Here is a 54499-nt window from a genome sequence, read left to right on the forward strand (position 1 = left end):
GGCCTGCCCCCGCGCGGCGAGCCCGAGCTCGCCTGGGTGCAGCACTGCCTCGCGCACGTCGAACCCGGTGGCACGGTGGTGATCCTGATGCCGGGCGCGGCGGGCGGCCCCCCCCCCCCCCCCCCCCCCCCGGGCCCCCCCCCCCCCCCGCCCGGGGCCGCCGGGGGGGGGGGGGCCCGCGCCCCGCGCCCCCCCCCCCCACCCCGGTCAAGCGAGCACCGGAAACTGTCGGTGCCCTCCGGTAGCGTGGAAAACGGGGGCTGCTCAGCCCGCTTCGGCGACGATCCGGGCAGCCCCGTCGCGTAGTTCTTCGAGCCTCCACGCTTCCGGCAACCGCACGTCCTTCTCGGCCCGCACCAGCGTGTTGTACAGCGAAACCGACTCGGGCAGCGAGGCGAACCGCAGATCGGTCTGGCCTTCGAACGAAGTCCGCCGCAGGTCCAGCGAGTCCGAAGCGGCAACGCCGGAGAAGACCGCGTCGCCGGCGAACTTCGCGTCCTTGAACGTCGTCCGCCCGGCGAACGTCGTGTCGGTGAACTCCGCGGTCTCCGCGAACTCCGTGCCACTGAACCACGCGTGGCTCTCGAAAACCGCACCGCGGCAACGGAAGTAACCCACCAGCCGGCCGTCGCCGGTGCCGGCCGCGGTGAGGTAGACGCGGCCCGTGAAGCGGCAGCCGCTGAAGTTGGTGGTGCTGCGCAGCGACGCGTGCCGCAGCAGCAGGCCGCCGACGAGCCTGCCCGACAGGTCCAGGTACTCCAGCACCGCGCCGGTCAGGTCCAGGTCGTAGGCCGGGCCCGGGTCGTCGCGGCCGGGCAGCAGCTCGGTGATCAGCCGCTGGGCCGTGAGGCGGACCGTGAGTTCGCGTTCCTCTTCGGGACTGCCGTCCTTCAGCGGATCGCTGTAGCGAGCGTGCTCGAACGGCCGCCGCAGGTACGAGCACAGCACGTCCAGCACCGTCTGCGTGTAGTCCGGCCGGCTCCGCGCCAACCCCGCGAGCGCGTGCAGCGCTCCCACGCGCACCTGGTCGGCCGTGTGGCCGAGCAGCTCGACCGCCTTCGCGAACCGCTCGTCCGCCACCCGCTCGCGGTCCTGCTCCGCCCGCTGCGCTTCGAGTTCGTGGCGCTGCCGCTCGATGTCCTGCCGCCGCTCCTCGACCCGGCGGCGGCGGTCGTTCAGCCACAGCGCGTACAGCGCCACGATCGCGCCGCCGGCCAGGCCGCCGGTCTTGAGCGCGTCACTGCGGCTGGTGGCGGGGTCGGCCAGCAGCCAGCCGCCGACCCCCAGCAGCAGCACCACCGACGCGAGGAACGTCCACGCCAGCGGCGATCGCCACAGCTTCACCGGCTCAGGACACCAGCATGGTGCTGACGCAGAAGCCCTTTTTGTCGAAGTTCGTCGCGCTCAGCGTGCCCTTGACCGGCTTGCCGGCGGACGTCCCGGTGACCTCGCCCTCGACCAGGTACTTGTCGGCGGGCACGTCGCCGAGCTGCAGCTGCAGCGGCGGCTTGAGGAACGTCTCGAGCCACGAGGTGAGCAGCTCCTTCGAGTCCGCGCAGCCCAGCGCGACGGCGCCGTTGTTGTCGCCCGCGTTCAGCTTGTCGATGAAGCCCTGCAGCACGGCCTTGGCGTCCGAGCTGCCGCCGTCACTGCCGGACGGCGGCTTCGTGGCCGAGGTCGTCGGCTTCTTCGACGTCGGCTTCGACGGGGACGGCTTGGCCGACGTGCTCGACGACGGGGGCGCGGCCGTGTTGGTGTCGTCCTTCGAGAGGAAGAAGCCCGGCGCGACGAAACCCGTGATGCCCACCAGGGCGAGCACGACGACCACGGCGGCGCCGATGGCGATCCACATCCCGGTCTTGCTCTTCTTCGGCGGCGCGGGCGGCCCGCCGAAGCCCTGCGAGTAGCCGCCGGTCGCCGGGTCCCAGCCGGACACCTGGCCTGCCGCGTTCGGGTCCCAGGCCTGCTGGCCGTACTGCTGCGCGTTCGGGTCCGCCCACGCCGACTGCTGCTGCTGCTGCGCGTACGGGTCGCCCCACGTCGGCTGCGGGTTCGCGGGGTACCCCTGCTGCTGGTTCGGGTCCCAGCCCTGCGGGTACTGCTGCGTCGGGTACGGCTGTTGCTGCTGGTTGGGGTCCCACCCGCCCTGCTGGGGGTACGGCTGCTGCGGGACGCCGCCGGACTGCGGCTGGCCGTACGGGTCGGGCTGGCCGGGCTGGCCCGGCTGAGGCGGGTAGGTCATCGGTCCATGCCTTCCGGGCGCTGGGGGTTCGTGCGCTTCCGACGTCCGGTGGACGCGTGCGGTTCCCCAGGACGTGACTGCAGCATTCTGCAAGCTCGGACGGTACGGCATGAAACCGGCTCCCGGTCGTGGCGGCGCGAAACCGTCACGACCGGGAGCCGGTCGGGGGATGGATCAGCCGTTGGCCAGTGCCTGGAGCCGGTCGTAGGCACCGTTGAAGGTGTCCTGGTCGAGCGGGCTCGAGGTGTACTGCCAGACGGTGTAGAAGCCCCAGTTGTAAGGCAGCGTGCCGACCGACGACGCGTACCGCGCGACCCACAGCGGGGCCGTGCTGGAGAAGTCACCGCTCACGCACTGGCTCCACCAGCTCGTCGACGTGTAGATGACCGGCCAGCGCCCGGTCAGGGACTTGTACGTGTCGTGGAAGTCGAGGATCCACGACGTCATCCCCGCCTTGCTCAGCCCGTAGCAGGTCGAGCCGTACGGGTTGTACTCCATGTCGAGCGCACCCGGCAGCGTCTTGCCGTCCTTCGACCAGCCGCCGCCGTGGGCGACGAAGTACCTGGCCTGCGCCGCGCCGCTCGAGGTGTTCGGCGTGGCGAAGTGGTAGGCGCCGCGGATGAAGCCCTGGTTGTAGGAGCCGTTGTACTGCTGGGCGAAGTACGGGTTCGTGTAGCTGGTGCTCTCCGTGGCCTTGGTCCAGACGAACCGCTTGCCCTGGTTCCACCAGTACGCCCAGTCGACGTTGCCCTGGTAGCTGGCGACGTCCATGCCGGCCACCGTGGCCAGCACCTGGCCGGGGATGGCCTGGCCGGGCTGCGGCTGCTGCGCCGCCTTCTGCGTGTCCGGTGTCGACTTGTCGCCTTCGACGCGCCGGATCTGCGACCCCAGATCGTGGTTGTGCTGTGCGATGTCCGCGTTGATCGCGGCCACGGGGTCGACTTCGGGGGACAAGGTCGCCGCCTGGGCTGAGCTGCCGAGCAGGAGCAGCGTGGCCGGGACGACCAGGGCAGCGAACAGCCGCCCTCTTCGGGATGTGGACATCGTTGGATCCCTTCACAGATACCCTCGCGATGAGCGGCTTACTGCAGGTAGCCGCTCGAGCACGATTGTTGAGGACGAAGTGGCGTTTGTCACTCAGTTCCGTGAAATTGGGTATACGTGTGGGTGATTTTCCCGGGAAGAAGATCGTTAATTGGTGACAGGTTAACACCTATTATTGGAAATGCTGGGCCGTTCAGCCCAGTGCGAGGGCGCGCAGCCGGTCCGCCGAGCCGTTGAACCAGTTCTGGTCGCCGGGCAGGGTGCCGCGGTCGGCGAACTGCCAGATCGTGTGCACGCCCCAGCCGGCGGGCAGCTCGCCGACGAAGCTGTTGTAGCGCGCGATCCAGAGCGGGTTGGCGCCGAAGCCGCCGTTGTTCGCGGTGCACCGCTTCCACCAGCTCGTCGACGTGTAGATCGTCGGGGGACGGCCGGTCGCCGCGCGGTAGGTGTCGGAGAAGGCGCGGAGCCAGGCGACCATGCCCGCCGCGTCCTTGCCGTAGCAGGTCTCGCCGTACGGGTTGTACTCCGCGTCGAGCGCGCCGGGCAGGGTCTTGCCGTCGGCCGACCAGCCGCCGCCGTGGGCCAGGAAGTACCGCGCCTGCGCCGCGCCGTCGGAGATGTCCGGCCGGGCGAAGTGGTACGCGCCGCGGATCAGGCCGACGTTGTAGGAGCCGTTGTACTGCTGCGCGAACTGCGGGTTGACGAAGCCGGTGCCCTCGGTCGCCTTGACGTAGACGAACTTGGCCCCCGAGCCGGCCGCGCCCCGCCAGTCGACCGGACCCTGGTGCCCGCTGACGTCGTGCCCGAGCTGCTGGTCGTCACCGCCGTACAGCACGCCGGGGGCTTCGCCGACGCCCTCGACCTTGGCGATCTGAGAACCCGCGAAGTGCTCCTGGGCCCCGGCGTAGATGTCGTCGGCCTTCGCCGGCGCCTGCCCGGTCACGAGGAGGACGGACGCGAGGACGGCGGCGAAGGGCAGCGAACGTCTTTTCACCCTCATGCTCCCCACCGATCTCGTGAGACTTCTTCAGCCTCACGATGCACCGGCGCCGCCGGATCGGCGAGTCGATGATCACTCGATGGAGTGGGACCCGCAGGTCAGCGCCGTTCGTCGGCGATGGCCTTCATCAGGTGCTCGGCCGGCACGACGGCCGTGATGAGGTCGTGCGGGTTGATCGCGACCGGGTGCCCGCCGAGCAGGTCGACGATGTCGCGCCCGAGCACGGCCCGCGCGTGCGGCCACTCGCGCGGCACCAGCGCCTTGCGCGTGTAGGCGGGCACCATGACCCGGCCGTCGGTGTTGTGGAAGCCGATGACGGTCCGCTGCACCGGCGACATCGCGTAGACGAACAGCGTCGCGTCGAGCACCACCTTCGGCAGGTCCGACGGCGGGCGGTGCTCGGTGCGGACGAGCTGCAGCAGGTGCTCGAGGTCGTTCGCCGGTTCCGGGAAGCCGAGCGCCTTGGGCGAGGGCCGGTAGCGGTCGTTGGGGTGGAAGTCGGCGACGACGTCGCCGGCGTCGTTCACCGGGTAGGCGCCGACGACCGCCCACGACGGCACCGGGCCGTTCGGGTCGAAGGCCTCGTCGATGACGTAGAGCCAGCTGTTCGGGTTGGCGCGGGCGTTCGCGCGCATTTCCTCGGTGATCTCGGGCGTCGTTCCCTGCTTGCCGGAGCGCCGCGCCTGCCGGCCGTCGCGACGCGCGGCGCGGTTGTGCTTGCCGTGCCTGCCGCCGGGGCGATCGGCTCCGCTTCCGGTGGGCTGCTGCGAAACCATCCGATCCGCCTCGTCCCGCTGCGCCATCGTCATCCCCACGTTCTCGGGTGTACCTGCCAAGTCTTGGTGCGCCACTCTACTGTTTGCCCATGGCCTCTTCGCGTTCGGTCGACCCCGGACAGTTACGTGCGGCGGTGCTGGCGGTTTCCCCGTGGTTGCAGGGCGATGCGCCCGATCCGGCGCGCCCGGAACTGGCCGCGGCGGTCCGGTTGTCGCTGCGCGCGCTCGCGGCGGACGCGCCGGGCCGGACGGTCGAGGTGCGCGTGCCGCCCTTCGCCGCGGTGCAGTGCGTCGAGGGGCCGCGGCACACCCGGGGCACCCCGCCGAACGTGATCGAGACCGACCCGCGCACGTGGCTCGAACTGGCCACCGGGCAACTGGACTGGACCACGGCCGTGGCGGCCGGCCGGGTGTCCGCGTCGGGCACCCGGGCCGACCTGTCCCACTGGCTCCCCCTCGTCCGGCTCTGACGGACGGGGCCGGGACAGGAGCTACGGCTTGCGGCCTATCCCGCCCGCGATGGTCCGCTGGGCCACGTTGAGCTCCTTGAGCCGCGGGCCGTCCGGCCACCAGTCGGCGCAGCGCACGACGCCCGGGGGCACCATCTCGAGCCCGGGGAACAGGTCCTCGATCTCCTTCTGCGTCCGGAAGGTGCCCGAGCCCATCGGGCTGTGCAGGAAGAAGTCCTCCATCTTGCGGGCGGTCGCGGAGTCCTCGTCCTCGGGGTCGAAGAAGTGCGAGATCGCCACGAACGAGCCCGACGGCAGCGCGTCGACGTACTCCTTCATGATCTCCGCCGGCCGCTCGTGCGGGCCGTTGTAGTGGTGCAGCGTGCCCAGCTGGAGGAACGCGACCGGCTGCGAGAAGTCGATGTGCTGCCGGACGACCTCGTTCTCGAGGATCTGCTGCGGCTCGAAGATGTCCTCGGCGACGAAGTGGGTGTTCTCGTTCTCCTCGAGCAGCGCGCGGCCGTGGGCGAGCACCACCGGGTCGTTGTCGATGTAGACGACCTTGATCTCCGGGTTGATCCGCTGGACGACCTGGTGGGTGTTCTCGGCGGTCGGCAGGCCGGAGCCGCAGTCGAGGAACTGGGTGATCCCCGTCTGGCTGGCGAGGAAGCGGCAGGCGCGGATCAGGAACCCGCGGTTTTCGAACGCGAGGTCCTGCGCCTCCGGGGCGGCCTTCTGCACCTTGTGCAGGACCTCCCGGTCGATCTCGTAGTTGTCCTTCCCGAGCAGGAAGGCGTCGTACACGCGCGCGATGCTCGCTCGGGTCGGGTCGACCCCCACAGGAACTCGTTCGGTCCGGGTCGCGGCGTCGGGCATCTTGAACCTCGCAAGTTCTGTGTCGAAAGTCTCGTACTCTACGTAGAGTAGGACTCCACACGCATGCGGTAAACCGGGTCACCTCTTTGCGCAGGACGGCCCAACGTGTACTTTCGGTAGTCGGGCTAGAACCCCCTGGTGACGTGAGCGCGGAAGGGCCGGGAATGAACGCGGTGAACGCGTCCGCAGGTGAACAGAACATCGGCCCCACGGCGCGCCGCATGATCCTCGGCTCGCAGCTGCGCCGGCTCCGCGAAGAAGCCGGCATCACCCGTCAGCAGGCCGGATACAACATCCGCGGGTCCGAGTCCAAGATCAGCAGGCTGGAGCTGGGCCGGGTCGGGTTCAAGGAACGCGACGTCACCGACCTGCTGACGATGTACGGCGTCGACGACCCGGCCGAGCGCCGGGCGTTCCTCGACATGGTCAAGCAGTCGAACGAGCCGGGCTGGTGGCGGCGCTTCGGCGACACCATGCCGAACTGGTTCACCGACCTCGTCGGCCTCGAAGAAGCCGCGGCGCGAATCCAGATCTGGGAGCCGATCTACGTGTCGGGCCTGCTGCAGGTCGAGCCGTACGCGCGGGCGATCTTCAGCCACGGTCGGCCGGACATGGCCGACGAGCGCGTCGACCAGCTGGTCGCGCTGCGGATGCGACGGCAGAAGATGTTCAGCAGGCCGGACGCGCCCCGCGTGTGGATGGTGCTCGACGAGTCGGTCCTGCACCGGCCGATCGGGGGCGCGAAGGTCCTCAAGCAGCAGATCGAGTTCCTGCTCGAGATGAGCGCGCTGCCGCACGTGTCGGTCCAGGTGCTGCCGTACGAGAGCAGCGGCCTTTCCGCGGAGCACGCCTTTTCACTGCTGCGGTTCGGCGAGCCGGAACTGCCGAACATCGCCTACGTCGAGTACCTGACGGGCGCGCACTACATCGAGAAGCGCGAAGAGATCGAAAAGTACAGCCGCGCGCTCGACATGCTGGCCGTCGACGCGGAGACTCCGGAGCGGAGCCGGGCGATGCTCGCGAAGCGCCGCCAGGAGATCTAGAAACCCTTGCCTGTACCCGGTTCGGCGGTGCCGGCGACTGCCCGCCGACCGGTAACTTGGCGTAGCGGTTAACCCGTTAGGGCCAGTATCTGTCACCCGACAGGGTAAGCCCCATCAGCTATTTCTTTACCGTCCGAGAACTTTGCAAGAAATTCTGCACGTGCATTTACCGCTGCAGGCACACGTGCTAGCCTCGAACACGCGGGCAAATGCACATGCAGATGCATCGTCCGGAAGGCTTTTCTGCTTCGAGAGGTGGGATCATGGCTGAGCGATTCGAGAACGGCGTCCCGGCTGATCGGCTGACCGGTGTCGCATGGCGCAAGGCGAGCTACAGCAACTTCAACGGCAACTGCGTCGAGGTCGCGCCGCTGTCCAACGGCGAGATCGCGATGCGCAACTCGCGCTTCCCGACCGGCCCGGCGCTCGTCTACACGCGTGTCGAGATGGCGGCGTTCCTGGCGGGCGCGAAGGACGGTGAATTCGACGATGTCCTCGGCTGAGGCCGTCGCCCCCGTCTTCGACATCGAGACCGGACTGCAGGAGCTGGTGGCCCGCGGCTACCAGTTCGTCCACCCCGCCGACGAGCGCGGCGAGGTCCTCGCCGTCGTCGGCGTGCGGGTGCACGATGACGTGGTGGACGTGGTCCGGCTCAACGCCGAGGACGACGTCGTGGCGACCAGGATGCCCGGCTCCGAGGAGAACATCTTCGAGCCGGAGCGGTGGCTGTGGCGCCGCCGCGGAGATGGTGCGCAGGTGCTGGCGGAGATCCTCTCGCTGCCGGATGCGTGCTAGCCGTGAAGACTTGCGGGCCCCGTCCGAAGTGGTCAGTGCCACGTCGGGCGGGGCCTGGCTCATGACCGGACCGTCTACACTGAAACCGGCCTGACCACGTCTTCCCAGGAGCTCCTCGGTGGTTTCCGACCCGCAGCTCGTGTCCGACCAGCCCGAACCGGAACCCCGTGAGGAGTGTGGCGTCTTCGGCGTCTGGGCTCCCGGGGAAGAAGTCGCGAAGCTGACCTACTACGGCCTCTACGCCCTGCAGCACCGGGGCCAGGAGGCCGCCGGTATCTCCGTCTCCGACGGCTCGCAGATCGTGGTCTTCAAGGACCTCGGCCTGGTCAGCCAGGTGTTCGACGAGCAGATCCTGCAGTCGCTGCAGGGACACATCGCCGTCGGGCACTGCCGGTACTCGACCACCGGCGCGACCATCTGGGAGAACGCCCAGCCGATCTTCCGCACCACCGAGACCGGCAGCGGCCTCTCCTTCGCGCACAACGGCAACCTGGTCAACACCGCCGAGTTGCGTGAACGCACCATCGCCGCGGGGCTCAAGCCGCACGCGGGCCTGACCGGCTCGTCCAGCGACTCCGACCTGATCTGCGGCCTGCTCGCCGCGAACGCCGCCGACAAGGGCATCGAGGCCGCGGCCATGGAGCTGCTGCCCACCCTGAAGGGCGCTTTCTGCCTGGTGTTCTCCGACGAGAACACGCTGTACGCGGCGCGCGACCCGCACGGCGTGCACCCGCTGGTGCTCGGCAGGCTCGAGCGCGGCTGGGTCGTCTCGAGCGAGACGGCGGGCCTCGACATCGTCGGCGCGTCGTTCGTCCGCGAGGTCGAGCCGGGCGAGCTGATCGCGATCGACGCCGAGGGCCTGCGCTCCTCGCGGTTCGCGAACCCGGACCCCAAGGGCTGCGTCTTCGAGTACGTCTACCTGGCCCGCCCCGACACCACGATCGCCGGTCGCGGCGTGCACGCCACCCGCGTCGAGATCGGCCGTCGGCTCGCCGCCGAGCAGCCGGTCGAGGCCGACCTGGTGATGCCGGTGCCGGAGTCGGGCACCCCGGCCGCGATCGGCTACGCGCAGGGCTCCGGCATCCCCTACGGCACCGGCCTGGTGAAGAACGCCTACGTCGGGCGCACCTTCATCCAGCCGTCCCAGACCATCCGCCAGCTGGGCATCCGGCTCAAGCTGAACCCCCTGCGCGACGTCATCCGCGGCAAGCGCCTGGTCGTGGTGGACGACTCGATCGTCCGCGGCAACACCCAGCGCGCGCTCGTCCGGATGCTGCGGGAGGCCGGCGCGCTCGAGGTGCACGTCCGGATCGCGTCGCCGCCGGTGCGCTGGCCGTGCTTCTACGGCATCGACTTCGCGTCGCGGGCCGAACTGGTCGCGAACGGCGTCGACACCGACGGCATCAGGCGCTCGATCGGAGCCGACTCCCTGGGCTACATTTCGCTGGACGGCCTGGTCGCGGCCACGGAACAGCCGAAGTCGCGGCTGTGCACGGCGTGCTTCTCGGGCGAGTACCCGATCCCGCTGCCGGAAGACGCGCTGATCGGGAAACACCTGCTCGAAAGCCTCGACGCGGTCAATGGCAAGGCGACCCCCGTCAGCCCCGCCGGGTACGGTGCCGAGGACGCCGTCCGGCGTCCCTGAGTTCCTTCCAGTAGGGAGTCCGTCCATCGTGAGCGAGTCCACGAGCGCCACGTACGCCGCCGCCGGGGTCAGCATCGACGCCGGCGACCAAGCCGTCGAGCTGCTCAAGCCGCACGCCGAGCGGGCCACGCGGCCCGAGGTCATGGGCGGTGTCGGCGGCTTCGCCGGGCTCTTCTCCCTGAAGCTCGACAAGTGGAAGGAGCCGGTGCTCGCGTCCTCGACCGACGGCGTCGGCACCAAGATCGCGGTCGCGCAGGCGCTCGACAAGCACGACACCGTCGGCATCGACCTGGTCGCCATGGTGGTCGACGACCTGGTCGTGACCGGTGCCGAGCCGCTGTTCCTGCAGGACTACATCGCCGTCGGCAAGGTGCACCCGGAGAAGATCGCCGCGCTGGTCGGCGGCATCGCCGAGGGCTGCGTCCAGGCCGGCTGCGCGCTGCTCGGCGGCGAGACCGCCGAGCACCCGGGCCTGATGGGCGAGCACGACTACGACATGTCGGCCACCGGCGTCGGCGTGGTCGAGGCGGCGCAGCTGCTCTCGCCGGAAAAGGTCCGTCCGGGTGACGTCGTGCTGGCGCTCGGCTCGTCCGGATTGCACTCGAACGGGTACTCGCTGGCCCGGCACGTGCTGCTCGACATCGCGCGGATGCCGCTCGACGGGCACGTCGAGGAGTTCGGCCGCACCCTCGGCGAGGAGATGCTGGAGCCGACGCGGATCTACGCGAAGGACTGCCTGGCGCTCGCCGCCGAGACCGAGGTCCGCACGTTCGCGCACATCACCGGCGGTGGTCTCGAGGCCAACCTCGCCCGCGTCATGCCGCGCGGCCTGGTCGCCCGGCTCGACCGCGGCACGTGGACGCCGGCGCCGGTGTTCGCGCTGATCGGCCAGCGCGGCAAGGTCGAGCGGGCCGAGCTGGAGAAGACGTTCAACATGGGTGTCGGCATGGTCGCGATCGTCGGCGCCGAAGACGTCGACCGGGCGCTGGCCATGCTCACCGCGCGCCACGTCCCGGCGTGGGTGCTGGGCGACGTCCAGCCCGCCGACGACGTCGACGGCCCGCGCGCGGTGCTCTCGGGCGACCACCCGCGGTTCTGATATTCCGTCGACCCGGCTGTCACACTTGAGGTGTGGCAGCCGAGGACGTGGTGGTCGGCTCCCGGTTCGTGATCCCGGGAGCCGAGTTGAGCGAGCGCTTTTCGCGGTCGTCCGGCCCGGGCGGGCAGGGCGTGAACACCACCGACTCGCGCGTGGAGCTGTCGTTCGACGTCGCTTCGTCGCCGTCGATCCCCGAACACCTGCGTGACCGGCTGCTGACCGGGCTCGGCTCGCGGCTGGTCGACGGCGTCCTGACGATCGCCGCCAGCGAGCACCGGTCGCAGCTGCAGAACCGCGAGGCCGCGCGTGGGCGGCTGGCGAACCTGCTGATGGACGCGTCGGCCCCGCCGCCCGCCAAGCGGCGCCCCACGAAGCCCTCGCGGGGTTCCAAGGAGCGCCGCCTGGCGTCGAAGAAGCGCCGGAGCGACGTGAAGAAAGGCCGCTCCGGCCGCTTCGACGACTAACTCAGAGAGAGGTGCACGCACTCGCCCGCCGGCCGGTAGCCGACGCGGGCGTAGACGTTCCCGATCCCCAGGTCGCCGGGGGTGAGGAACGCCGTGTGCGCGCCGGCCTCGTGGACCGCGCGGGTGAGGTGCGCGGTGAGCGCCGCGGCGATCCCGCGGCCGCGGTACGGCTCGAGCACGGCGATCCCGGCGATCTCGGTGGTGCCGTCGACGATTTCGAGTGCGAGCCCGCCGCCGACCACGGCCCCGGTGGTGTCGTCCGCCGCCAGGAGGTGCCGCACGCCGGCTTCGAGACCGGCCTTCAGCTGTTCGACCTCGGCGTCGCCGACCTCCGCGGGTTCACCGAACGCGGTGTTCTGCGCTGCCCGCATCTGCCGCAGATCGTCGTCGGACTCCGGCGTGCGCAGCCGGATCCCGGCCGGGGCCGCCTTGTCGACGCGCTCGGACGGCGCGCACGTCATCAGCGGCACCCGCCGTTCGAGCTCGTACCCGGCGTCGACCAGCAGTTTCTCCAGGTCGGGAGCGACGTCGGTGAAGTACTCCAGCCGCGGGAGCAGGTCCCGCCGCCGGTACGCCTCGGTCAGCGCGTCGATCTCGGCCGAAGTCGGCTGCGCGTCGTCGTCCGGGATCGCGTAGTTGAGCATCGGGTGCTTGTTCGACGAGTAGGTGGCGAGGAACGGGCCGACCCGTTCGGTCTCCCGGCCGCGTGGCGCCGTCGTGCGGACATAGGTCTGAATGACAGACATGTGAGCCTTTCGAAAGCATGTCAAGGAACCGCAGCCCTCGGCAGCGGGCATGCGGGCAGGTCGCTGGGCGTCGGGCCTAGCGGGGGCCGACGCCGGAAGCGGCGCCAGGCATAGGCAGTCATTCCTTGACTCGAAGGGGCTCTTCAGGCCCATGGTCGCACGGCCGGCAACCGGTTTACCGGCGTTCCGGGTGCGCGATGGCCGCGTAGCGCGTGTCCCACACCGATCTCGGAACCCGCAGCCTGAGCGTCGGAGCTTCGCAAATCGTGCGGCGCGGCAGCGGGATCGCCACCGGTACCGGCGGCTGCGTGTCCAGCCGGCGCCAGCCCCGGCGGCTGAGAGCCGCGCCGAGCGTCGCGCCCGCCGTGTTGAGCAGGACGTCGTCGGCCGACGTCACGCGGCCGGTGTGGATCAGATATTGCGTACCCTCCACCAGCACGGACACGATCAACGCGGCCAGCGCGATCCGCGGCAGCATGCGCAGGCCGCGGACCCGCAGCGGCAGCAGCGCGCCGAGCGGGCAGAGCAGCAGGACGTTGCCGATCACCTGCCAGAGTGATCCGTCGCTGCTGAACGCCGCGGTGATGTCGGCACCCGGTACGAGGTCGAGCGTGCTGTCCGCGGAGTCGCCGACGGGCATGATGACCAGGCAAAACACCAGGAAGGCGACGAGGGACACGGCACAGTCGACGGCGGCCGTCGCGCTCGCGCGGCGGGCGGCCATTCTTCGGCGCCGCCGCGCCGCGAGCAGTGGCCACGCGATCAGCGCGTACGGCAGCGCGATGGCCGAAATCGGAATCATCCCCCAGAAGGCGCGCAGCAGAGCTTCCATGCGCTTCCCTTCTCGAACCCCTCAAGATCATCGGTGCGCGATGAAACAACCCTTCCCAAGATCACCTTCGCATCACGAGATCGACTCGGCACTCCGAGTGGACCGCACTATTCGGTGATCTTTCCGGTGGCGCCGTTTGTTCTGCCGTGGTTCGGTCAGGGGGTGCACTGTCCACAGTGGAAACTGTGGACAACTCTGTGGATGAATTCCGGGGACAAGCAGGAAAGTGTTGTGGCGCAAGAAAAAGGCGGGAAACTGCCCTGTGTACTACTTCGCGGCCAGTTGTCGTGCCTGGTCGAGCAGAACCTGCAGGTGCAGGCCGCGCCGGACGTCACAGGGGTGCGAAGTCGTCCCGCTCGCGATCATCGCGGCGAAATCGTCGAGCAACGCGGTGTAGGACTCCTGTGCCGAGCCCGGTTTGCGCCCGAGCGTCCGGTAACCGTGCTCGCCCCAGACCGCGACCTCGACGACGGTCGGCTGCACCGGCAACCGCAGCGAGAGCGTGGCCGTGCTGATCACGCCGCCCTCGTGGGCCAGCATCAGGTGCCAGAGGTCGCCGGGGCTCTGCCGGGCCGCCACGACCTCGGTGATCGGGCCGAGCGCGGCGTCCAGCATGTCGAGCGCGTGCGGGCCGATGTCGAAGAGCGCGCCGCCGTCGTCCTGCCGCCACGCCGAGGCGGCGTACTGGCCGCCGAGCAGGGAGCCGGACAGCCAGCGCGCGCCGCCGCCTGCCCAGCCGCCCGCCTGGGCGAGGCCGGCGAGCCACTCCTGGGTCTGCGCCGAGTAGCGCAGCGTCAGCACGACGAGCGCGGCGACACCCGCGCCCGCGACCGCGTCGGCCAGCCGTCGCGCGCCCTCGAGGTCGGCGGCGATGGGCTTCTCGAGGATCAGGTGCTTGCCGGCTTCGGCCGCACGCACGCCCAGCTCCGCCTGCACGGACGGCGGCACGGCGAACGCCACCGCGTCGACCTGCGAGAACAGCTCTTCGACGCTGTCGGTGGCTGTCGCGCAGTGCGTCTCCGCAAGCGTTTGCGCCGCCTCCGGGCGCCGGGCCCAGACCGCGGTCAGCGCGGTGCCGGGGTGATCCGCGAGCCCGGGTGCGTGGATCGTCGTCGCCCACGGGCCGGCGCCGATGAGGCCGACGCGCAGCTGTCCGTCCGCGATGAGCTGTCCCACGGCCCGCAGTCTAGGTGTGTCCCGAGTCGCTCCGGAACCGCGTCCGGGCTGGTTAAGGTTCTTGCATGATCGCCTCCCGCCTCGCCGTTGTCTGCGCTCTTCTGTTCGGTGCCGCCTTCGTGGGGGCCGCACCCGCTTCGGCGGCGGGCACCGACGGGGCCTGCCCGGAGGGCGGCGGCGTGACGGTGGTCGTCGACTTCGGCGACCTCGGCCCCGGAACATTGATCCGCTGCGCCCCGGGAACACCGGCGAACGGCATCGCCGCCCTGCGGGAAGCCGGGATCGAGGTGGCCGGTTCGCAGAAGTACGGCCTCGCCGTGGCTTGCCGGATCAACGGGCAGCCCGGTCCCGCCGTCGAGTCCTGCGCGGGGATGCCGTCGGCGACGGCCTACTGGAGCTACTGGCACGCCTCCGCCGGGGGCAGCTGGACGTCGAGCCAGGAAGGTGCCCAGACGGCGAAGCCGGCGTCCGGTGGGTTCGAGGGGTGGGCGTTCGCGCGGCCGAAGTCGGCGAACGACCTCCCGGCGCCGCCGCGTGTGCCGCCGGTGCGCCAGGCGTCCTCGCCGGCGCCCGTGGCCGCTGACCAGGGCAGTTCGTTCCCGTGGGGCCTGGTCATCGGAGCCGGTGTGATCGTGCTGGTCGGCGGCGCGGGGATCGTCGTCGCCCGGCGCCGGCGTGCGCAGTAGGGCGCTGCACCCCGGCGCCTGGTGGGCCTGGGCACTCGCGCTGGCCGTCGCCGCCAGCCGGACGACGAACCCGCTGCTGCTCGGCCTGATCATCGCCGTCGCGGGGTTCGTCGTCGCGAACCGGCGGAGTGACGCGCCCTGGGCGCTGGCGTTCCGGCTGTACGTCTACGTCGGCGCGCTGATCGTCGCCTCGCGGGTGCTGTTCCGGATCCTGATCGGCGGCGACGACGGCGGGCACGTGCTGTTCACGCTGCCGCGGATCCCGCTCGCCGCCGGGCTGTCCCTGTTCGGGCCGACGTCGGCGGAGGCGCTGCTTGGCGGCTTCTACGACGGCCTCCGGCTGGCGACGATGGTCGTGTGCGTCGGCGCGGCGAACGCCCTGGCCAACCCGAAACGCCTGCTCAAAGCAGTCCCGGGGGCACTCTACGAGGTGGGCACGGCGGTGACGGTGGCGTTGACGGTCGCCCCGCAGCTCGTCGAGAGCGTGCAGCGCGTGCGGCGGGCCCGCCGGCTGCGGGCGGGCCCCGGGCGCGGGCTGCGGGCGGTCAAGGGCATCGTGGTGCCGGTGCTGGAGGACGCGATGGACCGGTCCCTGCGGCTGGCGGCCGCGATGGACTCCCGTGGCTACGGTCGCCGGGCGTATCTCGGGACGCGGCTGCGGGTGCTGATCGCGTCCTGCGTCCTGTCCGGGCTGGTCGGCGTGTGCGTCGGCGTCTACGGCGTGCTCGACGGGACGTCGTCCTGGCTCGGCGTGCCGCTGCTGGCGGCGGGGCTGGTCGTAGCCGTCGTGGGCTTCGTCCTCGGCGGCCGCCGGGTGCGGCGGACGGCGTACCGGCCGGATCCGTGGCGCTGGCCGGAGACGCTGGTCGTCGCGGCCGGCGTCGGCGCGTGCGCGCTGCTGTTCGTCACCGCGCGGATCGACCCGGAGCGGCTGTTCCCGTCGCTGAGCCCGTTGCGCTGGCCGGAGGTTTCCTGGGCCCACGCGTTGTCCGTGCTGGTGGCGGTGCTGCCGGCGTTCGTCGCGCCCCGTGTGTCGGAGGTTGTCCGGTGATCGAGTTCTCCCAGGTCACGGTGACCTACCCGGACGCGACGCGGCCGGTGCTGTCGGACGTGTCGCTGCTGGTCGAAGAGGGCGAGTTGTGCCTGGTCGCGGGCCCGACGGGGGCGGGGAAGTCGACATTGCTCGGCGCGATCAACGGGCTCGTCCCGCACTTCACCGGCGGCCGGCTTGCCGGGCGGGTCGTCGTCGGGGGGTTCGACACGTCTTTGCACCCGCCGCGGGAGCTGGCGTCGGTCGTCGGCGTCGTCGGGCAGGACCCGCTGTCCGGGTTCGTGACGGACACCGTCGAGGAGGAGCTCGCGTATGCGATGGAGCAGCTGGCGGTGCCGCCGGACGTCATGCGCAAGCGCGTCGAGGAAACCCTGGACCTGCTGGGCATCGCCGACCTGCGCAACCGTCCACTTCGGACATTGTCCGGCGGCCAGCAGCAGCGCGTGGCGATCGGTTCGGTGCTGACGGCGCACCCGTCGGTGGTCGTGCTGGACGAGCCGACGTCGGCACTGGACCCGACGGCCGCCGAGGACGTCCTCGCGGCGATCACGCGGCTGGTCCACGACCTGGGGACGACGGTGATCGTGGCGGAGCACCGGATGGAGCGGGTGGCGCAGTACGCGGACCGGCTGCTGTACCTGCCGGGCGACGGCTCGGTGCGGTCGGGACCGCCGGCGGAGATCTTCGAGACGTCGTCGATCGCCCCGCCGATAGCCGAGCTGGGACGGCTGGCGGGCTGGTCACCGCTGCCGCTGTCGGTCCGCGACGCGCGGCGGCTCGCGGGGCCGCTGCGCTCGCGGCTTCGGAAATTGTCGGTGGTGGGTCATAGTCTCTCGGTGACCGGTTCGGCACTGGACGTGAGAGAGGTGGTGGTCCGATACGGAGATGTCCTGGCGGTGCGCGGGGTCGACCTGCGTGTCGGGCCGGGGGAGGTAGTAGCGCTGATGGGACGCAACGGCTCCGGCAAGTCGTCGCTTCTCTGGGCGGTGCAGGGCAGCGGGCCGAGGTCGGCGGGGAAGGTCGACGTCGGCGGAGCGGACCCTGCGTCGCTCAAGCCACGAGTGGCCCGTCGGCGCGTCGGGCTGGTCCCGCAGACACCGGCCGACCTGCTGTACCTCGATTCGGTGGACGCCGAGTGCGCACAGGCGGACACCGAGTCGGAGGTACCGGCGGGAACGGCCCGTGCCCTGCTGGACCGGCTCACCCCCGGGATCGCCGGTGAAGCGCACCCCGGCGATCTTTCGGAAGGGCAGCGACTGTCGTTGGTGCTGGCGATCCAGCTGGCGTCGGCCCCACCGGTGGTCCTGCTCGACGAGCCCACACGCGGCCTCGACTACCACGCGAAAAGGCGCTTCGCGGCGGCCCTGCGAGAGCTGGCCTCGCAGGGCCACGCGATAGTGCTGGCCACCCACGACGTCGAGTTCGTGGCCACGGTGGCCACCCGCGTGGTGGTCATGGCCGAGGGCGAGGTGGTGGCGGACGGCCCGACCAAGGAGGTGGTCGTGGCGTCCCCGGCATTCGCCCCGCAGGTGGCGAAGATCCTCGCACCCGAGCGCTGGCTGACGGTCGACGAGGTAGCGGAGGCGCTGGCATGAGGACGGGGAGGGGCGGGAGGGGGCGGGGGCGGGGGCCCGGGGAGACGAGCCCACGTCGACGCGCGGCCTGCGCCAGGCGGGTCAAGCCCGTTGGCGCGCGCCCACCTGTCCTGGCGGCGGCGGTGCCTTCGGTATGACCGGCTTCTTCGGCCGGACCATCCACCTGAGTCCGCGGCCTGCGTGGGTCCTCACCGTCGCGGGCTTCCTCGGCCTGGTCATGTTGTGCCGGCCCGGTCCGCGAGCTGACCTGCGGGCCCCCGAGCGGGCCGGCGTCGGCGTGCCCCAAGCGGCCGTGCCCGCCAGCGCGCGTCCACCTGCCCTCGCGGCGGCGGTGACCCCGGCATGACCGACTTCCTCGGCCCACCGCCCCGCACGATCCGCCTGACTCCGCGGCCCGCGCTGGTCCTCACCGTCGCGAGCCTCCTCGGGCTGGCCATGTTCTGCTGGCCGCTCTTCACCCACCCGCAGCCGACCGCGGCCGCGCACACCGCCGACGCGCCCTTCGTCTTCATGGCGACCCTGCCGGTGCTCATCCTGGTCGTGCTCGGCGAGCTGTCCCGTGGTGGCATCGACGCCAAGGCGCTCGCCCTCCTCGGCGTGCTCTCGGCCGTCAATGCCGGGCTGCGGCCGCTGAGTGCGGGGACCGGCGGTATCGAACTGGTCTTCTTCCTGCTCGTCCTCGCCGGCCGCGTCTTCGGGCCCGGGTTCGGCTTCGTGCTCGGCTCGACGTCACTCTTCACGAGCGCCCTGCTCACCGCCGGTGTCGGGCCGTGGCTGCCGTTCCAGATGCTCGCGTCGTCGCTGATCGGGCTCGGGGCCGGCCTGCTGCCGCGCAAGCCGCGTGGCAAAGCCGAGATCGTGCTGCTGGTCGGCTACGGCGTCTTCGCGGCCTACTTCTTCGGGCTGCTGATGAGCCTGTGGTCGTGGCCGTTCCTCGCCGGGGACAGCACGCAACTCGGCTTCGTGCCCGGCGCGCCGCTGACGGAGAACCTGCACCGGTTCGCCGTCTACACCGTCCTGACGTCGACGCTCGGCTGGGACACCGGCCGCGCGATCACGAACGCGGTCGCGATCGTCCTGCTCGGGCCCGCCGTGCTCGCCGTCCTGCGGCGGGCGGCCCGGCGAGCCGCCTTCGGGGCTCCCGTGCGGTTCGATCAGGCCAGCGCGTCGTAGATGCCGACCAGCTCGGCGAGCTTCCGGGTGTCCGGGACGTGGCTCGTGTCGAGGTCGAACACGCGGAAGCGGTTGCCCGGCGTGGCCGCGTCCGCCTCGCGGATCATGCGGTTCTGCAGCGCGAGCGGGATGACCCGGTCACGCAGGTGCCGGACGTAGACGCGGGGCACCCGGCCCCAGCGGGCGCGCGTGCCGCGGGCCGGGGTCGAGCCCTTGCCGGGGAGCTCGTCCGGGGTCATGCCGTTGAGGAACGTGAAGAACTCCGCGTCCGTGGCCTCCGCCATGAACGCGCTCTTCGCCGCCGCGAGCAGGGCGCGGTCGGCGGTGCGCCAGTTGCAGCGGACCGCGCCGACCACCGCCGGGTCGGCGGCGACGAAACCCAGGAGGTCGCCGATTGCCGACGACGCCGCCTCGGGGGTCTTCAGGTACTCGTCCGGGGTCGGGAGGTCGACGCAGCAGAACGCCGCGTCGTAGACGAGGAGGTCGATCAGGTGCGGTACCGCGTCCGCGACCAGGGTGATCGCCGCGCCGCCGATGCTGGCGCCGACCAGCACCACCGGGCCGTGCGCGGCCGCGCGGCGGACGACGTCCACTGTGGCCACCACCTGGTCCGCAACCGTCACGCCGGCCAGCGGTGACCGTTCCGTCGCGAACGCCGCCAGGTCCTGAGGTGCCTGGTAAGAGAGCCGGAACTGGTGTCCGGACAGGTCGACCCCGACGCCGCGGTGGCCGCGCAGGACCAGCTCGGCCGGCGCGGAGGACACGCCGTTGGCGCCCGCGGCGAAGACGAACGTGGTCACGCGGTGACCGTGGGACGGCCACGGGAGGCCGGCGGCGGGAGCGGCTTGGAGAACGGTGCGTCGGGTCAGTTCGGGCATACCCGACAGTCAAGCGAGCCCGAGCTGCGCCGCCCAGCCGACGAAGTCGCTGTCCGGACCACCGAACGGAGGCCCGGACCGCAACGAAAGTCGATCAGCCGTAGGAGTAGAAGCCGCGGCCCGTCTTCTTGCCGAGCAGGCCCGCGTCCACCATGCGCAGCAGCAGCGGCGGCGACGAGTACAGCGGCTCCTTGAACTCCGCGTACATCGAGTCCGCGATGGCCTTGATGGTGTCGAGACCGATCAGGTCGGACAGCCGCAGCGGGCCCATCGGGTGGGCGGTGCCCAGCTCCATGCCGCGGTCGATGTCCTCCGCCGACGCGAAGCCCGACTCGATCATCCGGATCGCCGAAAGCAGGTACGGCACCAGCAGCGAGTTCACGATGAAACCTGCGCGGTCCTGCGAGCGGATCACGGTCTTGCCCAGCGCCTTCGTCGCGTGCTCCTCCGCGCGGCGGGCGGTCTCCTCGCTGGTCAGCAACGAGGGCACCAGCTCCACCAGCGGCAGCACCGGCACCGGGTTGAAGAAGTGGATGCCGACCACCTGCTGCGGCCGGCTCGTCGCCATGCCCAGCTTCATGATCGGGATCGACGACGTGTTGGACGCGAACAGCGCGTCCTCGGCTTCGACGATCTTGTCCAGCTGGCGGAAGACGTCGACCTTCGCCTGTTCCTGCTCGAGGATCGCCTCGATGACCAGTTCGCGGTCGGCGAACTCGGCGATGTCCGTGGTGAACCGGAGCCTGGCGAGCGCCGCGTCGGCGTCCTCGGCGGTCAGCTTGCCGTTCTTGACGCCGCGTTGCAGTGACTTCTCGATGCGCGCCTTGCCCGCGTCGAGAGCCGGCTGGTTCACCTCGGTGACCACGACGTCCACCCCGGACCGCGCGTGCACCTCGGCGATACCGGACCCCATGAGGCCCGCTCCGACGACTCCAACCCGACTTATCACCGGTTCACTCCTCCATCGCTTCGCAGCCCCGATTCTGGGCAGCACGCGACGCGCGAGGGCGGTTGCCGGATGTGGCCCGGCTCCACCCTCGCGCGTTTACGCGTGCTCAACGACGGTACTCGTCGTACCCGTCGTCGTACGGGTCTTCATACCGGCTGTCGGCAGAGTCCTCATGGTGGTTGTCACTGGAGGAGTTACTCGACAGCTCGCGCTGCAAAGCATCGAAGTCGGTCTCGTGCGAGCTGTACTTGAGCTCACGCGCCACCTTCGTCTGCTTGGCCTTAGCCCGGCCGCGCCCCATGGCTCGACCCCCTCGCACAGGGGCGGGGCGGCCGGGGGAATCGGCGGCCCCGCATCGTCTCGACAATTCTTTCCTGCTCACACCGTACCGTGTCCGGGGGGTTCGATGCGACGTGGCACGGTGTGCCGGTGGTGACAGTGTCGGCCGGACACCGGTTACCGGCCGGTCGGTGGCGATCGGTGCAGGTAGACGTGCCACGATCTACCCGTGCTCCGTCCCTTCGTGGCTTACCTGCGGGTGTACGAACCCCTGCTCGCCCTGGGCGATCCGCCGGACGAGCGCCTGCGCGCGGCCGTCGCGGCGGCCAAGCTGCGGCGGACGGACGCGGGGGCGCGCGAGCAGGCCATGTGGCTCAAGTCACAGGTGGCGGCACCGCGGCGGCTGCTGCCCGCCGAGCTCGCCGACGGCCGTCCGGCGCCGAGCCTGCTGACCGACGTCCTGGTGCTCGACCCCGCGGAGGTGCCGGGTGGCAAGGCCGAGCACGGCCCCCTTGTCTGCCCGCTGGAGCTGCGGGCCCGCTCGGCAGCCGCGCTGGTCACGTTCCTCGGCGACGCGCACCCGGCGCTGAAGAACGTCGTCCTCGACGAAGGCGGCTTCACCCAGGAGACGATCCGCGCCCGGACGAAGTCGGCGATGGCGGACCTGAGCACGTCGGCGGCGCACACGCTGTCGACGACCTGGACGGTCCCGCTGCCGTGGTTCGTGCTGATCGAGCCGGAGGAGCGGCGCCTGGTGCTCGGCAACGGCCGCGCGGACCCGCAGCGCGAGCTGTCCTGGCGAGCCACCCTGGCGGACGCGCAGCACCGCGCCCGCGAGGCGGGAGAGCTGCTGGAACAGACATTCGGCGACTCCGGACCCGGCCGAGTGCTGTTCGAGACGCGCCGCTGGCTGGACAACTTCCACGCGGACTCGGTGATCGAACTCGACTACGGAGGCCTCGTCCAGCTGTTCACGGACCCGGTCCTGGAGGCCGACAACACGGCCGACGAGGTCCACGACATCCTGGACGCCCTGCGTTCGGGCAACGTCGAGGAGCTGGCCGAGCTGTTCTCGGACCTCCGCGAGTTCTGGGGCGACGTAGCCGCCCGCGAGCGCGCCAACTAGTGGACAACCGCACGGCCCGGCGGCTTTCCGGCCCAAAACCGTCGGTGCCTCCCGGTAGCGTGGAAAACGGGGGCTGCTCAGCCACGCGACGGCGACGCTTACGGCTCGCTGACCTGCGAAAATGCCGACGCGGTGGGCCCATCGCGGCCGGCGGGTCGGTGCGGATAGGCGGTCGACGCGCGATCTTCTGTGCTGCCCGGCGGGGCCGGTGAGCCGCACTGCGGGTGCGTGGAGTTCGCTGACGACCAGCCGCGCTGCGGCGGGTTCGGGACCAGCGGCTGGTCCACGCGGTGGGCTGCCGTAGCTCCGGCGGGGCGGGGCGCTGGTGGGCGGTCGCGCGATGAGCTGCGCTCCGCTGGGGCGGGGGCGCCGGCGGCGGCCGCGCGTTGAGCCGGGCTCCGACGGGCCTGGGCGATGGCGGCCGCGCGATGAAGCCGGGCTCCGGCGGGGCCGGGGCATTGGCGGGCGACCGCGCGGTGAGCCGCGCTCCAGCGGGGCGGCGAGTTGTCAGCCTCCGCGGTGAGCCGAGTCGTGGCTTCAACGCGCACGCAAGCCCGCCGCACGAGGGCCGAACCGCCCCGCGTCCGTCACCGCAACTGCGGCACCCGAACCTCTCCCACCGGCCGTCCGCCGCCGAGCACTTCCGGGTGCGCCAGCTCATCGAGCCCCGACACGTCCACGCCGAGGTACCGCAGGGTCGAAACCGCCAGTGGCGCGCAGGCCCGCTTCGCGCCGTCGTCCAGCTTCATCGCCACCGCGAATCCGTCCGGCAGCGCGAACGCCTGGACTCCCTCCGCGCCTGCCTTGGCGACCAGACCCTCCACTGCGGACATCAGCGCCGTGTCCTCGCGGCCCGTTCCCGCCACCAGCCATGGGTGCGCCCGCATTGCCGATGCCACCTCTGCCAACGGACCGTCCGAAGCGGCCGCGATCCGGCCGAACGCGCGCGCCAAACCCGTCAGGGAAAACGCGAACAGTGGTGCCCCGCAGCCGTCCACCCCCGTGTGGGCGATGGGCTCGTCGGTCAGGGATGCCACGGTGTGCGCGAGAGACTGCTGCAGCGGGTGGTCGGGCGCCGCGTACCCCGGCACCGGCCAGCCGGCTCGGACGCACGTTGTCAGCATCGCCGTGTGCTTGCCCGAGCAGTTCATCATCACGCGGCGCGGCTCGGCCGCGTCGCGCATGCTCGGCACGTGCAGGGGGAAGTCCGGTGGGCACGCCAAATCCTCTTCGCGCAGGCCGGCCGCCGAAAGCAGCTCCAGCACCCGCTTCACGTGCCCGGGCTCACCCGAATGGGACGCGCACGCCAGGGCCAGGTCCTCGCCCGTGAAGTCCAAACCGGCGCGGAGCATGCCCACCGCCTGCAGCGGCTTGTTCGACGATCGGGGATACACCGGCGAGACCACGTCTCCCAAAGCGAACCGAACGGCGCCTTCCGGGCCCGTGATCACCAGCGCGCCTCTGTGGACGCTTTCGACGAAACCGGACCGGACCACTTCCGCGAGCACCGGGTTGGTCACTCGCCGCGGCCGCCTTCGTTCTCCAGCAGCTCGTCCACTGTGGCCGATCCCTGCTGGTAGCGCTTCGCGATTTCCGCGTTCAACGTGTCCATCACACCCTGGACCTCGCGGCGGAACGAGGACACCGACAGCTCTTCACGCGCGTACGTGTCCAAAGCGGAGGCGAGCTTCTCATCCGAGAGGGACCCGACGTCGGTCAGGTCCGTGTCGCCGATCAGGGCCTCCGCGTGCCTGCGGTGCTCGCCGGCGCGGGATGGCTCCAGCTGCTGGTGACGGCCGGAACCCGCCGCCGGGCCCAGTGCGTTGTCCGCCAGGATCGTCGCCAGCTGGTCGACGATGCTCGCTTCGCCCCCCGAGCTGCGCCTGGCCTGCTCCGCGCGCACGATGTCGATCCGGGCGTGCAGGAGACGGCGCAGGTAGGACAGATCAGTCTCTTCCTGCGCGGCTTCGTCGCGCCGCTCGCGCAGCACCTTCAGCGGCAGTTCACCCAGGCCGCTGAGGTACCCCGGGCCGAGCACGCGGTCGATCCGCCGCCTGCCGCCGGGCCGCACTTCGATCACAGCGCAGTTTATCCCGGTTGAGCGTGATCTCGCTGTCAGGGGCTTTCGATCAGCCACGGAGTTGCGCCGCTGCCGCACGCCCCGGCGCGGGCTGTTCAGCGGGCACCGAGTCGGGGTCGATCGCCGCCTGGACGAGGTTGTCCGCCGAGCCCGCCAGCAGCTCCGCGCCCACCGGCGTCGAGCGCTTGACCAGCGCCAACGCGATCGGACCGAGCTCGTGGTGCTGGATCACCGTGCCGATCCGGCCGACCGTCCGGCCGTCCAGCAGCACCGGGTCGCCGGTCTCCGGGGTGACCTCGGGTGAGCCGTCGAGGTGCAACAACAACAGGTTCCGCGGTGGACGTCCCACGTTGTGGACCTTCGACACCGTCTCCTGGCCGCGGTAGCAGCCCTTCGCGACGTGCGCGGCCGAGCCGACCCAGCCCACCTCGTGCGGAATCGTGCGGTCGTCGGTGTCGACGCCCAGCCGGGGCCGCACCGACTCGACGCGCAACGCGTCGAACACCCAGCTGCCCGCCGCCCGCGCGCCCGCGTCCGTGAGCTTCTTCCACCAGTCCGCCAGCGCGGCGCGCGGCACCGCCAGGTCGACGCTCCACCGGCCCGGCCACGGCATCCGCCGTGCGAAGCCGCCGCTCGGCAGCGCCGCCACGGCGTACGGCTCCGGGCCGACCTCGGCGCCGACCGCGCTCAGCACGCGCTCGGCGTCCGGGCCGAGCACGGTGAGCAGCGCCAGTTCGCCCGTTGCGTCCCGGATGTCCACCTTGGACCAGAACTTCATCGCCTCGAGGTACTCGCGCAGCGTCTGCGGGCCGCCCTTGGGCAGCGCGCTCGTCACGTGGGAGCCGGCGTCGGTGTCGAGGTAGACCGTCCCGTCGAGGTGTGCCAGCACCATGTGCGTCTCGACGCGGCCCTGGCTGTCGAGGACCAGCGCCTCGGTGCCGGAGCCCTCGGCCAGCCCGGTCACGTGCTGCGAGATCACCAGGTGCAGCCAGGACAGCCGTTCTTCGCCGGTCACCGCGAGGAACTCGCGATGTGACCGGTCGATCACGACCACGCTGCGCGAGGCCGTGCGCTGCTCCGCGAAGGGGTCTCCCCAGTGCCAGGGGACGCCGGCTTCGGGGTGGTCGTCGGGTGAGGGGATCGATCCGGGCACGTCCAGCAGCGGCGAGCGGTACGGCATACCGCCCAGCCTAGGTGAGTACCTTGTGTGCATGCGCGTGCTCGTCTTCCTCGACGGAACCCCGGCCGACCCCGACGTGGCCCAGATCAAGGTCGACGACCTCGGGCTCATGCGCGGCGACGGCGTCTTCGAGACCGTCCTCGTCGACGGCGGCGAGCCCCGGGAGCTTCGCCCGCACCTCGAGCGGCTGGCCCGCTCGGCGGCCATGCTCGACCTGCCCGAGCCCGACCTGGCGGCCTGGGAGCGGGTCGTTTCGCTGGTGCTCGAAAGGTGGGCCGGCGGGCCGGAAATGGTGCTGAAACTGGTGTACACGCGGGGATCCGACGGCGATCCGGCGGCGATGCCGACCGGCTTCGCGCTGGGTTCGGAGGTCCCGCCGTCGATCCTCAAGGCCCGCGCCGAGGGCGTCGCCGCGATCACCCTCGAACGCGGTTTCCCGCCGGACCTCGCCGAGCGCGCGCCGTGGCTGCTGCTCGGCGCCAAGCCGTTGTCGTACGCGATGAACATGGCCGCGGTGCGGGAGGCGGGCCGCCGTGGCGCCGAAGATGTGATTTTCACCGCGGCCGACGGTTCGGTCTTCGAAGGCCCGACGTCGACCGTCGTGCTCGCGAAGGGCCGGACGCTCTACACGCCGCCGCCGAGCATCGGCATCCTGCCGGGCACCACCCAGGCCGCGCTGTTCCGCGGCGCCGAGAAGGCGGGCTGGGCGGTCAAGGTGGAGCCGCTCACGGTCCGTGACCTCGTCGAGGGTGACGGCGTGTTCATGGCGTCCAGCGTCCGCAAGCTGACCCGCGTGCACACGCTGGACGGCGAGCGGCTGCCCGATTCCGAGAAGGTGTACGCCGAGCTGGTCGCGGCCTACGAGGCCGAATACGCCTGACCCTGGCTGATCCGGACGACGGCGGGGGCGACCTCTTCGGCGCGGTAGGCGGCGATCTTGTGGTGGCCGTCGATGATCAGCTCGCGTTCGCCGTCGGCCAGCACCACCGCGACCGGCCGGTGCCCGCTGCGGATGGCCGTGCGGTAGTAGCCGACGCGGGCCTCGTCCGACGGCGGCCAGGCGTCGGTCGGCGTCAGCTCCTGGTCGGCGGGCAGCCGCTCCGGGCCGCTGACGCGGTAGTCGCCGTCGACGAGCAGGTCGAGGACCGGCCCGAGCGTGGTGGCCAGCGGACGGCGCAGCTGCCCCGTGGCCAGCGCGATCCGCAGCGACTGCGGCAGCTCCGCCCGCTCCCGCGTGTTCACGTCGAGGAAACCCGTGCCACCGCTGATAGTCACCTGTTCCACGCTTATGAGGACGGGTGACGGCGCGACATGGTTCCAGCCCCTACCCGGACGGGTGCACCACGTGAGGTGGGTCTCACCCGCGTGGCGGTACGCCTTGCTCAGGAAGGCCTGAACCGCATTCGGGTACCCGGCCGAGCCTGCGCGAGGGCGCTCAACGCGGCCGTTTTCACGACGGCGGCGACGGGATAGCCCCCGGTCGTCGGGTGGTCGGCGAGAAAAACCACCGGCAGCCCGCTCGGCGGCACCTGGATCGCCCCGGTGACGACGCCTTCGCTGGGCAGCTCACCCTCGACGGCCCGGCGCAACGGTGTCCCGTCGAGGCGCAGGCCGACGCGGTTGGACTCGGCCGTGACCGTCCACCCCGCCGCCAGCCCGCCCGCCGGGTCGTCGAACCAGTCGTCGCGGGGCCCGAGCGTCACGGGCACCACGAGTTCCCCCGGCGTGGCCACGGGCACGACGACGTCCGCGCCCGTGGGGATCCCGGGGTCGCCGAGGGGAAGCACGTCCCCGGCGGTCAACGGCGGTGGGCCGATGCCGGACAGGACGTCCCGGGACCGGCTGCCCAGCACCGGTGCCACGGCAATGCCCCCGGACACCGCCAGGTAGCAGCGCAGGCCCGCCGGCGGTGTGCCCACCGACAACGTCTGGCCGGCGCGCACCGCCAGCGGCGCGTGGGAGCCGGCGGGCCGGCCGTCGACCCGGACGTCGACCGCCGGGCCGGTGACCGCCGCCGTCGCCGCGGCGGTGAACCGCACGGACAGACCGCCGAGCAGGGCCTCGATCCCGGCGGCGGCCTCGGCGTTGCCCACCAGGCGGTTCGCCAGCCGCAGCGACGCCGTGTCGAGGGCGCCCGAAGGCGCGACGCCCAGGTGGGCGTACCCGGGCCGGCCCAGGTCCTCCACCAGCGCGTACCGCCCGGGGTCGAGCACCTCCAGGCTCCTCATCGGACGCTCCGGAAGCGGACGCGGTCACCCGGCGCGAACAACGCGGGCGGGTCCGCGTGGGGGTCGAACAGCGTCGCCGACGTGTGCCCGAGCAGCCGCCAGCCACCCGGTGACTCGCGCGGGTAGACGCCGGTGAACTCGCCGGCGAGCCCGACCGACCCGGCCGGGACGCGGGTCCGCGGCGACTCCAGGCGAGGCTGCTGAAGCCGCGGGGGAAGCCCGGTCAGGTAGCCGAAGCCGGGCGCGAAGCCGGTGAACGCGACCGTGTAGACGGCTTCGGTGTGCATCGAGACGACGGCGTCCGGCGAGACACCCGCGTCGGCGGCGATCAGGGCCAGGTCTTCGCCGTCGTAGCGGACGTCGAGGGTCACTTCGCGGGGCTGGTCCGCGGGCGGGTGCGTGAGGTCGGCGGCTTCGAGCAGGGCGCGCACGGCCGCGACCCCGCCGACGACGAGCAGGCTGCGCGCGCCCGGCACGAGGTCGACGACGCCGGTCGGCCGGGCGGCGAGCACGGTCGCGTGGGCGGCCCGCATCTGGTCGAGCGAGTCGCAGTCGAGCAGGGCGGCGTCCTCGCCGCACCGCCGCCAGCGCACGACGTCAGCCGACGACGCGGTGCAGCAGGGCCGAGGTGTGCGGCTGCATCTCCTGGCCCACCATCGCGCGTTCCTCGACGTAGCCGAGGGAGCCCTCGATCAGGCCGTACAGGCGCTGGGCCGCGGTGACGTCCTTGGCCGTGGCCGTGCGGATCACCGCGTCGGTGCCGAGCTCCCAGGACGTCTGGTTGCGCGGCTTGCCGTAGTACAGCTCGACGATGCCGGTGTTGTGGGTGAGCAGCAGCTCGATCGTGTCGTCCGCCTGCGGCCGCCAGAACCCGGACTCGCGGGCGGCGGGGCGGATGACGTTGCCGTCGTCGTCCAGCAGCCACGCGCGGGACTCGTGGATCAGGAACGGGCGGCCGTCGTGCGAGATCGTCAGCTGCTGCGCGAACTTGCGCGGGCCGTCGATGGTCGGGTAGTCGACCTCGCCCTCACCGCGCCACACGCCGACGAGCGGCAGCAGCGCGAGGCAGGCGTCGTTGAGGTTCGGCCCCTCGCGCAGGTTGGCGGTGTCGTTGGGGATGGGCAGGTCGTCCCACAGCGGGAGGTTGCGCGAGCGGGTGCTCTCCGCGCGCCTCTCCGCTGCCGCGATGGCTTCGTCGCCGCTGGCGGTCATGGGTCAGCGCTGGTCCGCGTACAGCCGGTAGACGACGTACACGGCGAACCAGGTGATCGCGATGCCGGCGAGGACCAGCAGAGTCGTAAAGATGGCTTCCACGCCCCGCAGAATAGTCCGCCCCGGCTCAATCGGCCCTGCGCAGGGTCACCGCGGTGAGGACGGTCACCCGGCCTGAACGCCGCGAAGGCCTCCCTACCGGAGTAGGAAGGCCTTCGCGGTGAAGCAGGACTCAGGCGACCGAGATGGCCAGCTGGTGCAGGCCGGGGCCCTCGGCGGTGACCGAGGCTTCGCCGTTGCCGGTGCGGTGCAGCGCGCGCACCGTCCACTCGCCCGGCGCCGCGTAGAAGCGGAAGTCGCCCTCCGCCGACGAGACGACCTCGCCGGTGAAGTCGCCGCCGCCGTCCAGCAACCGGACGAACGCGCCGCCGACCGGCCCGTTCGCGCCCGTCACCTTGCCGGCGAGCACGACCTGCCCGCGCGTGTCGAAGTCCGCCGGCGTGGCCTCCTGGACCGGTGCGCCGCAGCTGTCGTCAACCGCCATCACTTGGCTCCCAACTCGACCGGCACGCCGACGAGCGAGCCGTATTCCGTCCATGAACCGTCGTAGTTCTTCACGTCCTCGTAGCCCAGCAGCTCGTGGAGCGCGAACCACGCGATCGAGGAGCGCTCGCCGATGCGGCAGTAGGCGATGGTGCCCTTGCCCTCGTCGATGCCCTCCTCCTTGTACAGCTCCTTGATCTCTTCCTCGGTCTTGAAGGTGCCGTCCTCGTTGGCGACCTTCGCCCACGGCACGTTCAGCGCGCCGGGGATGTGCCCGGGAACCTGGGACTGCTCCTGCGGCAGGTGCGCCGGGGCGAGCAGCTTGCCGGAGAACTCGTCGGGCGAACGCACGTCGACGAAGTTCTTCGAGCCGATCGACTGGACGACCTCGTCGCGGAACGCGCGCAGCGACAGGTCCTGGTCCTGGGCCTTGTAGTCGGTGGCGGCGCGCTTGACCTCGTCGGAGTTCAGCTCGCGGCCGTCGAGCTCCCACTTCTTGCGGCCGCCGTCGAGCAGCTTGACCTTCTCGTGGCCGTACAGCTTGAAGTACCAGTACGCGTACGCGGCGAACCAGTTGTTGTTGCCGCCGTAGAGGATCACGAGGTCGTCGTTGGAGATGCCCTTCTCCGAGAGGAGCTTCTCGAAGCCCTCCTTGGAGACGAAGTCGCGGCGCACCCCGTCCTGCAGGTCGTTCCGCCAGTCGAACTTCACCGCGCCCCGGATGTGGCCGGCGTCGTAGGCGGTGGTGTCCTCGTCGACCTCGGCGAACACGACGCCGGGGGTGTCCAGGTTCTCCTCGGCCCACTGGGTGGTGACCAGGACGTCTTCACGGCTCATGTGAACAGAACTCACTTTCTGGGGTTGAACTTTCAGGACGCGCGGGCGGGGGTGAAGCGTTTGATGAGCAAGTACATTTCGCAGCCGAGACAGAAGTTGAAGGCCGCGTTGAGGAAGGCCGCGAACAGCGCGAACGCCGTCGCGACGATGCCGAGCGGGGTGATGCCGGCGGCGAAGCCGATCGTGCCGGCCAGCGCGAACACGAACCCGACGGCCTGGGCGAACCGCAGCGGTGCCGCGTCCTCCCGCTCGTCGGTCGGGCCGAGGCGGGGAGCCACCAGCGCGCGGTAGACGATCGAGTAGGGCGCCGGTTTGAGCCCGATGAACGCGCCGATCGCGAACACGACGGTCTGGACCGCCAGCAGCGGCCACCACTGGGTGACCAGAACGACCGCGAGCACGATCGTGGTCAGGATGGCGGCGAACCGCGGGCCTCGCGGGTCGACGGCCGGTCCGGCGGACATGGTGCCTCCAGCTGGAGCAAGGGGTGCGTGCGAACGGCACGCGTCAGCGGCAACAGGGCTGGCGGGGACCGGATCGGGAGTTCAGTGCCGGTCGGACTGAACGCGACACAGGCTGCTGCGGACGCGGCAGAGGTCGACTGCGCGCCGCTGCGTCAGGAAGGTGGTCAGCCCGGTCACGGGTGCGAGGGTACCCAGAGCTCTCTGAGGGTGGGAACCACGTTCATACCTTGGGACGGTTCCCGTAATCCGGGACGATCGCTGGTCAGGACGTCCGCGTCGTGAGATGCGGCCGCAGGGCGGCCAGCAGTTCGGGGCCCTTGGGGACGCCGCCGACGCGCAGGAGCTCCCGGCCGTCCGGGGTCAGCGCGATCGTGGTCGGCGTCCGCAGCACGGACAGCGACTGCGCGACCTCCGGCTGGTTCGTGACGTCGAGTTCGACGTGGTGCAGCCCGTCGGTCCGCTCCGCCAGCGGCGCGAGCACGGCCTTCGCGTGCCGGCAGGGCGCGCAGAAGGTGGTGGAGATCTGGACCAGCGTCACCGCGGACGCCGGGTCGAGCACGTCGGTGACGGGGGCGGGCAGGTCACGGGCCGGCTTGGCGTCCCGGACCCGGCCGTTGCGCGCGCGCAGCAGGACGCCGACGGCCCCGGCGGCCACCAGCGTCGCCACGAGCACCCACACCCCCGTCACCGCACCACTCCTACTTGCTGAGGTCCGCGAAGGACACGTTCGTCGCCTTGCCCTTGATCGTCACCGATCCGCTCTGCACCCGCACGCCGGTCGGGGTGACCGACAGCGGCAGGTCCTTCGTGTTGATCGACGCGTTGAAGTTCGGCATCAGCGCCTTCTGCACCGCCGCGGGGACCACGGTGGTCTCCTGGTTGTTCCCGAACTGCAGCCGCTTGGGGATGAAGTTGATCGTCCCCTTGGCGGCGTCGGCCTCGATCATCGCGAAACAGAAGATTTCCAGATCCTTGCCGGCGAACTGAAGGTGTCCCGAAATGCGGACACCGGTGCTCGACTCGTCCTGGTCGGGCTGGCCCTCGGTGGTCTTCGTCGTGGTCGGCGTGGGCTCGCTCTGCCCGGCGTCGCCGTTCTCGACGTACTCGGTGGTCGACGGCTCGATCCGCAGGTCCTTGATCTTGTCCAGCGGCGCGAGGCGGGACAGGTCGGCGGCCTTGATGGTGACCGAGCCGGTCAGCTCGCCGATGGTGATCGCCTTCGTGTTGCCCGAGGTGATGTCCGACAGCGGCGCCGTGACGTTCTCCAGCTCCGCGTTGACGGCGACATCTTGGAGCTTGCCCGCGACCGGGACGCCCGCGGCGGACACGCTGATGTGACTGTAGTCACCGCCCAGCGCCTGCGTGAGGAACGGGAAGCCGTGGATGGTCACCGACGGGTCATCGCTCAGCTGCAGCTGCGTGCGCGCCTTCTGCGAGATCATGTGCTCGGCGTACGCGGCGGCTCCGAAATCGGCACCCACCAGCAGCAAGACCAGGACGATCAGCGCGATCACCCAGCGGCGGGCCCGGCGGCCGCGGCGCCGGGCGTCGGGCGTCGGTCCGGGTCGGTCGTCCCGGGTCACGGGCCTGCTCACCATCGCTTCCGTACTCCTGTTCGTCGGGGACACCAGGATTCCTCCAGGTGTGATCGATCCAGCAAGGGTTAGGTGCCCGGCCGTTCAGCCGCTATTCTCACTTAGCACCGACCAACGCCGCTGTGCGGCGACGACTCGAGAAGGCGGTGCGGCTGATGAGCCTGGACCTTCTGGTACTGACTGCGGAGGCCGACGCCACCTCGGTGCTTCCCGCACTGGACCTGCTGCCGCACACCGTACGCGTCCGCGCTCCCGAGGTGACGGCCCTGCTCGACGCGGGTCACCGCGACGTGATCCTCCTCGACGCCCGCAGCGACCTGGCCTCGGCGAAGAGCCTCTGCCGCCTGCTCAAGGGCACCGGCGAGGACGAGGCCGCGACCCCGATCATCGCCGTCGTCGGCGAAGGCGGGCTCGTCGCGGTGAGCGCCGAGTGGCGCACCGACGACATCCTGCTCCCCACCGCCGGCCCGGCCGAGGTGGACGCCCGGCTGCGGCTGGTGACAACTCGCGACGGCGGTTCCGCGCAGGTCGACGCCGAGCTGCGGGTCGGTGAGCTGGTGATCGACGAGGCGACCTACACCGCTCGCCTGCGCAAGCGCACCCTCGAGCTCACCTACAAGGAGTTCGAGCTGCTCAAGTACCTCGCGCAGCACGCGGGCCGGGTGTTCACCCGCGCCCAGCTGCTGCAGGAGGTCTGGGGCTACGACTTCTTCGGCGGCACCCGCACGGTCGACGTGCACGTCCGGCGGCTGCGCGCCAAGCTCGGCCCCGAGCACGAGCAGATGATCGGCACCGTCCGCAACGTCGGCTACAAGTTCGAGCGGCCGGCCAAGAGCGGCGCGCCGCGTCCGGGCGTGCCCGCGCAGGCGACTGCCGAGACCCCGGCCGACGCGCCCGAACTGACCCACTGACGTCCCCACCTTCACCTGGACGCGGTGACAACCGTCGCGTTGCCTCTCCCGCGGGTACGGTCGCAGGGGTGACGGGTGAGTGGCGGCAGGAACTGGACGAGAAGCAGCTCGAGGACGTGCGCGGGCTGCTGCTGGCCGTGCGCGAGGCGGACGGGCGGCCCGAGGTCGAGCCCGCGGGCCCGCTGCCCGGCGAGTTCGACGGCGGTGAGCACCTCGTCGCCTGCGTCGAGGGCGAAGTCGTCGGCTACGCGCACCTCGACACCACGGGCGACTCCTTCGGGCACCAGGTCGCCGAGCTGTTCGTGCACCCCGCCCACCGCGACCGCGGCTACGGCGCGAAGCTGCTTCAGGCGCTCGACGAACGGGCCGCGGTCGGCTTCCGCGTCTGGGCGCACGGTGACCACCCGGCGGCCCAGAAGCTGGCGGTGAAGACCGGCCTGGAGCGCAAACGCGAACTGCTGATCCTGCACGTCGACGTCGACAGCGCGGTCTGGCCGGAGCCGGTGCTGCGCGAGGGCGTCACGCTGCGGACGTTCGTGCCGGGCCAGGACGAGGACGCCGTGGTCCGGGTCAACGCGCGGGCCTTCGACTGGCACCCCGAGCAGGGCGCCCTGACCGCCGACGACGTCCGCGCGGATGAAGCCCGGCCCTGGTTCGACGCCGACGGGTTCTTCCTCGCGGTCGAAAAGGGCGAGGTCATCGGGTTCCACTGGACGAAGGTGCACGAGCCGACGCCGGGGCGGTTCGGTGGCGAGCGCGTCGGTGAGGTGTACGTCGTCGGCGTCGACCCGGCGGCGCAGGGCGGCGGGCTCGGCCGGGCGCTCACGCTCGCCGGGCTGCGGTATCTCGCGAGCCAGGGCCTGCGGCAGATCATCCTGTACGTCGAGGGTGACAACGCACCGGCGCTGGCGGTCTACACCAAGCTCGGGTTCGCGCGTCACGAAACCGACGTCCAGTACGGTCGGTGACCACGGTCGACGCCGCGCGAGCACGTCGTCACTGACGGCAAACGCGCAGGTCACGGCCCGGACACGGCGGCCCCTCGGGCTAGTAGCCCTGCTCACATCCGGTGGTCTGTTCACTTTGCGTTCATTTGTTCACGGCCGACCGTCCATCAGCGCTGCCTAATGTCCGGATCCGGCGCGGCTGCACAGCCGCGACGACCCGGTCAAGCTCCTGATGGAGGAAACAGCAGTGAAGATCATGCGGCCCCTGAGCGCGGTGGGCATCGTCGCGAGCGCCGCTCTCGTGCTCGCCGCCTGTGGCACTGACCCCGCGGCGACCAACAGCAGCGGCTCGAACTCGGCTTCGGCGCCCGCCGCGACCGGCACCGCCGAGGTGGAGTGCGGTGGCAAGAGCCCGCTCTCCGCCGAAGGTTCGTCGGCCCAGAAGAACGCGATCGACATCTTCACGCAGCAGTACGGCAAGAAGTGCTCGGGCCAGCAGGTCAACTACAACCCGAGCGGTTCGGGCGCGGGCGTCAAGCAGTTCAACGCCAACCAGATCGACTTCGGCGGCTCCGACTCGCCGATCAAGGACGCCGACGCCGAGGCGGCCAAGAAGCGCTGCGCCAGCGACGCCTGGAACATCCCGCTGGTCGTCGGCCCGATCGCGGTCGCCTACAAGCTGTCCGGTGTGGACAAGCTGGTGCTGACCCCGTCGGTGACCGCCAAGATCTTCAGCGGTGCCATCACCAAGTGGAACGACCCGGCCATCAAGGCTGTCAAGGGCAACGAGAGCCTGAACCTGCCGGACAAGGCCATCCAGGTCGTCTCCCGCGCCGACGAGTCGGGCACCACCGACAACTTCCAGAAGTACCTGGGCGCGGCCGCGAAGGCCGACTGGACCAAGGGCGCCGGCAAGAAGTTCAACGGCGGCGTCGGCAACGGTGCGCAGGGCTCCAACGGCGTCGCGACCGCGGTGAAGGCCTCCGACGGCGGCATCACCTACGTCGAAGGCGCGTTCGCCAAGGACGGCCTGACCCCGGCCCTGATCGACAGCGGCTCCGGCGGCGTCGAGCTCACCGCGGCGAACGTGGCCAAGTCCCTCGACGCGGCGAAGTTCCTCAACGAGGGCTCGAACGACCTCGCGCTCGACCTCAACGGCATCTACGCCAGCAACACCCCGGGTGCCTACCCGCTGCTGCTGACGACCTACGAGATCGTCTGCTCGAAGTACGCGGACCCGAACGTCGCGAAGGCCGTCAAGGCGTTCCTGACGGTGGCGGCCACCGACGGTCAGGCGCCGCTGTCGTCGAAGGGCTACGTGCCGATCCCGCAGTCGCTGCAGACCAAGGTCCTGGCCGCCGTCAAGGCGATCTCCTGAACCGGCGTTGCGACTGACATCAGAGTGATAGAGGCTGGTCAGAAGTAGCTGATGAGCGAGTCATCCTCGACGCGAACGCCCACCGGCGACCCCGGTGGGCGTTCGTCGTCCGTCACGACGCCCCCGGAGGTCCCGATTTCGGAGCAAGCAGCCCCGCCGGCGGAGAAGCAACCGCCCGCGGCCGAGAAACCGAAGAAGGTGCGGCCCGGTGACCGCATCTTCCAGAACCTGACCACCGGGGCCGGGATCTTCGTCGTCGCCCTGATCGGCCTGATCGGGCTCTTCCTGCTCATCCAGGCGATCCCGGCGCTGCGGGCCAACAAGGGCAACTTCCTGACGAACCACGGCTGGTCGACCAGCGACCCCGCGAACATGTCGTTCGGCATCCTCGACCTGCTCCAGGTCACGGTGGCGACGTCGGTCGTGGCGCTGATCATCGCGATGCCGGTCTCGCTGGGCATCGCGCTGTTCCTGACGCAGTACGCGCCGCCCCGGCTCGCCCGGCCGTTCGCGTACATCATCGACCTGCTCGCCGCGGTGCCGTCGATCATCTTCGGCCTCTGGGGCATCCTGGTGTTCGCGCCGGCGATCGAGCCGTTCGCGCACTGGATCAACGAGACGTTCTCGTGGTTCCCGATCCTCGCGCCGGGCAACGTCGCGCCCAGCGTGCGCGGCACGATCTTCACCGCCGGCATCGTGCTGGCCGTGATGATCCTGCCGATCATCACCTCGCTCTCGCGTGAGGTGTTCGAGCGGACGCCGACCCCGCACATCGAAGGCGCGCTGGCGCTCGGCGCCACCCGCTGGGAAGTCATCCGCACCACGGTGCTGCCGTTCGGCAAGGCCGGCTACGTCGGCGCGTCCATGCTCGGCCTCGGCCGCGCGCTGGGCGAGACGATCGCGCTGGCCGTCATCCTGCTCATCCCGCAGGGCAAGAACTTCGACTGGAGCCTCTTCGACGGCGGTGCCACCTTCGCCTCGAAGATCGCGGCCAACTACAGCGAGTTCAACAACGAGGTTTCGGCCGGGGCGTACATCGCGGCCGGCCTGGTGCTGTTCGTGCTCACCTTCGTCGTGAACTTCGCCGCGCGGTCCATCATCGGCGACAAGAAGGGGGACTGAGCATGTCCACCTCAACGCTCGAAGCACCCGCGACGACCCCGGCGTTCCAGCAGGTCAGCCTGGGCCGCAAGATCAAGAACGGCGTCGCGACCGTGCTGGTCTGGCTGTCGTTCCTGATCGCCGTCATCCCGCTGGTGTGGGTGCTCTACACGGTCATCGTCGACGGCATCACGCGCATCCCCTACAGCAACTGGTGGACCGAAGACTTCGGTGACGTGCTGTCCGACGAGGTCGGCGGCGGCGTGCTGCACGCCATCGTCGGCACGCTGCTGCAGGGCCTGGTCTGCGCGCTCATCGCGGTGCCGATCGGCATGCTGGTCGCGATCTACCTCGTCGAGTACGGCCGGGGCGGCAAGCTCGCCAAGGCCACCACGTTCATGGTGGACATCCTCTCCGGTGTTCCGTCCATTGTGGCCGCGCTGTTCATCTACGCGCTGTGGATCACCACGCTCGGCCTGCCGCGCAGCGGCTTCGCCGTCTCGCTGGCCCTGGTGCTGCTGATGATCCCGGTCGTCGTCCGGTCGTCGGAGGAGATGCTGCGGATCGTCCCGGACGACCTGCGCGAGGCGTCGTACGCGCTGGGCGTGCCGAAGTGGAAGACGATCATGAAGATCGTGCTGCCGACGGCGTTGTCCGGCATCATCGGCGGCATCATGATGGCCCTGGCCCGCGTCATGGGCGAGACGGCGCCGCTGCTGGTCCTGGTCGGCTACTCGGCCTACACGAACTGGGACATCTTCAGCGGCGAGCAGGCCGCGCTGCCGCTGCTGATGAACAACGAGCGCGTCAGCAACCCGATGGAACCCGGCTCGGTCGGCTTCGACCGCATCTGGGGTGCCGCGCTGACCCTGGTGCTCATCATCGCGCTGATCAACCTCCTCGCCACCGTGTTCGCGCGCCTCGTCGCCCCGAAGAAGAAGTGAGCTGTTCCTGATGGCCAAGCGAATCGACGTCAAGGACGTGGACATCTACTACGGCAAGTTCCACGCCGTGGACGGCGTCACCCTGTCGGTGCCGCCGCGCAACGTCACCGCGTTCATCGGCCCGTCGGGCTGTGGCAAGTCGACGGTGCTGCGCACGCTCAACCGCATGCACGAAGTGATCCCCGGCGCGCGCGTGGACGGCCAGGTGCTGCTCGACGGCGAGGACATCTACGCGTCGTCCGTCGACCCGGTCCAGGTGCGCCGCACGATCGGCATGGTGTTCCAGCGCCCCAACCCGTTCCCGACGATGTCCATCAAGGACAACGTCGTCGCGGGCCTGAAGCTGGGTGGCACCAAGGGGAAGAAGACCCTCGACGACATCGCCGAGCGCGCCCTGCGCGGCGCGAACCTGTGGAACGAGGTCAAGGACCGCCTGAACAAGCCGGGCGGCGGGCTTTCGGGCGGTCAGCAGCAGCGGCTGTGCATCGCCCGGGCGATCGCGGTCCAGCCGGACGTGCTGCTGATGGACGAGCCGTGCTCGGCCCTGGACCCGATTTCGACGCTCGCGATCGAGGACCTGATCGGTGAGCTGAAGAAGGACTACACGATCGTCATCGTCACGCACAACATGCAGCAGGCGGCCCGGGTTTCCGACCAGACGGCGTTCTTCAACCTCGCCGGCGTCGGTCAGCCGGGCCGGCTGGTGGAGCTGAACGACACGGAGAAGATCTTCTCCAACCCGGACGAAAAGGCCACGGAGGACTACATCTCCGGCCGGTTCGGCTGAGTCCACAATGGAGTAATGAAAAAGCCCCCGGCCGCGGCCGGGGGCTTTTTCCGTTGGTAAGGCTCAGATGTCGTCGTCGGAGCCGTAGCCCGGCATCTTGCCGGTGACGACGAAGATCATCCGCTTGGCGACCGAGACGGCGTGGTCGGCGTAGCGCTCGTAGAAGCGGCCCAGCAGCGTCACGTCGACCGCCGCGGCCACGCCGTGCGGCCACTCGCGGTCCATGATGACGGTGAAGAGGTGGCGGTGGATGTCGTCCACCTGGTCGTCGTCGGACTCGAGCGTCTTCGCCGCTTCGACGTCCTTCGTCTTGATGACCTGCTCGGTCTGACGGGCCAGCTTGACCGCGACCTCGCCCATCTCGGCGAAGTACGGCCGCACCGCCTCGGGCAGCACCGGCTCGGGGTGACGGCGCCGGGCGGCCTTCGCCACGTGCAGCGCCAGGTCGCCCATCCGCTCCAGGCTTTCCGCGGCGTGGATCGCCGCGAGGACGGTGCGCAGATCGGTCGCCACGGGCGCCTGCAGGGCCAGCAGGGCGTACGCCTGCTCCTCGCACTGGGCGCGGGCGTCGTCGACCTTGGCGTCGTCGCTGATCACCTGCTCGGCGAGACCGAGATCGACCTCCAGCAGTGCCCGGGTGGCCCGCTCCATGGCGTCGGCGACCTGGACCGACATCGCGGCCAGGTGGTCGGCGAGCTGTTCGAGTTCGACATGGTAAGCCTCACGCATGGCCCAACCCTACGGCCAACCGTGGCCAAATACCGCATCGCCGGGTGAACCGCACGTGAACCCGGTCTAACGATCCTCGCGGCTCAGCCGTTGCTGGTGGTCTTCCGGGTGGTCGTCGACTTCGAGCTGCCGCTGCTCTTCGACTTCGACGTGCTGGTCGGGGGAGCTTGTTCGCTCACCGGGACCGGCGCGTTCGGGTCGGGCAGCGGCGTGTTGTTGCGCAGCGCGTCGAAGAGGGCCTTCGTCTTGCTGAGCACGAGCACCTCGTTGCCGCGGCTGTTGGCCGTGCCGACCGTCGGGACGGTGAGGAAGGTGATCTTCGACGGGTCGAGGCCCTTCATCGACTGCGCCAGCGTCATCATCTGCTTGACGCCGAGGTTGTCGCCGAAGGTGGCCTTCGCGAAGGCGGTGATGAAGTCGCTGAGCTTGCCGGGGTCGAGCACGACGTCCGAGGACATGACCTTCTTCAGCAGCGCGCCGATGAACTCCTGCTGCCGCTTGATCCGGCCGTAGTCGGACGTCGGGTCGCCCTTGACGTGCCGCGCCCGGACGAAGTTCAGCGCCTGGTCACCGGAGATCGTGACGTCGCCGGTCTGCAGCAGCACCTTGCCGAGGATGCTGTCGTCGATCGGGATCTCGTTGTGGATGGTGACACCGTGCACGGCGTCGACCATCGCCTTGAAGCCGTTGAAGTCGATGCCGACGAAGTGGTTGATCCGCAGCCCGGTGATCTGCTGGATGACCTTGGTGACGCACGCCGGCCCGCCGACCGCGTACGCGGTGTTGAGCTTGGCGATCTTCTGCGCGGGCACCTTTTCGTCGGTGTTCTTGCTCTGCACGGGGTCCCAGCGCTGGCACTCCGGCCGGTTGATCTCGAGGTCACGCGGGAAGGAGGTGACGACAACGCGCTTCCGGTCGGCGGGGATGTGCGCCACCATCACGGTGTCGCTCCGGGCGCCGGGGGTGCTGTCGGCGGTCCCGACGCCTTCTTCGGCGGACGCCCCGTCGCGGGTGTCGGAGCCGACCATCAGGAAGTTTTCGTCGTTGGCCTGCGCCGCGGCGTCCTGGATGTCGGAGGAGTTCTCGTCGAGCGCGGAGACCTGGGTGAACTTGGCGTCGAAGTAGGTCTGGGCGCCCCACGCGCCCCCGATGCCGAGGAAGACGAGAGCGGCCACGACGGCGGCGGCGATCCGCCCGAACCGCACGCCCTTCCGCGGCGCCTTTTCGGGTAGTTGCGCCACTTCGGCTTCTTCGGCCGGCGGGGTGGTGACGACGCGTTGCAGCGCGGTCCGGGTGCTCTCGATGAGGGAGGCGGGCGAGAGCCGTTCCCGGCGTTCCCGCCGCTTGGCCTCTTCGGCTTCCATCTCGTCGTGCGCGGCGGAGAAGCGGGCGAGGGTGTGGTCGATCTTGCGGCGGTACTGGGTCGCCTCGTCGATCGCTTCCATCTCGTCGGTCATGGTGAGCGGATCAAGGGCAGCCCGCGGCGGCACGGCACCGGGATCAGCGGAAGCACGTGCGGCGACCGCCGCCTCGGCGGACGCGCCCGGGGCACGGCCATCGACGGAACGCGGGAGCGCGGCTGCCTCGGCCGGAGCTGCGGGGCGGCGGGCTGCGGGACCGTCACCGGCGGGGCGCTGTGGCGCGATGCCGTCGGGGCCGGCGGCGCGGCGGGGTGCCGGGCTGTCCGGGGTGGCGTGCGAAAGCGCCACGGCCTCGGTCGAACCCGCCGGGCGACGGCTCGCGGGGCTTTCCGCGGCGCGGCGATCGACCGCACGCGGGTCTGCCTCGGCCGGACCTGCGGGGCGGCGGGCTGCGGGAGCGTCACCGGCGGGGCGCTGCGGTGCGGGGCCGGGTGCTCGGCGGGGCGCGGGCCCGTCTGGGGCGGGGCGCGGTGCCGCCGCCTCGGCCGATGCCGCCGGTCTGCGGGGCGCCGGGCCCTCCGGAGCGGCAGCCGCGCGGCGGGGGGCCGGGCTGTCCGGGGTTTGCCTCTGCTCCGTGCGGGGTGCTCGGCGGGGCGGGGCGCCTTCGGGCTGGGTGGCTTCGGTCACCGGGCGGCGGGGGCGACGCGGCGGCTGGGGGGCTGCCGAGGTCTGCTGCGGCCCCGGGTTGGCCACCGGGGGGCGGCGCTGGAGGGGGGCCTCCGGCAGGGGCGCCGCTGTTGTGCGGCGGGGCTGGCGAGGGCGCGGTGCCCGCGGTTGACGAGTGGCGTCCGTGGGTACTGGGTCTTCGGCAGGACCCTGGGCCGGCCTCGGAGCGCGCGGCTGGGACGACCGCGGCGGGGCCGGTGGCTCGGCCGCGCGGACACGGCGTCCCGGCTGGTCGGCACGGTCCTCGCGGGCAGGCAGGGGACGAACGCCGGTGGTCTTGGCGACGACGTCGGAGACGCTGATCCCGCCCTGGTCCTCCATCGACCGGCGCCGTCCGGGCCGGGGCCGCGCGGGACCGTCGAGACGGTGACCGGTTCCCGGGCTGTCGAGCTCGTCCGGCACTCGGTCTCCTTTCGCGCGATCGAAGGGTGGCTTCGATTTGGCCGTCTTCCCCCGCAGGAGGTGATCGTTCCCCCGGCGGTTTTCGTTATCGTACGGATACCCCCCGTTCGTGACGACACCCTCCCGGAATTTTCTTCACCTTGAGTCGACGAACGGCCGGTGAGCGTCGACAAACGGGTGATACACCTTGTCGGCGGACGGAGTAATGCCGTGTTTGCGCTACTCAGAGTGGGATATTAACTGTGTCGTTTGCGCGTCTTGATAGGCGACTTTGTTGCGGCCCGCGCGTTTCGCCGCATAAAGCAGGGCGTCCGCGCGACGCAGCCGGCGCTCCGGTGACGTCGGCGTCCCGGACTCCGGCGTCTCGTGCGCCAGGCCGGCGCTGATGGTGACGCGCAACCCCGGCTGGAGTTCTGACCAGGGATGACGGGCGACGCGCAGCCGGGCGTCGTCGACGACGCGAACGGCGCGTCCGAGGTCGACCCCCGGCAGCCACAGCACGAACTCCTCGCCGCCGTAGCGGGCGCAGAAGCCGCCCGGCGGCAGGTCTTCCTGGAGCAGGTCGGCGACCCGGCGCAGGACGCGGTCGCCGACGAGGTGACCGTACGTGTCGTTGACGCTCTTGAAGCGGTCGAGATCGATCAGCGCGAGCCCCAGGGGCGGGCGATCGGTGAACGGTCCATACAGGCGCTCATCGAGGTAGCGGCGGTTGTAACTCGAGGTCAGCGCGTCGCGAATGCTGCCGTCGCGAGCGATTTCGAGCGCCGAGCGCAAGTGCTGGTAGGCGCGCTGCCAGTCGCCCTGGGTGGCGAACAGGCCGGCGATGGCCTCGTGGAGGCGGAGCAGGTCCGGCGGCTGCGGGCTGGCTGTCCGGCCCGGCGCGCCTTCGCCCTCGGCGACCATCCCCACCTCCACCACTCCTTGGTTGTCGTCGTGGGGGCGGTCGCGCTTGAGGTGCCGGTCCGGAAGAAGGTGAATTTCGCTCAAACGGGACTGCGACGGTGACTCTGTGCAGCAGCCGACTCAGAGGCCGGCAAACGGTTCGATGCCCTTGAGCTGTGAGTACTGGTCCTTGGCCCAGTAACTCACATTAGCCGTCGTGTCGTTCAGTAACGTGGTGTAGTCGGTCCAGGCGACCCAGCGCCAGTCGCCGACCTCCTCCGGGTTCGGTGCCGGCTCGGCGTCGGCCCACGCGGCGAACACCGGGCAGAACTCGTTCTCGACGATCCCCTGGAACGGCGGCGTCCGGTAGCGGTAGTTCGGCAGCACGCAGTGCAACCCGGACAGCGACGGCAGCCCGAGCTCGTAGGCGGCGCGGCGCCGGACGGCGTCCTCGAGCGCTTCGCCGGGCGCGGGGTGGCCGCAGACACTGTTGGTCCAGACCCCAGGCCAGACCTTCTTGTGGCCGGCGCGCTGGGTGATCAGCAGGGCGTTGTCGCCGCGCCGCAGGACGTAGCACGAGAAGGCCAGGTGCAACCGGGTGTGTTCGTGGTGGCTGGCCAGCTTGGGGCCGGTTTCGCCGGTGGGCACGCCGTCCTCGGTGACGAAGACGACCTGCTCGGTCTCGGGTTCGGTCGCGGTATCCACGCGCCCCAGTGAACACGACGGCCGCCCGCGTGCCGTACCGCGAGGCGGGTGGGTTACCGCGGTCCGCCCGGCACGGTGACGAGTCGTCACCGTGCGTTGAGGTGCTCCACGAGCAGGGAGGTGACGGCTTCCGGTGCCTCCTCAGGTACCCAGTGCGAGACGTCTTCGAGCATTTCGAAGCGGTAGGGCCCGGTGACCCAGTTCGCGGTGTCGAGCGCGGCGGTCGAGCCGAACGAGACGTCTTCGGTGCTCCAGATGTACAGGGTCGGCACGGCGATCTTGCCGATCTTCCCGCCCGGCCGCCCGGCCCGGTACCAGTTGAGGGCGGCGGTGAGCGCGCCCGGCTCGGACAGCCGCTGCACGTAGTCGTCGACCTTGGACGGCGACACACGCCGATCGAACATCTCGCGCAGCGCGCGGGCGCCGTCCTCCAGCATCCGCCGTTCGGTGACGCGGGTCTGCCGCCACTCCGTCATGTAGCGCGTGCGCAGGTGCTGGTCTTCGTCGGTCTTCATGGCGTCGGCGAGTGCGGCGGGGTGCGGCGTGGAGACCACGGTGAGGCTACGCAGCCGTTCCGGGTGCGCGTCGGCGGTCCACCAGGCAACGGCGCCACCCCAGTCGTGCCCGACGAGGTCGAACTCCGGCCAGCCCAGCGCTTCGGTGATCGCGACGACGTCCCCGACGAGGTGATCGATCGAGTAGTCACCGGCGGGCTCCGGCCGCACCCCCGGCGAGTAGCCACGCTGATCCGGCGCGACGGCCCGGAACCCGAGCACCCCGAGGGTGGCAACCTGGTGCTCCCACTCGATCGCGGCTTCGGGGAAACCGTGCAGCAGCAGCACGGGCCGCCCGTCTTCGGGCCCGGCGGCGATGGCGTCGAAGGAACCGGCCTCGGTGGGGACGCTGATGTGGTCGATCACATCCTGAACTTATCCCTTGCTGCGCCGAGCCCGTCGAAGAGCTTGGCGCCGACGGTCACCTTGAGGTCGGGCCGGTCGGCGAGAGGGCTCAGATCAATGTCGTCGGTAGCGTGCAGGTGCAGCTCCCGGAGCGCGCTGAGGCCGGACAAGAGCCGAAGGTCCGGGATGGGGGTGTGCGCAACTTCCAAGACCCGGAGTCCGGTCAGTGCGGGGAGCAAGCTCAGGTCCACCTCGGGGCATTCGGTGAAGCAGAGCTTGGTCAAGCTATCGGCCCAACGGACGAGGACGTGCACATCCCGGAGGCTGGACCAGCGGTGAAAGCGCAGCTCGTTCGGCCGGTCCAAAAAGGATAGACCCTGCAAGTCTTCGAGGTCTGGAACCCAGTCCAGCTCCAACGCGGGCAAGTGGCGCAAGGGAGTCAACTCGGAGAGCTGGTCGCGGTCTTCGATGTTGGTCAGCCTGAGGTGCTTCAGGTTCTGCAGCTCGGCGAGCCGCACCCACCCGTGCGTAGGCACTTCGGCGTCGATGGTGCGCAGAGTGGGAATCGCGCCCAGTGGTCCAATGTCGGTCGTTCCATAGTTCGGGTCGCCGATCAAGCGGATGCTTTCCAGCGATGTGTCCGCCAGCGGCGCGAGGTCGAACTCGTCCAGGTCGTCGACCTCGCACTCGAGCGCCCTGAGGTGTCGCAGGTGCCCCAGCCCGACGAGGTCTGACGGGTCTGCCACGCACAAGCTTTCGATCGGCAGATCGGCCAGCACGCGTTCGGCGAATTCGGCCGGATCGAACCGCTGCCGGGCTTCGACCAGCGCGTTGACCACAGGCGGGTCCTGAGTCTCGCGGTAGCGAGTCAGGAGCTCGAGAGCCCCTGTTCCGCCGATCAGCGCGATCGCGTGGACGGTCGCCGCCGTCGCCGTGGAATCCGCGGGTTCGCAGTCGGCCAAGAGGTCGAGGACGAACTCGCCCGCTGCTGCTAACGCCTCCGCCTCCTCGAAGCTCGACGGCGGGATCAACGTGCTGGCGCGGTCCTCGATCTCGTTTCGCAGCCGCTCGCTCAACACCGGTGACGTCTCCAAGCACGCCAGCGCCACCAGGTCGAGCTTCAGCCGCTCCTGCTCGTCCGTGTCCCACCGGAGGATCCCGTCCAGCAGGCGCTCGCGCTGCGCGGGATGGGCGTGGCCCGCTGCCAGGACCACCACCTCGCGCCAATCGGCCCGGTGGGCGTTCGCGGTCAGGATGCCGATGTCGTCCTCTTCGACCGCCGCCTGGGCGGCCAGGTACTCCTGGAACGTCCGGTGCACGAAGTCGATTCGGCCCGGGACCGGTTCGCGCAGCACGCCCCCGCGATCCAGCAGGTGGCGGAACACCGTCCACGGCGTCACGTCGATCTGGCCCATCGAGCGCAGCTTCGCCGTGATGCGGGCTTCGGCGTCGGCGGCGGGGACGTCCGTGTGGCCGTTGCGGACCAGCCAGTACGCCAGGCTTCGCAGCAGCACCAGTTTCTCGGTCAGTGAAAGCCGGACGGGAGCTTCGATCCCTCGCTCGATGTCGCGGCTGTCGAGCAGCATGCGCAACGCGACGTCGTACAGCTCCATCCGGTTCTTCGGAAGCTGGCCGTTGCTCTGGTGGTGCAGCGCACAGAGCAACGCGCACAGCAGCGGGTTCTCGGCGAGCCGTCGCAGCGCGCTGCGGGCGCCGATGGCCGTGATCAGGGCGTCACGTTCTCCGTCGAGCGGCTCGCCCGGCAAGGCCTGGTGCCAGCGCGTGATCAACGTCCGGACGTCGCGCGGGGTCATCGGCTGCAGCCGCACTTCGGTGAACCCCTGGTCGCGCAGCCAGCCGGCGGCCACCGCGGCCGGGCGTGTGGTGAGGACGAACCGGGCGTGGGGGAACGCGCCGACAAGTTGACGCAGCCACTCGCGCACTTCGCGGCGGCGCTCGTCCGGGACCTCGTCGAGGCCGTCGACGAGCACGACGGCCCGGCCTCGGCGCAGGTGCCGCTGCACCCAGCCGGTCGGCATCTCGTCCGCGATGTGCCTGCCGACCTCGTCGAGGAAGCGTTCCGGCGCCGGCAGCGGCGAATGGCTGAACCGGCGCAGCCGCACCAGGAACGGCTCGAGGTCGTCCCAGCCGTCGACGTTCTGCAGCTGCCGGCTCGCGCACTGGACGGCCAGCCACTGCAGCAGCGTCGTCTTGCCTGAGCCGGCTTCCCCGCGCAGGAGGATTCTCGACGTCCGCGGCAGCACGTGCTCGATCCGGTCGCCGGGAACCTCCCCCTCGGACGTGACGCTGAGGCTCAGGTAGGCGACAGAAAGCGGGTACAGCCGGGTTGCCTCGGCCAGGCCCGCGCCGAACAGCGCCATCCGGTCGAGCGCCGTGACGACCTGGCGCCGGAAGTCCGCGGCGAAGTCGTCCGGGTGACGGCGTTCGGGCAGCGTTGCCAGCACGTTCCGGACCGTCTCGAGGATCTCCGTCTCGCGCTGGAGGATTTCGACGAGGGCACCCGGCTGGAAGCGCGGCAGGGTGGTTGTCACCTGCACCAGGTACGCGCAGCATTCCCGCAGCACACGCTGGTACAGCTCGGCCGCGTCGGCCGAGAGGAGCCTGGTGACGCCGGGCACGGTGCGGAGCAGGTAGCGGTAGAGGTACGTGGCGTCGAGGTCGGCGTCGAACAGGTCGTCGTCGGTCAACGCGGCGCGCTCGAACGTCTCGTGCACCGCGTCCACCGCGGCCGCGCGCTCGTTGTCCGGCAACGCACGGAACTCGACATCGAGGAAGGGCAGCAGCCGGTCGGCGACCCGGGATTCCAGGTTCGTGAACAGCAGCCGGAGCTTGCGGCGGTCGTTGAGCCCGGTGACCTGCTGCTCCAGCAGGTCGATCGCCTTGGCCGAAGCGTCGGCGGCGATCGGGCGGTCGCCGAGCCAGATCTTTGCGGCAGCCTTCACCACCGCAGTCGTCAACGCGATCGCCGAGGCTTCGAGACTCACCGAACCAAGCCTAGCCGAGCACCTCCTCAGTGGTGGCGACCTGCACGAGCGGGGCGTACAGCCGCAGGATGTCCAGGGCCTTCGCGTGGCTCTCGTCGTCCGCGCCCGCGCAGGCGTCGGATACCACCGTGACCGCGACGCCCGCGTCTGCCGCGGCCAGGGCCGTCGACAGCACACAGCAGTCCGTCGAGACGCCCGCCAGCACCAGGCCCGCGCCACCCACCCGGGTTGCCATGCGTGGGTGCCACTTGCCGAACGTGGTCGCGTCCACAGTGGACGACGGCTGGAACGCGTCGACCACCTGGTACAGCGGCGAGTCCGGTGGCTGGAGCGCGAACGGCCACTGCTCGTAGTACCGCCGCCACGCCCCTTCCGGTCGCGCCGGCGCGACGAACCGCGTGAACACGACGTCGTCGCCGAATGCCGTCACCAGCCGGCGGATCGGGGGGATCACCTCGGCGAAGCGCGGGGTGAACCACGGACTCGCCGGGTCGGCGAAGACGTTCTGCAGGTCGATGACCGCCAGGATCTGCCTCACACCGCCTCCTGGGCGCGGACCCGCCGCCGCGTCAGCAACGTCACCAGGAAGCCCAGGGCCAGCGCCAGCAGCACGCCGAGGTTCGCGAAGGCCCAGGCGCCTTCGCGGCCGCCGAGCCCGAACGGCTCCAGCAGGTATCCCTGCCACTTCAGCCAGTCCGCGGATGTGTTCGTCACCAGGCCCCAGCCGAGCGCCGTCGCCACCAGGACCAGCGCGATCGGTCCGAGCCGGACGTCGCCGTACCGGCCGGCCGGGTCGAAGAGGTCCGGCTCGGCGTAGTCGCGGCGCAGCAGGACGTCCGCGAGCATCACGCCGCACCAAGCCGCGACCGGCACGCCCAGCGTCACCAGGAAACCCTGGAACTGGCCGAGGAACTCGCCGCCGAAGAACACGATGTAGATCGTGCCCAGGATCATGATCACGCCGTCGACGAACGCCGCCGCCGGACGCGGGATGCGCACGCCCGCCGAGAGCAGCGCCAGCCCCGACGAGTAGATGTCCAGCACCGCGCCGCCGACCAGGCCGAGCACCGCGACGATCGCGAACGGCACCAGGAACCACAGCGGCAGCAACGAAGTCAGCGCGCCGATCGGGTCGGCCGCGATCGCCTTGTTCAGGTCCGGCGACGAGCCGGCCAGCAGCAGCCCGAACACCAGCAGCACCACCGGCGCCACCGACGCGCCGAACGTCGTCCAGCCGACCACGCCCCGGCTCGACGCCGACCGCGGCAGGTAGCGCGAGTAGTCCGCGGCCGCGTTGACCCAGCCGAGACCGAAGCCGGTCATCAGGAACACCAGCGCGCCCACCCACTGCTGCGCCGAACCGGACGGCAGCGCGCTGACCGCCGCCCAGTGGACGTCGCCGGCCACGAGGACCACGTAGACGACCGTGAGCACCCCGGTGATCCAGGTGATCCACGTCTGCAGCCGCATGATCGCGTCGAAGCCGAGGACGCCGGCGGCCACGGTCAGCGCCGCCACCACGACGAGCGCGATCACCTTCGTCGGCGTCCCGCCGCCCCAGCCGAGGCGCTCGAACACGGTCGCCGTGGCCAGCGTCGCCAGCGCCGCGAGCACGGTTTCCCAGCCGACCGTCAGCAGCCACGAGATCGCCGACGGCAGCCGGTTGCCGCGTATGCCGAACGCCGCCCGCGAGAGCAGCATCGTCGGCGCCGACCCCCGTTTGCCCGCGATGGCGACGAAGCCGCACAGCAGGAACGAGAACAGGATGCCGACGAGGCCGGCGACCAGTGCCTGCCAGAACGAGATGCCGAAGCCGAGGGTGAACGAGCCGTAGCTCAGCCCCAGCACCGACACGTTCGCGCCGAACCACGGCCAGAACAGCTGCCGTGGTCTTCCACGCCGCTCGGCGTCGTCGATCACGTCGAGGCCGTTGGTCTCCACCTCGAGCCTGCGGGAAGCGGTCATCGCGTGGCCTCCACCAGCTTGTCGATCTCTTCACGGCCCGGCGCGGTCGCCGGACCGGGCCGGGTCACCGAAAGCGCGGCCGCCGCGTTGGCGCGCACGGCGGCGTCGAGGAGGCTACTGCCGCGCAGCACCTCCGCGGCCAGCACACCGCAGTGCGTGTCGCCGGCGCCGGTGGTGTCCACCGCGTCGACCGGGAAGCCGGGGACGTGGGTGATCCGGCCGTGCTCGTGGACGCGGCAGCCGTTCGCGCCCTCGCGCACGATGGCAACCGGTGGCAGCTCGCCCAGCACCTCGGCTTCGCGGGCGTTGCAGCTCAGTATGTCTATTGTGGACAGCAAGTCATGAAGGTCTCCAGGGTTGATGTCTGCGATGAGCGGGCCGGGATCGAACAGGATCCTCGAGCCGGGAAGGCGAGGCAGCCACTCCAGAAGGGCGCCGCGGTTGATCTCGTGCAACCAACTGTAGCCGCTCACGTACACGACGTCGTCATTCTTTGGGGTGACTCGGTCGAGCTGTTCCGCTCGCAGCCGTCCTTCGGCGCCGGTGCCGGTCGCGAAGGTCCGCTCGCCGGCCGCGTCCACCAGCACGACGACGACACCAGTGTCCACTTCGGACGATGGTTCGTGCGCCAGTTCCACGCCTTCGGCCGCGAGGGCGTTGCGGGCGAGGTCGCCGAAGCACCCGATTCCGTGGCTGCCGGCGTAAAGCACGCGCGCACCGGACCGCGCGGCGGCGGCCATGACGTTGAAACCGCCACCGGGCAACAGGTTCGTCGACGACGCGAGGACGTCGCCGCCGGGCGGTGGCAGGGCCGGCACCGCCATGACGAGGTCGACGACGACCTGTCCGGTGTGCACCAGCCGCCCGCTCACCGGCGGCGCAGCTTCAGGAGTTCGTCGACGAGCGGCCCGAATTCGAGCCGGTTGACGGCGAGCACGGTTTCGACGACGTCGGGGCGGAAGGCGCCGACGCCGTGCGCGGCGCCGAGCATCGCCCCGCAGATCGAGCCGACGGTGTCGGTGTCGCCGCCGAGCCCGGCGGCCAGCCGCAACGCCGACGGCGGGTCGTCGCCCATGGCCTCGGCCAGCGCGAAGGCGGCCACGACGGATTCCTGCGAAGCGACCGAAGTGCCGATGACCTGCGCGACCGCGTCGGCGACAGCTGCCGGCGCCATGCCCCGCACCCAGTCACGCGCCCAGCGGATCCGGGCGGCGATCTCCCCGCCGGGTGCCCAGTGCCCGCGTTCCCCGCCGACGACGGCGGCGCGCTCCCCGGCGTCGAGCGCCTCGGCCAGGCTCGCGCCGTCGACCCCGGCGGAGACGGCGGCCGCGACCGCGGCGGCCGACGCGATGCCCAGGCTGGTGTTGTGGGTGACCCGCGCGGTCGCGGCCACCGCGTCGACCAGCCGGTGCAGGTTCTCCGACGGCGTCGCGATGCCGACCGGCGCGACCCGCATGGCGGCGCCGTTGGTGGTGCCGGTGCGGCCGGCTTCGTCGGCCGGGACGCCGTCCTGGAGCCGGGCGAGCGCGCGTTTGGTGGACGGCCCGAGCAGGTCCGCGGAACCGCGGCGGACCATGTCCGCCTCCCAGATCAGCAGGGCGTCGGCCAGCACGTGTGGCTCCACGGTGCCGCGGCCGTCGATGAGCAGCCGGGCCAGGAGGACGGCCTGCTCGGTGTCGTCGGTGACCGAGCCGGCGGGCATCGACGGCGCGACCGGCTGCTCGGCGACGGCGGTGAGCAGGCCGGTGACCGGCCCGTAGGTGGCGGCGATGGCGGCGCGGGACATCGACTGCGTCGGCATCCCGAGCGCGTCGCCGACGGCCAGGCCGGTGAACGCGCCGAGCGCCCGGTCGCGCGCGGTCACCGGTGCCCGAAGGTGAGGTGGAACTGGAACCGGTCCGGGTCCAGCAGGCTGACGACCCGCTCGACGAGCCGGCCTTCGGCGTCGACCGAGGTGCGCTCGGCGCGGAGGAAGAGCTCGCCGACGCTGCGGCCGAGGAGTCCGGCGGCGCCGGCGTCGAGGCGTTCGGTGCTGATCCACTGGTCGCCGCCGACGGAGATCCGCCCGGCGGCTTCGAGGGTCTTGGTCAGCGAGCCGTCGCGCAGGCCGGTTTCGGGGAGGACGGCGAGCGGTCCGACGGCGGGCACGGTGGCGGTTTCCAGGGAGATCCCCCGGTCGTGCTCGCGCCGCAACCGCCGCACGGCGACGTAGGCCTGTTCGCCGAATTCTTCTTCGAGGACAAGGTCTTCGACGGTTTCGATGCCGAGCAGCTCGGTGGTGACCGGCGCGCCGGCGTCGGCGAGCGCGCGGGCCCAGCCGAGCCGCTGGTCGAGCTGGACGCCGTCGAAGGTGACGAACGACCCGACGCCGGCCTGGGTGGAGATGAGCTCGAGCTGCTGGAGCTCGGACAGCGCGCTGCGGACGGTGCCCCGGCTGACCTGGTACTGCAGGGCGAGCTGGTGCTCGCCGGGGAGGCGGTCGCCGTGGGCGAGGCGCCCGGAGCGGATCAGGTCGGTGAGGTCCCCGACGAGCTGCTGCCGCTTGCTGTACATGTACACACCTGTACACCGCGCGTTGTCGCAGGTCAAGCGGCCACAAGGGGCCTCGCGTCGGCGGCGATCATCTTGCCGGCCTTTTCGGCCACCTTGCCGGAGACGACCATGATCACCGCGAAGGAACCCGCGAAGAGGGTCGTGCTCAGCCAGACCATGGTCGGGACGGGCAGGGTGAACGCGCCGACGATGCGGACGGAGCTTTCCAGCACGAAGCCGATTCCCCAGATGACGCTGCAGCGCCGCATGATGGCGGTGAACGTTTCGTTTTCACTGAGCCGTTCCCACGCGGCTTCGTTTTCGGCCTTGCCGCGGGTGAGGAACGGGCGCATCGTCTTGGTCATGATCGGCGCCGCGGTGAACGCGGAGGCGAGGATGACGAGGCCGGTGACGCCACTGCCGAGCGAGTCCTTGGCGATCATCATCCGGGCGTCGCCGGAGACGAAGGTGAGCAGCATGCCGACGACGTTCGTGACGAGGACGACGAGGGCGAGGCCGTTGAGCGTGCGCTCCTTGGCGAACTGGTGGAGCGTCCGGGCCAGCGGGAAGACGCCGGCGACGGCGAGCGCGGTGAAGTCGCTCGCGCCGAGCGAGTGGAGTGCGTAGTAGACGCCGGTAGGGACGGCGATCTCGATCGCGAGGGTCTTGAGCAGGGAGCTTCCGGGCTGGTTCGTCGTCATGCGTCGAGCTTGTCGCGGGAGCGGGGCCGGGAAGGATGCCGTCCGCCACGACTTCGGCCTGACAGATGTCACGACCTCACGTTTCGCGCCGCTGCGTCGTCTACTGGGTATGACGATCTTCTTGCGCCTCACGATGGCGCTGCAGACGCTGGCGGTCTTCCTTGCCCCGGTCACCGCCGGGCTGTTGCTGACCACCCCGAACGGGCACGTGCTCCACAGCGCTTCGGCGTACACGGTGTGGATCGTTGCCGTCGTGCAGGTGGTTGCCGCGGTGCTGGCTTGGCGGCCGGGTGGCGGCTCGCCACGGGTGATCCTCTACGCGGGGGTGTTCCTGGGGCTCGTGACCGCGCAGGTGGTCCTCGGTATCGCGCACGTCACGGCCGTGCACGTCCCATTGGGGGTACTGCTGTTCGGCCTGAGCCTGGTGCAGCTCAGCCGCCCGAGTGCATATCTTCGGCCTCGGGCACGCAGTCGTCGTCCGGATCGTCGAGCCAGCCATGTGGCAGCGTGACCTTGCCCGGGGAGCCCTGACGTCCTCGCGGGCCCGTGGCCGCCTCCGGGAAGGGGGCGTCGTGGTCGAGCTGGGCGATCAGGTCGTCGAGCTGGTCCATCGACGACAGCATCGCGAAGCCGCGACGCAGCTCCGAGCCGACCGGGAAGCCCATCAGGTACCAGGCCATGTGCTTGCGGATGTCGCGCATGGCCTTGTCGTGGCCGTCGTGCTCGATGAGGAGTTCCGTGTGGCGGCGGAGCACCCGCGCCACTCCGCCCAGGTTGGGCGGGGTCGGGATCGCGCGGCCCTGGAAAGCGGCTTCGAGCTCGCCGAACAGCCACGGGCGGCCGAGGCAGCCGCGGCCGACGACGACGCCGTCGCAGCCCGTTTCCGCGACCATGCGCAGGGCGTCGTCGGCGCTGAAGATGTCGCCGTTGCCCAGCACCGGGATGGTCGTGACGGCTTCCTTCAGCTCGGCGATCTTCGTCCAGTCGGCCTGGCCGGAGTAGCGCTGCGCGGCTGTCCGGGCGTGCAGGCTGACGGCGGCGGCGCCCTCGGCTTCGGCGATGCGGCCGGCGTCGAGGAAGGTGCGGTGGTCGTCGTCGATGCCGATGCGGAACTTCACCGTGAACGGCGTGTCGCCGGCGGCCTTCACCGACTCGCGGACGATGGCCTCGAACAGCTTCCGCTTGAACGGCAGCGCGGCCCCGCCGCCCTTGCGCGTCACCTTCGCGACCGGGCAGCCGAAGTTGGAGTCGACGTGGTCGGCGAGCCCTTCGCCGACGATGATGCGGACGGCTTCGGCCATGGTCTTGGGGTCGACGCCGTAGAGCTGCATGGACCTGGGCTTTTCGTGCTCGCCGAAGGTCATCATGTGCATGGTGCCGGGGTGCCGTTCGACGACGGCACGGGCGGTGATCATCTCGCACACGTAGATGCCGGCGCCGTACTCCTGGCACAGCTGCCGGAAGGCGACGTTGGTGATGCCGGCCATGGGGGCGAGCACGACCGGCGGATCGACCTCGTAGGGGCCGATCTTCAGGGCGGGCTTGCTCAGGGTCGCGGTCACGTCCTCCATTGTCGCTTGTGGTGTCGATCACGTCGACCAGGGGCTCGCGGCCTTCGCGCCCTCCCGGAGGGAGGCATAGGTTTCCCGCCATGACGAACGCGCCCCTGCGCTGGGGAATCATGGGTACCGGCGGGATCGCCGGCGCCTTCGCCCACGATCTGCGGCTCACCGAGTCCGGTGTGGTCGCCGCGGTCGGATCACGGACCGCGGACGGTGCCGAGCGGTTTGCCGACAAGCACCGCGTTCCCACCCGCCACAGCAGCTACGAAGCCCTCGCGAACGATCCGGATGTCGACGTCGTCTACGTCGCCACGCCGCATCCCCTGCACCACGCCAACGCCCGGCTCGCCCTCGAAGCCGGGAAGCCCGTGCTCGTCGAGAAGCCGTTCACGATGAACGCCGACGAGGCTCGCGACCTCGTCGGCCTCGCGCGGACCAAGGACCTCTTCCTGATGGAGGCCATGTGGACGCGCTTCCTGCCGCACGTCCGGCACATCCGCGAGCTGTTGCCACGGCTGGGGGACGTCGTCACCGTCACCGCCGACCACGGGCAGTGGTTCGCCGCGGACCCGGCCTTCCGGCTGTTCGCTCCCGAACTCGGCGGCGGCGCCCTGCTCGACCTGGGGATCTACCCCGTTTCGTTCGCGTCGATGGTCCTCGGCGCGCCCGAGCGCGTGGCCGCCATGGCCAGTCCCGCCTTCACCGGCGTCGACGCCCAGATGTCGATGCTGTTCGGCTACGCGAGCGGCGCGCAAGCCGTCCTGACCTGCACCTTGAGCGCGGTTTCACCGACCACCGCGGCGATCGTCGGCACCGACGCGCGGATCGAGGTCGACGGGGCCTTCTACGCGCCCGCGTCCTTCACCTTCATCCCGCGCGAAGGCGAACGAAGCCGATTC

General features: G+C 70.7%; 59 protein-coding genes (1 of these 59 cut by a window edge). 22 read left to right on the top strand and 37 right to left on the bottom strand.

Going from position 1 to position 54499, the window contains the following annotated elements:
- Positions 1 to 264: 264 nt before the first annotated feature.
- The 5 genes from I4Q55_RS18335 to I4Q55_RS18355 all read right to left on the bottom strand — a co-directional run bounded on the left by I4Q55_RS18335 (position 265) and on the right by I4Q55_RS18355 (position 5095).
- The gene (locus tag I4Q55_RS18335) at positions 265 to 1344 is read right to left on the bottom strand and encodes a pentapeptide repeat-containing protein (protein WP_206789240.1); all 1080 of its coding nucleotides are present in this window, start codon (positions 1342 to 1344) and stop codon (positions 265 to 267) included.
- A gap of 4 nt (positions 1345 to 1348) precedes the next feature.
- Positions 1349 to 2242 carry a hypothetical protein gene (locus I4Q55_RS18340; protein WP_206789242.1) on the bottom strand — a complete coding sequence of 298 codons (894 nt, stop codon included), beginning with the start codon at positions 2240 to 2242 and terminating at the stop codon, positions 1349 to 1351.
- Positions 2243 to 2416: 174 nt separating this feature from the next.
- Entirely contained in the window at positions 2417 to 3286 is an 870-nt protein-coding gene (locus tag I4Q55_RS18345) for a lysozyme (protein ID WP_206789244.1), read from the bottom strand.
- A 193-nt stretch (positions 3287 to 3479) separates the two neighbouring features.
- The gene (locus tag I4Q55_RS18350; protein WP_206789246.1) at positions 3480 to 4286 is read right to left on the bottom strand and encodes a lysozyme; all 807 of its coding nucleotides are present in this window, start codon (positions 4284 to 4286) and stop codon (positions 3480 to 3482) included.
- Positions 4287 to 4384: 98 nt separating this feature from the next.
- Entirely contained in the window at positions 4385 to 5095 is a 711-nt protein-coding gene (locus I4Q55_RS18355) for a type VII secretion system-associated protein (protein ID WP_206789580.1), read from the bottom strand.
- A 56-nt stretch (positions 5096 to 5151) separates the two neighbouring features.
- Here I4Q55_RS18355 and I4Q55_RS18360 point away from each other — a divergent pair, with 56 nt between their 5' ends.
- Positions 5152 to 5532, top strand: coding sequence for a sterol carrier family protein (locus I4Q55_RS18360; RefSeq protein WP_206789248.1), 381 nt, complete (start codon positions 5152 to 5154; stop codon positions 5530 to 5532).
- A 21-nt stretch (positions 5533 to 5553) separates the two neighbouring features.
- Here the strand turns inward: I4Q55_RS18360 and I4Q55_RS18365 are convergent, their stop codons facing one another.
- Positions 5554 to 6351, bottom strand: a complete 798-nt coding sequence (locus I4Q55_RS18365; RefSeq protein ID WP_206789250.1) for an SAM-dependent methyltransferase — start codon at positions 6349 to 6351, stop codon at positions 5554 to 5556.
- A gap of 200 nt (positions 6352 to 6551) precedes the next feature.
- Here I4Q55_RS18365 and I4Q55_RS18370 point away from each other — a divergent pair, with 200 nt between their 5' ends.
- From I4Q55_RS18370 to arfB, 6 genes are all read left to right on the top strand, one after another.
- Positions 6552 to 7430, top strand: a complete 879-nt coding sequence (locus I4Q55_RS18370; protein ID WP_206789252.1) for a helix-turn-helix transcriptional regulator — start codon at positions 6552 to 6554, stop codon at positions 7428 to 7430.
- A gap of 263 nt (positions 7431 to 7693) precedes the next feature.
- Positions 7694 to 7933, top strand: a complete 240-nt coding sequence (locus I4Q55_RS18375) for a DUF397 domain-containing protein (RefSeq protein ID WP_206789253.1) — start codon at positions 7694 to 7696, stop codon at positions 7931 to 7933.
- On the top strand, positions 7920 to 8225 hold the full coding sequence (locus I4Q55_RS18380) for a hypothetical protein (RefSeq protein WP_206789255.1): 306 nt from the start codon (positions 7920 to 7922) through the stop codon (positions 8223 to 8225). The genes I4Q55_RS18375 and I4Q55_RS18380 overlap by 14 nt, the downstream gene beginning before the upstream one ends.
- Before the next feature lie 118 nt (positions 8226 to 8343).
- Positions 8344 to 9870, top strand: a complete 1527-nt coding sequence (purF, locus tag I4Q55_RS18385; protein WP_206789257.1) for an amidophosphoribosyltransferase — start codon at positions 8344 to 8346, stop codon at positions 9868 to 9870.
- Between the two features lie 28 nt (positions 9871 to 9898).
- A complete protein-coding gene (purM, locus tag I4Q55_RS18390) occupies positions 9899 to 10969 on the top strand; it encodes a phosphoribosylformylglycinamidine cyclo-ligase (RefSeq protein ID WP_206789259.1) in 1071 nt (356 codons plus the stop codon).
- 47 nt (positions 10970 to 11016) lie between these two features.
- Positions 11017 to 11433 (top strand): alternative ribosome rescue aminoacyl-tRNA hydrolase ArfB, encoded by a 417-nt coding sequence (arfB, locus tag I4Q55_RS18395; protein ID WP_206789583.1) that lies wholly within the window; start codon positions 11017 to 11019, stop codon positions 11431 to 11433.
- On the opposite strand, the gene I4Q55_RS18400 is transcribed toward arfB, so the two are convergent.
- From I4Q55_RS18400 to I4Q55_RS18410, 3 genes are all read right to left on the bottom strand, one after another.
- Positions 11430 to 12179 (bottom strand): GNAT family N-acetyltransferase, encoded by a 750-nt coding sequence (locus I4Q55_RS18400; RefSeq protein ID WP_206789261.1) that lies wholly within the window; start codon positions 12177 to 12179, stop codon positions 11430 to 11432. The genes arfB and I4Q55_RS18400 overlap by 4 nt on opposite strands.
- Before the next feature lie 175 nt (positions 12180 to 12354).
- Positions 12355 to 13011 carry a VanZ family protein gene (locus tag I4Q55_RS18405; protein ID WP_206789263.1) on the bottom strand — a complete coding sequence of 219 codons (657 nt, stop codon included), beginning with the start codon at positions 13009 to 13011 and terminating at the stop codon, positions 12355 to 12357.
- A gap of 267 nt (positions 13012 to 13278) precedes the next feature.
- Positions 13279 to 14187 (bottom strand): Gfo/Idh/MocA family protein, encoded by a 909-nt coding sequence (locus I4Q55_RS18410; RefSeq protein WP_206789265.1) that lies wholly within the window; start codon positions 14185 to 14187, stop codon positions 13279 to 13281.
- Between the two features lie 65 nt (positions 14188 to 14252).
- Here I4Q55_RS18410 and I4Q55_RS18415 point away from each other — a divergent pair, with 65 nt between their 5' ends.
- The 5 genes from I4Q55_RS18415 to I4Q55_RS18435 all read left to right on the top strand — a co-directional run bounded on the left by I4Q55_RS18415 (position 14253) and on the right by I4Q55_RS18435 (position 18692).
- Positions 14253 to 14873 carry a hypothetical protein gene (locus I4Q55_RS18415; RefSeq protein WP_206789266.1) on the top strand — a complete coding sequence of 207 codons (621 nt, stop codon included), beginning with the start codon at positions 14253 to 14255 and terminating at the stop codon, positions 14871 to 14873.
- On the top strand, positions 14863 to 15924 hold the full coding sequence (locus tag I4Q55_RS18420; RefSeq protein WP_206789267.1) for a CbiQ family ECF transporter T component: 1062 nt from the start codon (positions 14863 to 14865) through the stop codon (positions 15922 to 15924). The genes I4Q55_RS18415 and I4Q55_RS18420 overlap by 11 nt, the downstream gene beginning before the upstream one ends.
- Positions 15921 to 17519: an ABC transporter ATP-binding protein gene (locus I4Q55_RS18425; RefSeq protein WP_206789269.1), complete on the top strand. Its 1599-nt coding sequence runs from the start codon at positions 15921 to 15923 to the stop codon at positions 17517 to 17519. Before I4Q55_RS18420 ends, I4Q55_RS18425 begins: the two co-directional genes overlap by 4 nt.
- Before the next feature lie 133 nt (positions 17520 to 17652).
- Positions 17653 to 17865 (top strand): hypothetical protein, encoded by a 213-nt coding sequence (locus tag I4Q55_RS18430; protein WP_206789270.1) that lies wholly within the window; start codon positions 17653 to 17655, stop codon positions 17863 to 17865.
- Positions 17862 to 18692 (top strand): ECF transporter S component, encoded by an 831-nt coding sequence (locus I4Q55_RS18435; RefSeq protein ID WP_206789271.1) that lies wholly within the window; start codon positions 17862 to 17864, stop codon positions 18690 to 18692. The genes I4Q55_RS18430 and I4Q55_RS18435 overlap by 4 nt, the downstream gene beginning before the upstream one ends.
- Here the strand turns inward: I4Q55_RS18435 and I4Q55_RS18440 are convergent.
- The 3 genes from I4Q55_RS18440 to I4Q55_RS18450 form a co-directional block, all read right to left on the bottom strand.
- Complete coding sequence (locus tag I4Q55_RS18440) at positions 18674 to 19492, bottom strand: alpha/beta fold hydrolase (RefSeq protein WP_206789272.1); 819 nt, start codon at positions 19490 to 19492, stop codon at positions 18674 to 18676. The two genes, I4Q55_RS18435 and I4Q55_RS18440, sit on opposite strands and share 19 nt — an antisense overlap.
- A 172-nt stretch (positions 19493 to 19664) precedes the next feature.
- Positions 19665 to 20519, bottom strand: a complete 855-nt coding sequence (locus I4Q55_RS18445) for a 3-hydroxybutyryl-CoA dehydrogenase (protein ID WP_279627733.1) — start codon at positions 20517 to 20519, stop codon at positions 19665 to 19667.
- Between the two features lie 106 nt (positions 20520 to 20625).
- Positions 20626 to 20820: a DUF3073 domain-containing protein gene (locus tag I4Q55_RS18450; protein ID WP_091319261.1), complete on the bottom strand. Its 195-nt coding sequence runs from the start codon at positions 20818 to 20820 to the stop codon at positions 20626 to 20628.
- A gap of 207 nt (positions 20821 to 21027) precedes the next feature.
- Here I4Q55_RS18450 and I4Q55_RS18455 point away from each other — a divergent pair, with 207 nt between their 5' ends.
- The gene (locus I4Q55_RS18455) at positions 21028 to 21924 is read left to right on the top strand and encodes a hypothetical protein (protein ID WP_206789274.1); all 897 of its coding nucleotides are present in this window, start codon (positions 21028 to 21030) and stop codon (positions 21922 to 21924) included.
- A gap of 587 nt (positions 21925 to 22511) precedes the next feature.
- Here the strand turns inward: I4Q55_RS18455 and I4Q55_RS18460 are convergent.
- From I4Q55_RS18460 to I4Q55_RS18470, 3 genes are read right to left on the bottom strand one after another with little or no spacing between them, the layout of a single operon-like run.
- Complete coding sequence (locus tag I4Q55_RS18460; protein WP_206789275.1) at positions 22512 to 23444, bottom strand: asparaginase; 933 nt, start codon at positions 23442 to 23444, stop codon at positions 22512 to 22514.
- Positions 23441 to 24004 (bottom strand): aerial mycelium formation protein, encoded by a 564-nt coding sequence (locus I4Q55_RS18465; RefSeq protein WP_091319258.1) that lies wholly within the window; start codon positions 24002 to 24004, stop codon positions 23441 to 23443. Before I4Q55_RS18465 ends, I4Q55_RS18460 begins: the two co-directional genes overlap by 4 nt.
- Before the next feature lie 49 nt (positions 24005 to 24053).
- On the bottom strand, positions 24054 to 25184 hold the full coding sequence (locus I4Q55_RS18470) for a folate-binding protein YgfZ (RefSeq protein WP_206789277.1): 1131 nt from the start codon (positions 25182 to 25184) through the stop codon (positions 24054 to 24056).
- A gap of 31 nt (positions 25185 to 25215) precedes the next feature.
- Between I4Q55_RS18470 and I4Q55_RS18475 the strand changes: the two genes are divergently transcribed.
- Positions 25216 to 26064 carry an aminodeoxychorismate lyase gene (locus tag I4Q55_RS18475; RefSeq protein ID WP_206789278.1) on the top strand — a complete coding sequence of 283 codons (849 nt, stop codon included), beginning with the start codon at positions 25216 to 25218 and terminating at the stop codon, positions 26062 to 26064.
- On the opposite strand, the gene I4Q55_RS18480 is transcribed toward I4Q55_RS18475, so the two are convergent.
- The 9 genes from I4Q55_RS18480 to I4Q55_RS18520 all read right to left on the bottom strand — a co-directional run bounded on the left by I4Q55_RS18480 (position 26043) and on the right by I4Q55_RS18520 (position 32066).
- Positions 26043 to 26468 (bottom strand): hypothetical protein, encoded by a 426-nt coding sequence (locus I4Q55_RS18480; RefSeq protein ID WP_206789280.1) that lies wholly within the window; start codon positions 26466 to 26468, stop codon positions 26043 to 26045. The genes I4Q55_RS18475 and I4Q55_RS18480 overlap by 22 nt on opposite strands.
- A 98-nt stretch (positions 26469 to 26566) precedes the next feature.
- Entirely contained in the window at positions 26567 to 27412 is an 846-nt protein-coding gene (locus I4Q55_RS18485) for a biotin-dependent carboxyltransferase family protein (RefSeq protein ID WP_206789282.1), read from the bottom strand.
- Positions 27409 to 28005 carry an allophanate hydrolase subunit 1 gene (locus tag I4Q55_RS18490; protein ID WP_206789284.1) on the bottom strand — a complete coding sequence of 199 codons (597 nt, stop codon included), beginning with the start codon at positions 28003 to 28005 and terminating at the stop codon, positions 27409 to 27411. The genes I4Q55_RS18485 and I4Q55_RS18490 overlap by 4 nt, the downstream gene beginning before the upstream one ends.
- A 4-nt stretch (positions 28006 to 28009) precedes the next feature.
- Positions 28010 to 28624, bottom strand: a complete 615-nt coding sequence (locus I4Q55_RS18495; protein ID WP_091319249.1) for an FABP family protein — start codon at positions 28622 to 28624, stop codon at positions 28010 to 28012.
- A 232-nt stretch (positions 28625 to 28856) separates the two neighbouring features.
- The gene (locus tag I4Q55_RS18500) at positions 28857 to 29168 is read right to left on the bottom strand and encodes a DUF1416 domain-containing protein (protein WP_206789285.1); all 312 of its coding nucleotides are present in this window, start codon (positions 29166 to 29168) and stop codon (positions 28857 to 28859) included.
- Positions 29168 to 30004 (bottom strand): sulfurtransferase, encoded by an 837-nt coding sequence (locus I4Q55_RS18505; RefSeq protein WP_206789286.1) that lies wholly within the window; start codon positions 30002 to 30004, stop codon positions 29168 to 29170. Before I4Q55_RS18505 ends, I4Q55_RS18500 begins: the two co-directional genes overlap by 1 nt.
- A 32-nt stretch (positions 30005 to 30036) precedes the next feature.
- A complete protein-coding gene (locus I4Q55_RS18510) occupies positions 30037 to 30468 on the bottom strand; it encodes a DUF4395 domain-containing protein (protein WP_206789287.1) in 432 nt (143 codons plus the stop codon).
- Positions 30469 to 30730: 262 nt separating this feature from the next.
- Entirely contained in the window at positions 30731 to 31156 is a 426-nt protein-coding gene (locus I4Q55_RS18515; protein ID WP_206789288.1) for a thioredoxin family protein, read from the bottom strand.
- A gap of 10 nt (positions 31157 to 31166) precedes the next feature.
- Complete coding sequence (locus I4Q55_RS18520; RefSeq protein WP_206789289.1) at positions 31167 to 32066, bottom strand: DUF2993 domain-containing protein; 900 nt, start codon at positions 32064 to 32066, stop codon at positions 31167 to 31169.
- A gap of 152 nt (positions 32067 to 32218) precedes the next feature.
- Here I4Q55_RS18520 and I4Q55_RS18525 point away from each other — a divergent pair, with 152 nt between their 5' ends.
- The 6 genes from I4Q55_RS18525 to pstB all read left to right on the top strand — a co-directional run bounded on the left by I4Q55_RS18525 (position 32219) and on the right by pstB (position 38131).
- Positions 32219 to 32974: a response regulator transcription factor gene (locus tag I4Q55_RS18525; protein ID WP_206789290.1), complete on the top strand. Its 756-nt coding sequence runs from the start codon at positions 32219 to 32221 to the stop codon at positions 32972 to 32974.
- A 68-nt stretch (positions 32975 to 33042) separates the two neighbouring features.
- Positions 33043 to 33942 carry a mycothiol synthase gene (gene mshD / locus I4Q55_RS18530; RefSeq protein WP_206789292.1) on the top strand — a complete coding sequence of 300 codons (900 nt, stop codon included), beginning with the start codon at positions 33043 to 33045 and terminating at the stop codon, positions 33940 to 33942.
- Positions 33943 to 34168: 226 nt separating this feature from the next.
- On the top strand, positions 34169 to 35299 hold the full coding sequence (gene pstS, locus I4Q55_RS18535; RefSeq protein ID WP_206789294.1) for a phosphate ABC transporter substrate-binding protein PstS: 1131 nt from the start codon (positions 34169 to 34171) through the stop codon (positions 35297 to 35299).
- A gap of 198 nt (positions 35300 to 35497) precedes the next feature.
- The gene (pstC, locus tag I4Q55_RS18540; RefSeq protein WP_206789584.1) at positions 35498 to 36421 is read left to right on the top strand and encodes a phosphate ABC transporter permease subunit PstC; all 924 of its coding nucleotides are present in this window, start codon (positions 35498 to 35500) and stop codon (positions 36419 to 36421) included.
- Between the two features lie 2 nt (positions 36422 to 36423).
- On the top strand, positions 36424 to 37344 hold the full coding sequence (gene pstA / locus I4Q55_RS18545; protein WP_206789296.1) for a phosphate ABC transporter permease PstA: 921 nt from the start codon (positions 36424 to 36426) through the stop codon (positions 37342 to 37344).
- 10 nt (positions 37345 to 37354) lie between these two features.
- Positions 37355 to 38131 carry a phosphate ABC transporter ATP-binding protein PstB gene (gene pstB, locus I4Q55_RS18550; protein WP_125308653.1) on the top strand — a complete coding sequence of 259 codons (777 nt, stop codon included), beginning with the start codon at positions 37355 to 37357 and terminating at the stop codon, positions 38129 to 38131.
- A 63-nt stretch (positions 38132 to 38194) separates the two neighbouring features.
- On the opposite strand, the gene phoU is transcribed toward pstB, so the two are convergent.
- The 12 genes from phoU to I4Q55_RS18610 form a co-directional block, all read right to left on the bottom strand.
- On the bottom strand, positions 38195 to 38860 hold the full coding sequence (gene phoU, locus I4Q55_RS18555) for a phosphate signaling complex protein PhoU (RefSeq protein WP_206789298.1): 666 nt from the start codon (positions 38858 to 38860) through the stop codon (positions 38195 to 38197).
- An 83-nt stretch (positions 38861 to 38943) separates the two neighbouring features.
- The gene (locus I4Q55_RS18560) at positions 38944 to 40317 is read right to left on the bottom strand and encodes an LCP family protein (protein ID WP_242546264.1); all 1374 of its coding nucleotides are present in this window, start codon (positions 40315 to 40317) and stop codon (positions 38944 to 38946) included.
- A gap of 1251 nt (positions 40318 to 41568) precedes the next feature.
- The gene (locus I4Q55_RS18565; RefSeq protein ID WP_206789586.1) at positions 41569 to 42252 is read right to left on the bottom strand and encodes a GGDEF domain-containing protein; all 684 of its coding nucleotides are present in this window, start codon (positions 42250 to 42252) and stop codon (positions 41569 to 41571) included.
- Between the two features lie 120 nt (positions 42253 to 42372).
- Entirely contained in the window at positions 42373 to 42936 is a 564-nt protein-coding gene (gene idi, locus I4Q55_RS18570; protein WP_206789300.1) for an isopentenyl-diphosphate Delta-isomerase, read from the bottom strand.
- Positions 42937 to 43022: 86 nt separating this feature from the next.
- Positions 43023 to 43856 carry an alpha/beta fold hydrolase gene (locus I4Q55_RS18575; protein WP_206789302.1) on the bottom strand — a complete coding sequence of 278 codons (834 nt, stop codon included), beginning with the start codon at positions 43854 to 43856 and terminating at the stop codon, positions 43023 to 43025.
- The gene (locus tag I4Q55_RS18580) at positions 43853 to 46840 is read right to left on the bottom strand and encodes an NACHT domain-containing NTPase (protein WP_206789304.1); all 2988 of its coding nucleotides are present in this window, start codon (positions 46838 to 46840) and stop codon (positions 43853 to 43855) included. Before I4Q55_RS18580 ends, I4Q55_RS18575 begins: the two co-directional genes overlap by 4 nt.
- Before the next feature lie 10 nt (positions 46841 to 46850).
- Positions 46851 to 47378: a cysteine hydrolase family protein gene (locus I4Q55_RS18585; protein WP_206789305.1), complete on the bottom strand. Its 528-nt coding sequence runs from the start codon at positions 47376 to 47378 to the stop codon at positions 46851 to 46853.
- Entirely contained in the window at positions 47375 to 48805 is a 1431-nt protein-coding gene (locus I4Q55_RS18590) for a cytosine permease (protein WP_206789307.1), read from the bottom strand. Before I4Q55_RS18590 ends, I4Q55_RS18585 begins: the two co-directional genes overlap by 4 nt.
- Complete coding sequence (locus tag I4Q55_RS18595; RefSeq protein ID WP_206789310.1) at positions 48802 to 49677, bottom strand: PfkB family carbohydrate kinase; 876 nt, start codon at positions 49675 to 49677, stop codon at positions 48802 to 48804. Before I4Q55_RS18595 ends, I4Q55_RS18590 begins: the two co-directional genes overlap by 4 nt.
- On the bottom strand, positions 49674 to 50669 hold the full coding sequence (locus tag I4Q55_RS18600) for an ADP-ribosylglycohydrolase family protein (protein ID WP_206789311.1): 996 nt from the start codon (positions 50667 to 50669) through the stop codon (positions 49674 to 49676). The genes I4Q55_RS18595 and I4Q55_RS18600 overlap by 4 nt, the downstream gene beginning before the upstream one ends.
- Positions 50666 to 51358: a GntR family transcriptional regulator gene (locus I4Q55_RS18605; RefSeq protein WP_206789312.1), complete on the bottom strand. Its 693-nt coding sequence runs from the start codon at positions 51356 to 51358 to the stop codon at positions 50666 to 50668. The genes I4Q55_RS18600 and I4Q55_RS18605 overlap by 4 nt, the downstream gene beginning before the upstream one ends.
- A gap of 32 nt (positions 51359 to 51390) precedes the next feature.
- Positions 51391 to 52038 carry a VC0807 family protein gene (locus tag I4Q55_RS18610; protein ID WP_206789313.1) on the bottom strand — a complete coding sequence of 216 codons (648 nt, stop codon included), beginning with the start codon at positions 52036 to 52038 and terminating at the stop codon, positions 51391 to 51393.
- A 109-nt stretch (positions 52039 to 52147) separates the two neighbouring features.
- On the opposite strand from I4Q55_RS18610, the gene I4Q55_RS18615 reads away from it, so the two are divergent.
- The gene (locus I4Q55_RS18615) at positions 52148 to 52549 is read left to right on the top strand and encodes a hypothetical protein (RefSeq protein WP_206789314.1); all 402 of its coding nucleotides are present in this window, start codon (positions 52148 to 52150) and stop codon (positions 52547 to 52549) included.
- Here I4Q55_RS18615 and dusB read toward each other — a convergent pair.
- Positions 52470 to 53609, bottom strand: coding sequence for a tRNA dihydrouridine synthase DusB (dusB, locus tag I4Q55_RS18620; protein ID WP_206789315.1), 1140 nt, complete (start codon positions 53607 to 53609; stop codon positions 52470 to 52472). The two genes, I4Q55_RS18615 and dusB, sit on opposite strands and share 80 nt — an antisense overlap.
- Positions 53610 to 53689: 80 nt before the next feature.
- On the opposite strand from dusB, the gene I4Q55_RS18625 reads away from it, so the two are divergent.
- Positions 53690 to 54499, top strand: the 5' portion of a protein-coding gene (locus I4Q55_RS18625) for a Gfo/Idh/MocA family protein (protein WP_206789317.1). 156 nt of this gene lie beyond the right edge of the window; the window shows 810 of its 966 coding nt (coding positions 1-810); its start codon is at positions 53690 to 53692; its stop codon lies off the right edge, out of view.

The organism is Amycolatopsis sp. MtRt-6 (assembly GCF_017308975.1).
Classification (GTDB): domain Bacteria; phylum Actinomycetota; class Actinomycetes; order Mycobacteriales; family Pseudonocardiaceae; genus Amycolatopsis.

What these genes read in the sequence shown, in the direction of transcription:
- I4Q55_RS18360 (WP_206789248.1), top strand. Translation starts at nt 5,152, where the DNA reads ATGGCCTCTTCGCGTTCGGTCGACCCCGGACAGTTACGTGCGGCGGTG.
- I4Q55_RS18495 (WP_091319249.1), bottom strand. Translation starts at nt 28,624, where the DNA reads ATGACCGCCAGCGGCGACGAAGCCATCGCGGCAGCGGAGAGGCGCGCG.
- I4Q55_RS18340 (WP_206789242.1), bottom strand. Translation starts at nt 2,242, where the DNA reads ATGACCTACCCGCCTCAGCCGGGCCAGCCCGGCCAGCCCGACCCGTAC.
- I4Q55_RS18375 (WP_206789253.1), top strand. Translation starts at nt 7,694, where the DNA reads ATGGCTGAGCGATTCGAGAACGGCGTCCCGGCTGATCGGCTGACCGGT.
- I4Q55_RS18505 (WP_206789286.1), bottom strand. Translation starts at nt 30,004, where the DNA reads ATGAGCCGTGAAGACGTCCTGGTCACCACCCAGTGGGCCGAGGAGAAC.
- dusB (WP_206789315.1), bottom strand. Translation starts at nt 53,609, where the DNA reads ATGGAGGACGTGACCGCGACCCTGAGCAAGCCCGCCCTGAAGATCGGC.
- I4Q55_RS18415 (WP_206789266.1), top strand. Translation starts at nt 14,253, where the DNA reads ATGATCGCCTCCCGCCTCGCCGTTGTCTGCGCTCTTCTGTTCGGTGCC.
- I4Q55_RS18380 (WP_206789255.1), top strand. Translation starts at nt 7,920, where the DNA reads ATGTCCTCGGCTGAGGCCGTCGCCCCCGTCTTCGACATCGAGACCGGA.
- I4Q55_RS18615 (WP_206789314.1), top strand. Translation starts at nt 52,148, where the DNA reads ATGACGATCTTCTTGCGCCTCACGATGGCGCTGCAGACGCTGGCGGTC.
- I4Q55_RS18350 (WP_206789246.1), bottom strand. Translation starts at nt 4,286, where the DNA reads ATGAGGGTGAAAAGACGTTCGCTGCCCTTCGCCGCCGTCCTCGCGTCC.
- I4Q55_RS18450 (WP_091319261.1), bottom strand. Translation starts at nt 20,820, where the DNA reads ATGGGGCGCGGCCGGGCTAAGGCCAAGCAGACGAAGGTGGCGCGTGAG.
- I4Q55_RS18590 (WP_206789307.1), bottom strand. Translation starts at nt 48,805, where the DNA reads ATGACCGCTTCCCGCAGGCTCGAGGTGGAGACCAACGGCCTCGACGTG.
- I4Q55_RS18560 (WP_242546264.1), bottom strand. Translation starts at nt 40,317, where the DNA reads ATGACCGACGAGATGGAAGCGATCGACGAGGCGACCCAGTACCGCCGC.
- I4Q55_RS18520 (WP_206789289.1), bottom strand. Translation starts at nt 32,066, where the DNA reads ATGGTGAGCAGGCCCGTGACCCGGGACGACCGACCCGGACCGACGCCC.
- I4Q55_RS18430 (WP_206789270.1), top strand. Translation starts at nt 17,653, where the DNA reads ATGACCGGCTTCTTCGGCCGGACCATCCACCTGAGTCCGCGGCCTGCG.
- I4Q55_RS18510 (WP_206789287.1), bottom strand. Translation starts at nt 30,468, where the DNA reads ATGTCCGCCGGACCGGCCGTCGACCCGCGAGGCCCGCGGTTCGCCGCC.
- I4Q55_RS18485 (WP_206789282.1), bottom strand. Translation starts at nt 27,412, where the DNA reads ATGAGGAGCCTGGAGGTGCTCGACCCCGGGCGGTACGCGCTGGTGGAG.
- pstA (WP_206789296.1), top strand. Translation starts at nt 36,424, where the DNA reads ATGTCCACCTCAACGCTCGAAGCACCCGCGACGACCCCGGCGTTCCAG.
- I4Q55_RS18605 (WP_206789312.1), bottom strand. Translation starts at nt 51,358, where the DNA reads ATGTACAGCAAGCGGCAGCAGCTCGTCGGGGACCTCACCGACCTGATC.
- I4Q55_RS18435 (WP_206789271.1), top strand. Translation starts at nt 17,862, where the DNA reads ATGACCGACTTCCTCGGCCCACCGCCCCGCACGATCCGCCTGACTCCG.
- I4Q55_RS18525 (WP_206789290.1), top strand. Translation starts at nt 32,219, where the DNA reads ATGAGCCTGGACCTTCTGGTACTGACTGCGGAGGCCGACGCCACCTCG.
- I4Q55_RS18610 (WP_206789313.1), bottom strand. Translation starts at nt 52,038, where the DNA reads ATGACGACGAACCAGCCCGGAAGCTCCCTGCTCAAGACCCTCGCGATC.
- I4Q55_RS18400 (WP_206789261.1), bottom strand. Translation starts at nt 12,179, where the DNA reads ATGTCTGTCATTCAGACCTATGTCCGCACGACGGCGCCACGCGGCCGG.
- I4Q55_RS18500 (WP_206789285.1), bottom strand. Translation starts at nt 29,168, where the DNA reads ATGGCGGTTGACGACAGCTGCGGCGCACCGGTCCAGGAGGCCACGCCG.
- I4Q55_RS18470 (WP_206789277.1), bottom strand. Translation starts at nt 25,184, where the DNA reads ATGCCGTACCGCTCGCCGCTGCTGGACGTGCCCGGATCGATCCCCTCA.
- I4Q55_RS18405 (WP_206789263.1), bottom strand. Translation starts at nt 13,011, where the DNA reads ATGGAAGCTCTGCTGCGCGCCTTCTGGGGGATGATTCCGATTTCGGCC.
- pstB (WP_125308653.1), top strand. Translation starts at nt 37,355, where the DNA reads ATGGCCAAGCGAATCGACGTCAAGGACGTGGACATCTACTACGGCAAG.
- I4Q55_RS18345 (WP_206789244.1), bottom strand. Translation starts at nt 3,286, where the DNA reads ATGTCCACATCCCGAAGAGGGCGGCTGTTCGCTGCCCTGGTCGTCCCG.
- I4Q55_RS18370 (WP_206789252.1), top strand. Translation starts at nt 6,552, where the DNA reads ATGAACGCGGTGAACGCGTCCGCAGGTGAACAGAACATCGGCCCCACG.
- I4Q55_RS18355 (WP_206789580.1), bottom strand. Translation starts at nt 5,095, where the DNA reads ATGACGATGGCGCAGCGGGACGAGGCGGATCGGATGGTTTCGCAGCAG.
- I4Q55_RS18565 (WP_206789586.1), bottom strand. Translation starts at nt 42,252, where the DNA reads ATGGTCGCCGAGGGCGAAGGCGCGCCGGGCCGGACAGCCAGCCCGCAG.
- phoU (WP_206789298.1), bottom strand. Translation starts at nt 38,860, where the DNA reads ATGCGTGAGGCTTACCATGTCGAACTCGAACAGCTCGCCGACCACCTG.
- I4Q55_RS18475 (WP_206789278.1), top strand. Translation starts at nt 25,216, where the DNA reads ATGCGCGTGCTCGTCTTCCTCGACGGAACCCCGGCCGACCCCGACGTG.